We start from the raw sequence: 55580 nt of genomic DNA, 5'->3' as shown, positions 1-55580 counted from the left end.
AGGTGACGCTATTTAATTCTTACGTTGAGCGGGATGGTAAGGAACAAGCGATGAAATATTCTGCTCCACCCGGACACTCTGAACATCAGACGGGTCTTGCAATCGACGTCTCGAGTGCTTCTGTCAATTATCAACTCACACAAAGCCTTGGTGAAACGGTTGAAGGAAAATGGCTGGCAGAACATGCTCACGAGTATGGCTTTATCATTCGCTATCAAAAAGCGTTTGAGAAAGAGACCGGCTATATGTATGAACCGTGGCACTTACGTTATATCGGCACTGAACATGCGAAAGAAGTGCACGCATTGAATCAGCCGTATGACCGATATATTGAGGAATATATGAAGTAAGGGGAATTGCGATGCCATATATGACAGAAATCATCATTATCATTTTAAGTTATTTACTCGGTGCGATTCCGTTTGCGCTCATCATCGGCAAGCTCGGCTATCGAGTAGACGTTCGCGAACATGGGAGTGGTAACTTAGGTACGACGAATACGTTTCGAGTTCTCGGAAAAAAAGCGGGAATTCTTGTTTTACTTGGTGACATGGGGAAAGGACTAGTCGCTGCACTACTACCTCTATTATTCGGAAGTGAGATGAGTCTGCTTCTTGCTGGAATTCCGGCAGTCATTGGACATTCTTACCCGATTTTTGCGAAGTTTAAAGGTGGAAAATCGGTCGCGACGAGCGGCGGCGTACTTCTAGCAGCGTTTCCGTGGTTCTTCTTTGTCGTCGTCGGCACGTTTATTGTGACACTTCTCATTTCACGGATGGTATCCCTCTCCTCGATGGCTGCCGCTGCAGTAGGTCTCGTGACGGCAACGACGTACAGTGTATTGACAAAAGATTGGTTACCTCTCATTGTCATCGTTCCACTCGCCTTGTTTATCATCATTAAACATCGTACGAACTGGCAACGAATACGGGCAGGGAAAGAACCAAAAGTGCCACTTTTTCAAAACAAGAATAAATCTTAATTTCTTTCAGGTGCGTCCGGCCAAGACGCACTTTTTTGTGCATTGTTGTTGATTTACATAAAAAAGAAGCAAAATCATGTTGGATTTGCTCGTTCTTTACTTTCAATTTACGTTAAATTTACATGCGTTCGTTACACTAGAAAAGGAAAGATTTTAGTGGAGGAGGCAGGGACGTGTCTTTAATCGGTGAAGAACGTAAACAAAAAATTGTCGAGTGGATCGAACGAGAAGGTAAAGTGAAGACGAGCGAATTGATTGAACGATTGAATGTATCAGGGGAATCGATTCGACGTTATCTAGAAGAACTAGAGAAAGAACATCGGATTAAGCGTGTTTATGGGGGTGCGGTTCTTCATCAGAGCATGTCTTTTCAGCCGATTGTCATTGCCAACATGGATGGCATCCGCCGTATCGCGTATACGGCATTTCAATTGATTCCAGACGATACGTTACTCTATATCGGTCATGGGGTTGCAGCCGAACAAGTAGCATCTCGTTTACGAGGACGAAACGTGACGGTGGTCACGCCATCTTTAACGGTCGCCAAAGCCTTGTTTGAACAACGGGCGAAAGGTGTGCTCGGTGGCGAGATCCAGTTGTTAGGTGGTACAATCGATCCGAAACATCTCGTGACGACAGGCGAACAAGTTCTCGCACAACTCCAAACCTATATGTTCGACCTTGCCATCTTATCTGTTGAAGGGGTCGATTCAACCCTTGGTTTGACGTGCGATGCTTTCGGACTCGCTAGTATCACACAATCGGTGATGTCGCAAAGTCGCGAGACATTCTTATTAACCGACCATACCCAGTTGAACCAACAAAAAAGATATCGGGTGTGCGACTTTTCAAAGGTGACGGCAATCATCTCAGATTTTCCGGAACCACAAGAATTTAAAGGCGTCTTAGCCGAACATGGTGTGGACTGGAAGTTCGCACCGTAAAAGGAGCGATTGTATGAAAGTAGAAGTGATTGTCACAACGTTATCTGAAGCAATCGAGGCGGAGCAACTCGGGGCAGATCGACTCGAGCTGATTGCAGATATGGAAAATGGCGGGATTACACCAAGTTTCGGGACGATTCGGAACGTGATCGAGCACGTATCTATCCCGGTACATGTCATGATTCGACCTCATACACGTTCGTTCCATTTCAACGAAGATGATGTGGAGACGATGCTAGCAGACATTGGTCTATGTCGTGAACTCGGGGTGAATGGAATCGTCTTTGGTGCATTGACAAAAAACGGGGCAATCGATGAGCGGATTTTAGGAGAAGTCATCAAACATAAAGGTGAGATGGCACTAACGTTCCATCGTGCCTTCGACGCGTCGCGTGATGTATATGAATCGCTGGATGTCTTAAATGATTTCCCAGAAATCGATATCTTATTGACATCAGGTGGTGCGAACACTGCATTAGAAGGTATCGAAACATTGATCCGACTGAACGAGCAAGCAGAGATGACTATATTGCCTGGAGCCGGCATCACGACAGAAACTTTGCCATCCTTACAGGAACGACTCAACGTCGACATGGTACACGTCGGGAATGGCGTACGAACAAACGGACAGTTGGATGGGGATAAATTCAAACAACTTCGTGGATGAGTCAAAGCGGAAAACAGTCGAAAGACTGTTTTTTTGCTATAATGAAAGAAAATACAAAGTGTAGGTGAACTCATGCAATCTTCCGTTTACAAACAATATGCGCTTCGAATGCTCTCAGGAAAATGGGGCATATCATTACTCGTCGTTTTGACTGTCATGGTCATTCAGGCGATGATCACGACACGTCTAGACCTATCAACGAATGACCCTGAAGTCCTCATGACTTCTGTGGCACTTTTGTACGGAGCGACAGTCCTTCTCGCGCCAATCGAGCTCGGGAAGAATTGGGTGTTTCTTCAGGTCGCTAAAGATGAGAAGCCTAAGTTCGGCTTATTGATTGAAGCGTTCGGCTCGCTGAGAGAGTATTCACGAGCGGTGATTTATTACGCAGTGTTTTATTTAGGGCTGAACGTGTTGATGTTATTCCTAATTGTGCCTGGCGTCTGGTTTTATTTGACGTATCGCATCACACCGTTCATCATGCGGGACGAACCAGATTTATCAGCATTCCAAGCCATGCGAAAGAGTCGCCTAATGATGAAAGGGCATAAACAGACGATGTTAAAGCTATTCGCAAGTTTTATCGGATGGTACGCGCTCGTCCTTCTTACTGGGGGACTCGCTTACATCTTTGTCACGCCCTACTTACAGACGGCGATTTCAGGTCTCTATCTAGAAATGAAAGCGTCATATCTCGCAAAACAACCGGTCGGGTAATCCGACCGGTTGTTTACGTTCAATGCTGATCTGTCTTTTTCGGGTTAGGGGCGTCTTCAAAATCTTGTTTTTCTTGTTTAGACGCATCCGCATGCCACTTTTTCGCTTGTTCAGTGGCAATCGGTATCGCTTTCGTCTCAGAGTAGCCTTGTGCGAGCAATGCGTTCGCAATATCAATGGCTTTCTTTTTTACAAGTGGATCGAAGTTTTTCAGTGATTCAGGATAGTCTTTCATGTTCCATGGCACGAAAATCGCCTCCTTCACTCCTACTAATTCCACAAACGGCATGATTCAAACGTCTTGATGAAGGTAATACTCGATGATCGCTTGTGTTCCGTTCTCCCCGTAACCATTTTCTTCGAGAATCGAATAGAGTCGATGAGCGAGTTCGAGTCCAGGTAATTTCACTTGAAGTTCGTTTGCACTCTCGATGGCGAGTGTCATATCCTTAATAAAATGTTTGATGAAGAAACCTGGTGCATAATCTTCAACAATCATCCGTGGAACCAAGTTTTCAAGCGTCCAGCTACCGGCTGCACCTCCACGAATCGTGGGGATGAGCGCTTCCGGGTCAAGTCCTGCTCGTTTACTAAACGCGAACATCTCCGCATTCCCCATCATCGTTCCGGCAATGGCTATCTGGTTGGCGAGTTTCGCATATTGTCCGCTCCCGGCATATCCCATCCGCTCAATGGACTGTCCCATTGCTTCGAATAAAGGTTTTGCCTTATTGAAAGCAAACTCTCCGCCTCCGACCAAAATGGATAGTGTCCCATTTTTTGCACCAATATCTCCACCAGTGACCGGTGCATCGAGCGGAAGAAGACTCCGTTCAATGGCCGTTTCGGCGATTCGTTCGGCAAGTTTTGGTGAGGAGGTTGTCATATCGATCAAGAGCGTACCTGGTTCTGCTGAATCAAGGATATTTCCTTCCCCGAAATAAATCGACTCGACATCTGATGGATAACCGACGATGGTGATGACGGCATCAGCATCTAGACATACCTCTCGAATCGTTTCGCACCATACTACACCTTCCTCTAATAGCGAGGCAGCCTTCTCTTTCGTTCTCGTATAAGCTTTTACGTCAAAACCATGCTTCATCAAATTTCGTACCATAGATTGGCCCATGACCCCGAGACCGATAAACCCGATTGTTTTCATGTAGATTGTCCCCCTAGTAATTGTTGTGAGACGAGACGCTGATAAAGTGCGTTCTCGTTTAAAAGTTGCTCGTGTTTCCCAACCCCGCTGATGCGTCCATCTTCTAACACAACGATTTGGTTGGCATGTCTGACGGTCGATAAGCGATGGGCGATCACGAGTGTGGTTCTCCCGACCATCAGACGATCGAGCGCTTCCTGGACGACGCGTTCTGATTCTGAATCCAGACTCGACGTTGCTTCGTCGAGCAGTAAAATTTGCGGATTACGTAACAATGCCCTGGCAATCGCAAGACGCTGTCGTTGTCCACCTGACAAGCGAATACCACGTTCTCCAATCTCCGTCTCGAGCTGATTCGGCATCAATTCGATAAATGACCATGCGTTTGCCATTTCACACGCCTCTTTGATTTCCACATCACTCACTTCACGTTGAAGACCATAGACGATGTTTGTCCGAACAGAACCCGACAAGACGGGAGAGTCTTGAGCGACATAACCAACGACTTGACGCCATGTATCCCGGCCATATGTTTGAATGTCGCGATTGCCGTACCGAATTGATCCCTGCGTTGGTGTGTAAAATTGTTCGACGAGCGAAAAAAGTGTCGTTTTGCCGGCGCCGCTTCGACCGACGATGGCGGTCGTTGCGCCCGGTGAAACGTGAAGAGAGAGTCCTTGGAGAACGGGCTCCGTCCCATAATGAAAGGTCACATCCTCGAAAGAGAGGTCAGCCTGCTCGATGGATTCTTGATATGTGCTGTACGGTTCAGGACGGACATCTAATAATTCAGCGATTCGTTCAGTTGCGCCACGTGCTTTTTGTAGTCTCGTCAAAAATTCACTCATGGTGATCAGTGGAGTGATGATTTGGAATACATAGAGCATGAATGCGAGCAGTTCACCCGTCGATAAGGCCCCTGTCGAGACACGATACGCTCCAAATCCGAGTATGGCAATCAACATCCCTGTCAACGTCACGTTGAGGAGAGGGATGAGAATGGCTTGAATCCGTCCTTCTTTCACACCATAATCAAACAACGTTTCGATTTTCACTTTCCCGGTCCGCACTTCCATTTGTTCTGTCGCCTGCGACTTGACGAGACGGATTTCACCGAGCAGTTCCGCAAAGAATCCGGACAGGTTACCGAGCTCCTGTTGCGTTTCTTTTGCAATGACTCGAAGCTTTCGGCCGAGTGGAATGACGATGACAAGCGTCGTCGGCACTGAAAACAAGATGACGAGTGTCATTTGCCAATCGAGCGTGAACAAGATGGCGACGGCACCGATGACCGAAACGAAAGAGGTCAACAAGCGGACACTTTGCTCGGACAACAGCTGTTGTAGTGTAGTCGTGTCATTGTTCAAGCGGGAGACGAGTTCTCCCGATTTGATCCCATCATAAAAAGGGATGGGCAGTTTGATGAGGTGGTCCCACAATGTCGTCCGAAGATTGGCGACGACACGTTGACCGACAATATGTAGCCAGTAAATCGATAACGCGCTCGTAATGACCTGGACGAGAAAGGCAATGATAAAGTATGCAATCCATTCAGGCGTCAACAGGTCACTACTCCAACGGTCAACGACGCGTTGAAGAATGAGTGGAATCGCTAGCGATGCAACGGCTTGAAGGAGCGAAATCAGAATAGCTCCAACAAACAATCCTTTAGGAGGGTTCGCGATTTTAAAAAGTTGGAAAAACGTTTTCCATGTCGATGAATTCATTTTGAACAAACCTCCTCTCTCTTTACTTTCGCTGTTTCAAAATCGGGTGTCAAGACGTCGAATCGAACGATTGAGTCATGCTAGAATAAGAAAGAGAGGTGATACATGATGAAATGGATTCACACGGCCGATTGGCATCTAGGTAAGATTGTCCATGGTCGTCATATGACAGAAGATCAGCGGAATATTTTATTCCATTCGTTTTTACAAATCGTTGATGAGGAAAAACCAGATGCGGTCATCATCGCTGGGGATTTGTATGACCGGGCCGTCCCACCCGTCGAGGCTGTCGATTTGCTCGATGAGATGTGGCGAGAGTTGGTGTTGAAGCGAGAAATCCCGGTCGTCGCTATCGCGGGAAATCATGACTCAGCGGAGCGTCTCGACTATAGTTCAAAATTGTTGAAACAAGTAGGATTACATATCGTTGGTAAATTAAACACAGAAGCTGGTCCGCTTGAAGTGGCCGGGATTCCGTTTTACCCAATCCCGTTTCTTGAGCCGGCACGTGTTCGGCACATACTAGGAAACGAAACGATTCGCACGCACCATGACGCGTTGGAGGCCGTCATCGAAGCATACGGAACCATTGAGAAGAATGCGGTCTCAGTGGGCCATAGTTTTGTCGCAGGAGGACTTGAGACCGATTCGGAGCGCCAGTTATCGGTCGGTACCGCCGGACAGGTCGCGAAAGGGCTATATGACCCGTTCTCATATACGGCTCTTGGACATCTACATAATCGTGATGCGATTCGTTCAGAACGGATTGCATACAGTGGTTCTCTCATAAAATACTCTTTCTCTGAGGTCAATCATGAGAAATCGGTAGATATTTTGGAGTGGGACGGACACTGGAAACGTAGACGTCGAACGTTGACGCCAGAACGGGACATGAGACAGATCACAGGAACGTTGGATGAGTTACTCGCACCTTCGTTTTATCAACAACAACAAACCGATGATTATTTGAAAATCGTGTTGACCGATGACAAAGCACTTTTTGATCCGATGGCAAAGCTTCGGACCGTTTATCCGAATATTCTTCATCTTGAACTGGAACTGTTACGACGCCAAGAACAGACGTCAACATTTGAACGGGAAACGCTCGAACGACAATCTGTCGAAGAGGTATATTTACAGTTCTTTGAAGCTGTACACGACCGAACGGCCTCGGATGCCGTCAAACAAATGATTGAAGAAGGTGATGTCAGATGAGACCGGTCGAATTGAAGATTCAAGCATTCGGACCGTATGCGGAACGAGAAACGATTGACTTCACACAATTAGTTGGACGCTCAATGTTTGTTGTGAGTGGTCGGACGGGTGCAGGGAAGACAACCATCTTTGATGCGATGACGTTCGCATTATACGGACGGGCCAGCGGGACGCTTCGCAATGCCAGTGATTTCAGAAGTCAATTCGCACAACCTGAGTTGAAGACGGAGGTCGACTTTTCGTTTACGATTCGCGGTGACCACTATCGAATCGTGAGACAACCTCAACAACCTCACCCGAAAAACAAGACACCGATCCCACATGAGGCTGTTTTGTATGAATGGGAGGATGGTTGGAAGCCGATCGCGACAAAAGTGAACGAGGTTCAAGAGGAAGTCGAGTCGATTTTACAACTTTCATATGAACAATTCAGTCAAATCTTGTTACTTCCTCAAAACCAATTTAGACAATTGCTCGATTCGAACTCAAATGAGAAACAACAAATCCTGCAATCTATTTTCAAGACGGAGGCGTATCGTGCTTTCCAGGAGAAGTGGGCAGAACGTCTCAGCACATACCGGAAACAAGTCGAATGGGAGGTCGAGCGAACCCGTCTCAAGTTACTAGAGCTCGAAGATGAAGCGATCGAAGAGATTTCGACGAAATCGATTGATGTGATCCATCAGTGGCTAGACGAGCGCGAACAACGTTTGATTACAACCGTTGAGTCCGCAACAGAACAAAAACAGGGTCATTCGAAGAAGCTCGAACAGGCGCGTACCGAATTAGAACAAGCAAAAGCGCTTGTCAGTTTATTTCAAGAACAGCAAGAAACCTTGCAAGCTCTTGATTTATTTTTAAAAGGCGAGACAGAACGAATCGAACGTCACGAGTTGTTGCGACATTTAGAGGCAGCAGCGAACATTCGTCCAGTCTATGACCGATTATTAGAAATGAAGAAACATGTGCAACGACTGACGGTGGAGGAACAAGCATCTTCTAAAAAACTCGAACAATTACAACAAAAGCAATCTTCACTATCGGAGCAGCAATCTGCAATTGAAGAGAATAAACAAGTAATCTTATCCCTTCAAGAGCGACTTCGGTTAATTGATGAGATGTTACCGCGAATGAAAGAGCGGGCAGAATACGTGACATTACGTGAGCAACTGATGAAACGTGCGAATGAATTAAGCGCCTTTTCCAAAGAGGCTCGGCTCCAAGAACTTCAAGTCCACGAACAACAATTAGTGAAAACGTTATCGATTGAACCTGAAGAACGTGCAGTTGATGCGGAGCGACATGTCGACCGATTGATGTATTTGGTCAAACTTGAGACGAAGGTGAATGAGTTATCAAATCAGCTCTCCACTTGTGAGCGGTCCGGAAAAGAAGTGCAGCGACTGCATGCCATCCAGCAAGAAGTGATGGCGAAGTACAAACAACAAGAACAGATGAATGCGGCAAGACAACTGAGTGAAACTCTTGAAGAAGGTGAGCCTTGCCCTGTATGCGGCTCTCGTCACCATGATGTCCCACAGTTCGAAGACTTGCTTGAATCTATGGATGAAGAAGTGGAGGCGAAGGCACGTCTTGAGGAATTGACGACTCAATTGATTGAAGCGAGATCCGATTATCGTTCGCTCCATTCTCGGCTTGAAGAGGCTCGACGAGAATTTGATGAGGTTTCGAAAGATATTCAGGTGGATGGATTACTATCAGAAGAAGTCAAGAAATGGCAAGCGCATGTGGATCGCCTACAACGTGAAGAGCGGACGCGTCTCGAGAATGAACGAACGCTTCGCCAACTCACCGGTGAAATGCGACAACTTGAAGAAGAGCGACGTAACCAATTTGAAGAGCGTCAACGTGTCCTCACAGAACTTGAAGCGATACAACAAAAACTGAATGCGCTCGGTCAAACAGAGGAAACAACGTTAGAACAATTACAGACCGAGCGGACAGACCGACAAGATCGTCTCACCATACTTACGAAAAAAATTGAAGCGTTCGACCATGACTTTGAAATCGTCAAAAAGGAAACGTGGAAAGAAGAAGAGCGGCTCACTTTAATGCGGCAACAGCTTTCTGATGCGATGGAGCAATACGATTCACAAAAGACGACTTGGAATAAGCAATTAGAAGTCGCTCAGTTGAACCAGGGGCGGTACGAACAATTAGCTGATCGAATCGATCAGCGAACGAATATCCGTGAGAACTTACAACGTGAAGAAGAGGAAGGTGTCCGGTTACGACACCGCATCCAGATGATTGAGGGGAAATTAGGAAATGTAGCACAACCAGACCTTCAGTCGATTGAAACGAAGGTGAACGAAGCCAAGGATTTATACGAGCGAGCATCAGAACATCTCATCACCTCACAAGAAGCCTTGTCTAGACACCGTCAAATCATCTCCGAGTGGAATACGCTTCGTAAGGACACAGCACGTGAAGAACAGAAGTTAGAAACCATCAAGTTGATTGCAGAAACCGGAAAAGGCATCAATCCGCAAAAAATGACGTTTGAAACATATGTACAAACGGCGTTCTTCGACCAGATTTTACATGCGGCGAACATTCATTTGGACCAGATGACAAGCGGTCAGTTTCGACTAGAGCGAAAAGTGGAGACGGCAAAAGGGAATGCCAAGTCCGGACTTGAACTTCTCGTATTCGATGCGTACACCGGTCAATCACGCCGTGTACAAAACCTTTCCGGAGGGGAAGGTTTTAAAGCGTCTCTCTCACTCGCGCTTGGTCTAGCAGAAGTGGTGCAACAGTTGAGCGGTGGTGTGAGTCTTGAAACGATGCTCATCGATGAAGGATTCGGGACGCTTGATGCCGAATCTTTAGACCAGGCAATCGAATTATTGATGTCGCTTCAGGCAACAGGTCGACTTGTCGGGGTCATCAGTCATGTCCAAGAATTGAAAGATCGCGTCGATGCCCGAATCGAAGTGAAAAAATCTAGAAGCGGGTCAACGATCCAGCTGATTGTGGAGTGATCGAAATGAAACAGATGGTGACGAAGTCAAGTCTCATCAATCATTTGAAAGAAGCAGGAATTCAACGAGGAGAGTCTTTATTTGTTCATACCTCGCTTTCAAAACTCGGATGGGTATGTGGTGGTGCGCAGACTGTAATCGAGGCATTGCAAGAAGTGGTGGGGCCATCAGGACTTCTCATGATGGCGACCCAAACCGGAGACAATTCAGATCCGGCTGAATGGGAAGCACCGCCTGTTCCGGTTGAGTGGTGGCAGACGATTCGTGCCGAAATGCCACCTTATGAAAAAGAAAAGACATCAACCCGTGGGATGGGGCGTGTCCCCGAACTGTTCCGGAACTATCCGAACGTTTATCGAAGCGAACATCCGATGTGGTCTGTCGCCGCATGGGGTGAAGAAGCACAAACAATTGTGTCTGGTCACTCGATTGACGTCGGCTTCGGTCCAGGTTCACCAATCGAACGAATGATTGAACGAAATGCACGTGTTCTTCATCTCGGGTCGCCACTTGATGCGACGACACTTTGGCACTATGCGGAGTATGGGATTGATGGTCCGACAAAAATGTTCGGTTGTGCTTTGATCGAACAAGGCGAACGCGTGTGGCGAACGTTTGAACACACAGATGTGAATAGTGATCCATTTGGTGCAATCGGCGAAAATATCGTCAAACAGAGAGATGTCCATATGTTTACCGTCAATGATGCGACATGCTATTTGATTCCAGCTAATACGTGGGAGCCAGTGCAACATGCGCTCATCGCGCTTCGAAGCTGGTTAAGATAATGAATGTAGAATCGAGGGGAAGAAATAGATGAATCGTTGGATGAAACTATTGAGTATTGCGGTTCTAGTCATCTTACTGGTGGCCGGATTGGCTATCGGTGGAATCTCGGCACATATTGGTGACCAATTAACATCACCTGAGCGAGAGACGTTGACCTACACACCGAAGTCACTTGGATTGAAATATGAGAACGTGACCATTCAATCAAAAGAAGGGCATGACTTGTATGGGTGGTGGATTCCCCATCCTACGCCACGTGCGACAATTGTATTTGCTCATGGGTATGGAAAGAACCGAGAACAGGAGGATCTCCCTTTAAAAGAGTTGATGCCCGAGTTTCATGAGCAAGGATATCAATTTTTAACGTTCGATTTTCGCGGATCTGGGATTTCAGAAGGAGACCGGGTAACGGTCGGCGCGAAAGAACAATCGGACTTACAAGCTGCCATCCAATACGCAAAAGGTCGATCAGAGGGCCCAATCGTACTTTACGGAATCTCCATGGGAGCGGCGACGGCCCTCTCTACGGCAGATGATGTGGAAGTAGCCGCAGTCATCGCAGACAGTCCGTTCAGTGATTTACGGAACTACCTTGAGACAAATCTCCCCGTATGGAGTGATCTCCCGAACGTTCCATTCACACCCGTCATCATGACAGTGACCCCTTGGTTCACTGGACTGGATGCGGAGGTTGTTTCACCGATTCAAGATATCAAATCAATCGAAGCACCGATTTTATTGATTCATAGTAAAGGTGACGATGCGATTCCTGTCTCAGAAAGTGAAAAGCTTGCAAGCGCGCAGGATGGTGTCGAACTATGGGTGACGGAAAACGATGGTCATGTCGGATCGTATCAATCATTCCAGACTGAATACCGTCAAAAGATTTTCGATTTTCTAGAACGATCATTGTGAGCAAAGGGGCGCAATTGGCGCCCCTTTTTGATATGATTGCAAACGAGAACAATGAAAGAAGGGTGCAAAATGGACTTATTACAACTATTACAGTTTCTCTTGCTCGGTACATTGATCGGGATATTGAGCGGCTTCTTCGGAATCGGTGGTGGCATCTTGCTCACGCCACTCCTCCTTGTTTTCGGTTATGAAGCAAGTGCGGCAATCGCACTTAGTCTCATGTTGACGCTCGGTTCGACGACGGCAGGGACAATCTCGCACATTCGTTTACGAAACGTGAACGTGTCACACGCGTTATGGATTGGTGTGTTCGGGATTGTCGGGACTTGGATTGCCACTCCGCTCGTCTTTTTCTTAGAAGGGGTGGACGGCGCGACACTGATCATCTCACTCGTCTACATTGCGTTACTTACGTACTTTGCGATTTCATTCTTCCGGTCGAAACAGCATGTCGAAGGGAGTGTCGGGACAGCTTCTGTACCACGACTTGGGATCATCGGTGTCTTTGCAGGATTTATCTCTTCTTTGATGGGGGTAAGTGGTGGCTTTGTATTGACGCCGCTTCAAGTCAAGCTACTGAACACTGAAATGAAGCGTGCAGTCGGAACGAGTATTTCAGCAGCTCTCCTCATCGTAATTTCAGGCGTAATCAGCTATGCCGTGGCAGGTGCTGAAACGAATTACTGGCATGGACTCGCATTAATCGCAGGTGCGATGATTGGATCTCCGTTCGGAGCCAAACAGTTACAGCGTTTCAGTTCACAACATGTCAAAAAAGCATTAGGTGGCTTCTATGTCACGGTCGCATTTAGTGTGGCGCTCAATTTAGTCGGATGGAATACAGCTTCACTTATACTTCTCGTCACACTAGCACTTCTCTTTATCATCACGCTCATCATTCGACCACGCAAAAAATGAACCCCGTCTTTGGACGGGGTTTTAACGTCTGGCGATATGGTCAATGTTTTCTTGAATCTCTCCAACTTTCGCTTTTGCTTCGCGGAGTCTGCGCTCAAATGCTTCTGTGTCACGTTTCTCATGAGACGACTTGTCAACTCCTTGACGTTGCCCTTTGTCAGAGCGTTGATAAAAGTGGGTCGCTTTTTGTAAGCGTTTTTTAAACGTCGAGTCGCTCATAGGGACACCCCCTTCCATACTTCATTTATTCCACATATGGAAACGGGCGAAACGTTCGAACGTTTAAGAAGCGAGGGAACGACGAATTTGAACGTTCTGAGAAATTTTCACAGCTAAGATCGCAGCAAGTACGGCTTTGAGTGAATCTCCAAGAATAAACGGGATATTCACCTTGAGCGCATCAATGAACGACATACCGAGAACGATCTCGAGCCCGATGCTTCCAAGTAGGTATACAAGCCCCAAACCGAATAACAAGTTGTAGCCAATCAATGCTGGGATGGAGCGATGCCGCTCGCTGAACCAGCCAATGAAGAAAGCGGCGATTGGAAATCCAATTAAATATCCGACGGTTGGTCCAACGAAGGGAGCAAGACCTCCTTGACCACTCAGTACGGGAAGTCCGATTAAGCCGAGTAGGAGGTAGACGATGACTGCCAAAAATCCTTTTCGTGCACCGAATACGCCGGCGATTGTCATGATAGCCAGTGTTTGAAGAGTGATCGGAACGGGTCCGATCGGTATTTCGATGAAACCGACACTTGCGATAAGTGCTGCCCCGAAGGCAATTTGAGTCATATCTTGAATCTTCATATGTAAACCCCTTTTCAGTTAACGTTAACAATATAAAAGTTAACATGAGATTAAAGAGTTGGCAAGTCATTTCTTAAGTCTAGGTCAACAAGAAAAAACCTCGTCTCAGCAATCATACTGAGACAAGGGTCATTAAGAAGGTATGACATTCATACATTCCGAAGCTTCTTTCAACTGTTCGCGAACAGCATCAAAGCCTGTACCGCCATAACTATTGCGACGCGCGACCGCTTGTTCAGGGGTCAAAGCGTGATACACGTCCTCTTCAATCAAGTCAGAATGTGTTTGGAACACAGACAATGGAAGCTCACGTAAATATAAGCGTTCATCGACGCAATATTTGACGAGTTTCCCAGTTACTTCATGCGCTTCACGGAACGGCATGCCTTTAGCTGTCAAATAATCAGCAAGTTCAGTGGCGTTTGAAAAATCGTGCTCTGTTGCTTGCTTCATCGTGTCCGGATGGAACGTCAATTCGTTCATCATCCCGGCCATGATGCTGAGTGAGCCTTGAACAGTCTTAACCGTGTCAAACATGCCTTCTTTATCTTCTTGCAAATCTTTATTATACGCGAGCGGAAGTCCTTTCATGAGCGTCAATAATCCCATCAAGTTTCCGATGACGCGTCCCGATTTTCCACGTACGAGTTCAGCCATGTCTGGGTTTTTCTTCTGTGGCATCATACTCGATCCGGTAGAGAATGTATCGGACACAGTAATGAAGCGGTATTCTTCACTAGCCCAAAGAATTAACTCCTCACAAAAGCGTGAGAGGTGCATCATAAGCATCGATGCGTTCGACAAGAATTCGAGAATAAAATCACGATCGCTCACTGCGTCTAAGCTGTTCGGATAGACTCGATCAAAGCCGAGAAGTTCAGCCGAACGAGCTCGGTCAATCGGGAACGTCGTCCCAGCGAGAGCTCCGGCTCCTAGAGGAGACCAGTTAATTCGCTTCAAACTGTCTGTGAAGCGTTCTTTGTCACGTTCGAGCATCCAAAAATAGGCGAGTAAGTGATGTGCCAAAGAGATTGGCTGTGCACGTTGGAGGTGCGTATAGCCAGGCATGATCGTCTCTACGTTTTCTGAAGCGTGTGCATGCAATTCAACTTGAAGTGACTCAATCAATTGAATCACTTCTTTCACACGTTCTTTCAAGTAAAGATGCATGTCTGTAGCAACTTGATCGTTACGACTACGTGCCGTATGCATTTTTCCGGCAACCGGTCCAATTTCTTCATGAAGCAATGCCTCTAAATTCATATGGATGTCTTCATGATACACTTCGAACGCCAACTCGCCAGCGATAGCCTTCTGCTTAAGTTTTTGTAATCCCTCAAGAATTTGAGTGACTTCCTCTTTTGAGAGGATATTTCGGTCTCCGAGCATCGTCACATGTGCCATGCTACCTTCTAAATCTTCAAGGACGATTTGAGCGTCGAATTCAATCGAGGCGCCGAACGCATCGACCCAATCACTGGCCGTCTTTTCAAAACGTCCTCCCCATAATTTACTCATGAATGAACGCTCCTTTTTCCATCAATACCTCTGACTGAACTTTTGTCGGCAAGCCCCAAAGCTTGATAAATCCGACAGCGGCTTGTTGATCAAACGTGTCCGCCGAAGTATATGTCGCAAGCTCCTCATCATATAGTGAAATCGGTGACTTACGACCGTCTACGATTGCTTGGCCTTTGAAGAGTTTCATCCGAACGGTACCTGTGACAGTCTGTTGTGTCTCATCGATGAATGCGAGTAGTGCCTTTGTGAGAGGTGAATACCACAATCCGTTATAAATCGTCTCAGTCAATTTTTGCTCGACGATTGGTTTGAAGTGAGCTACTTCACGTACAAGTGTTAATGCCTCAAGGGCTTTATGGGCCGTGATCAGTGTCATCGCACCAGGAGCTTCATATACTTCACGTGATTTGATACCGACGACACGGTTCTCAATGTGGTCGATTTTACCAACTCCATGCGCCCCGGCGACGATATTTAACTCTTTTAAGATATCTGTGAACGATTGGTTCTTCCCATTGATGGCTACCGGTACCCCATTCTTAAATTCGATTTCAAGGTATGTCGGTTCATGAGGTGTATCTTCAAGCGCTGCTGTTAACTCATAAGCACTTTCCGGCGGTGCCGCCCAAGGGTCTTCTAAGATGCCACATTCGATCGCCCGCCCCCAGATGTTTTGATCAATAGAGAAAGGTTCTTCTTGAACGATTGAAATTGGGATATTGTGTTTTGCCGCGTATGCAATCTCCTCTTCACGAGACCATTTCCATTCCCGTACCGGTGCAACAATTTCAAGTGATGGATCAAGTGCATGGATGGACACTTCGAAACGGACTTGGTCGTTTCCTTTTCCTGTACAGCCGTGGGCCACAGCGACTGCACCTTCTGCTTGTGCCACTTCGACCAACTTTTTCGAGATGAGTGGGCGTGATAGAGCAGATACGAGTGGATATACACCTTCATACAGCGTATGCGCCTGCATCGAGTAGCGTGCGAAGTCGGTCACGAATTCATCGACCGCGTCGATAACGAGTGATTTTTTTGCCCCGACTTTCATTGCTTTTTGTTGAATTTTTTCTAAGTCCTTTCCTTCCCCGACGTTTAAACATACCGCGATGACATCATATCCTTGTTCATCCAACCATTTAATTGCAACCGAAGTATCAAGTCCGCCTGAGTAAGCCAATACGAGTTTCTGTTTCAAAATGTAAGCACCCCTTATGAATAATTATTAATCTATGTTTATAAATATACGAATTAGTGTAAGGGATAATACCCGATGTGGCAACCTTTTTTTGAAAATAAAAATGACCACGAAAGATATTCGTGGTCATCATTGTTCGATTGTAAGCTCTGGTAACCATTGCGACATATGTTCGCTGACAGGAGAGAAGAGCTCGGGTTTTGCTGATTGTAACGGGACGATTTCATAATGTCCTTCTGATGATTTCTGTGTAAATGTTGGATAAAACATCGGATTTTTCAATTCGAACGTTGAAACATCGTCTTCGGTCGTTTTGACAACGTCAATTCCGATGATCCCACCCGTATTCCGATCATCGCCTTGTTGTCCAGATAGGAAGTTACCGAGTGAATACACGACGAATGTTTGATTGCCATCAGCTCCCTCAAGCATCTTCGGTGGTTGTAGGACGTGTGGGTGGTGACCGATGATGATATCGACACCGAGGTCTGAAAGAGTTTGAGCAAGCTCAGTCTGACTTTCGTTCGGTAACGTTTCGTATTCTGTTCCAAAATGTAAGGATACGACGGTCAAATCGGTAGTTTGTTCTGCTTTCTCGATTTCAGGGCGCATTTGCTCGAGGTCGATATAGTTGACGTGGTATGGCTGTTTTGGAATTACGCCGTTCGTTCCGTACGTATAGGCTAAAAAGGAAAAGGAAATCTCGTTCGCGGTCAATGTACGGATGTTTGCCTTATCTTCAGCAGATAAGAAGGAACCGGTGTAAGGCATTCCGATTTCATTCCAGTGACCAATCGAATTCTCAATCGCACGAACCCCGCGATCTAGCGTATGATTGTTCGCCGTCGTGACTAAATCAATCCCGGCACGTTGCAAAGCATCGCCAATCTCAAATGGGCTGTTAAAAGCCGGATAGCTCGACAACCCAATTTCGCTCCCGCCAATCATACTCTCTTGGTTAGCGATTGCGATATCCGCTCGTTCTAAAATCGGCGCGACTTGTTCAAAAGAAGTGTCAAAATCATATCCGTCATTGACACGGGCTGCGCTGTATACCGAATCGTGTAGCAATACATCACCAATAGCATAGATGGATGCCGTCGTGACGGTTGGCTCAGGTTCGGAAGGGGGCTCTTCTACAGGTGTCTCGACGATTGGCTCTTCGGTTTCAACTAGAGGTTCTTGATTTGTCGATGAAGATTGACCACAACCGAATAATAGAATCAGGCTTGAAGCGAATGTGAGATGAGAGATGGTTTTAAAGGGTTTCATCAAAAATCTCCTTTTCAAAATGGAATTAATCTTAATATATATATAGTATTCGTTAAAAATCTATAAAACTCCTTGTACATAAAAATGGCAGGTCAAGAAAGACCTGCCGAGAAGATTATTTAATATGTTCTTTCACCATGTCACGCATTTGGTCGAATTCACGTTGAATGACCTCACTTGGTGGAGGCGTCATTAAACTAACGACATAAATGGCGAGTGCCGACAGGAAGAATGCTGGAATCATCTCATAGAGCGTTCCGAACGTTCCAAACAATGAAGCAGCATAGTTCTTCCAAAGGATGACGACAAATGCACCAGTCAACATCCCGGCAAGGGCGCCTTGACGAGTTGTCCGTTTCCAGAAGAGACTAAACAGGATGAGCGGTCCGAACGATGAACCGAATCCTGCCCAAGCATAACCGACAAGGTTCAAGATTGTGTCATCTGCATCGAGCGCAAGGACAATTGATACGACCGATACGAGAATAACAGTGATTCGACCGACCATGACGAGCTCACGGTCTCCTGCGTCCTTACGGAAGAATTTTTGATAGAAGTCCGTCGTTGCTGCACTAGAAGAGACGAGCAATTGTGATGAAATCGTCGACATGATGGCAGCGAGTAAAGCCGCCAATAATACACCTGTGACTAAATCAGGGAACAATAGATCCGATAAGTTAATAAAAATATTTTCAGGATTATCTATTGTCAGTCCTTGTTGCGTGTAATAAGCAAGTCCAAACAATCCGGTCGCCATCGCCCCGACGACGGTGAAAACCATCCATGAAATTCCGATACGACGTGCCGTTTTTATGTCTTCTAATTTCCCGATTGCCATAAAACGAACAATGATATGGGGTTGGCCAAAATAGCCGAGTCCCCATGCAAATAAAGAAATGATTCCAATGAGCGATTGACCCGTCCATGGGTCGAGTAACGCTTCATCGATATCCCGAACCGTGTCTAATGCGTTCGACACACCATCTGTCGCCATGATGGCGATTGCCGGTACAAAAATGAGTGCGAAAAGCATGATGAGTCCTTGAACAAAATCTGTCCAGCTAACGGCTAGAAATCCACCGATGAACGTATACAAAATGATGATTGAGGCGAGAATAATGACTCCCGTTACGAATTCGATGTCGAAGACGGCATTGAATAGTCGACCACCTGCAACGAACCCGCTCGTCGCATACAAAGTGAAAAAGATGAGGGTGACGGCAGCAGAAAAGGAACGTAATAATCCTTTTGAGTCTTTGAACCGCTTCTCAAAAAAGTCTGGAATCGTGATCGCATCATCCGATATGTAAGAATAAATGCGTAATCTTGGAGCGACCAACAACCAGTTTAAATAGGCGCCAATTGTCAACCCGATGACAATCCAACCGCTTGAGATTCCCGTTGCATACATCGCGCCAGGTAAGCCCATCAAGAGCCATCCACTCATGTCAGACGCGCCGGCCGATAAGGCTGCTACGCCGGGACCAAGTGCTCGTCCACCTAACATATAATCACCAATACTACTTGTTCTGCGATACGCGATGATCCCAAGTAAGACCAGCAGTGCCATGTATACGACAATGGACACTAAAATTCCGTTCATCAACATCCCCCCGAAAGATAAAAAATATGAAAACGCTTTCAGTGATAGAGTATCACTTTGTCAAAATATTGTCACAACAATAGGGGAGATGTAAAGATTTTTTTGATAGCTGGTCTTAACTTATCGAAATGCACAAGAGGTAAGATGGTCATTGACGAGACCGGTTGCTTGTAAGTGGGCATATACCGTGGTCGGACCTAAAAATTTGAATCCACGTCGTTTCAGGTCTTTACTCAATCGCTCAGACAGTTCTGTCGAAGCGGGGACTTCTTCAAGCCGTTCCCATGCATTGATGATGGTTTCGTTGTCTACAAATGACCAGATATATGAATCGAATGAACCAAACTCTTCTTGTATCTTCATGAACTGTTTCGCATTATTGATGGAGGCTTCGATTTTTCGGCGGTTCCGGACGATGCCGCTGTCTGTCATCAATCTTTCGATATATTCTTCAGAAAAACGAGCTACTTCGTTTACATCGAAATTCGCATACGCGGAGCGGTAGTTTTCACGCTTTCTTAAAATCGTGATCCAGCTGAGTCCAGCCTGTGCACTCTCAAGCGTCAGGCACTCAAAATGTTTTTGGTCATCATGGACAGGTTTGCCCCATTCCTCGTCGTGATAGTGGACGTAGAGCGGGTCAGACCCGCACCACGGACAACGAAATAATTCTTCCAACTCAATCAACTCCTCTTTTTTCATAAGTGTAGCATGTCTCAACGGTTATCGATTAGAAAGGATGGGTATAATGTGTGGGAATGGAGGCATCAATAATGAGTGATTGGATGATTTCGATTATTGAACAGTACGGATACATAGGAATTGCGTTCATGATTTTCATTGAGAACGTTTTTCCGCCAATCCCTTCTGAAGTCGTATTACTCTTTGGAGGTTTTTTTGCCGTAAAGACGAACTTGTCCATCACGCTCGTCATCGTGGCATCGACAGTTGGAGCCATATTAGGAGCAGTCTTATTATACGGACTAGGTCTGTTATTTGATGTTGAGCAAATTGAGAAGTGGACGAAGAAATACGGGAAGTGGATACGTCTTGATATTCAAGACGTCAAAAAAGCAGATGCCTGGTTCGATCGATACGGAGGGTGGATGGTCTTCTTTGGTCGATTGATGCCGGTCGTTCGAAGCCTCATCTCAATTCCAGCAGGTATGTCGAATATGCCATTCTTAAAATTTTTGCTTTTCAGCACTGCTGGAACAGCGATTTGGAACACAATCTTGGTCTTGGTCGGAATGAAAGTCGGTGAGAACTGGCAAGATATACTCGCCTATCTAGATGCCTATTCTTATACGATTTACGGTCTGTTGCTCGTTGGGTTGATCGGATACCTCATCTGGCGAAAAAAGCGACATGCTAAAAAAGCAGTAAAAGAATGAATGAATAGATGAGACGATAAAACAGGCGGACCGAAAATTCGGTTCGCCTGTTCACTCTTCATTTTTCTTTTCTGGTAATACTTTTGTAAGCGTCTTTTCCGTCTTTTCGGCCAAGTATTCCGAGAATCGAAATAAAATGATTCCCACAATAGCTGACACGAAAATATAAAGACCGACAAACAAGTTGATGGCCCCGTTTGAAAGGGCGGTAAACAAGATGGAGAACTCGCCACGCGGAGCGAGAGAAAACCCCGCCTCATTCGCCTGGACACGAGATAACCCATAAATCCTTCCTCCGACGCGACCGACAATCCACTTCGACAAGACGCCCCAAACAATCAAGACAAAGAATAAGGTGTTAACGATGACACCTTTCTCCAAGTTGATTGAAATTCCGAATGAAATAAAAAAGATTGGGAGGAACAAGTCACGAACGGGAACCGTCAAACGTTTGAGCGGACGAACGTCATGGATATCCGCAAGCATGATTCCGGCAATGAATGCTCCTAAAATCTCAGATAGACCAAATACCATACCGATTCCGGCGAAGAAGAGAATGAGTCCGATAAGCCCGATACTCGCATCATCCTGACGTAAAAGGTGTTTCGAGAACTTCTGTTGTTTCGACACAAAGCTCGATCCGATAAATAATAATACCCCGAAAATCAGAAATCCTGCGAATACTTTCCCGATATCTGTCATGGCGACCGGTTCCTCTTGAATGATGAATGGCGCAATCGTCAATAAAAGTGGTGCGAATATATCTTCAAAAATAAGTAGAGCTAGGACGAATTCTTTAATATTTTCATGTTTTTCGGAGTGGCGCTCAAGTAGTTTCGCTGAGATCGAAGAGCTCGTCGCGTATAGAACGGCACCAATTAAGAAGGCGCGCGGAAAGTCCAATCCAAACAACAAGGCGATTCCGAATGAGACGCCGAACGATAGGACGATGTCTAATACGCCTGCTTTCCAAACTTTTCGCATTCGCTTCCACAATTCGCGTAACGGAAACTTTAACCCGAGAAGGAAAAATAAAAGGATGATTCCGATTTCACCGGCAATTTTGAATACTTCGTTTCCGTCCCAGAAAAAACCGACCCCAACACCGATGGCGATAAACGCTAAAATGCTTGGAAAGTATAGACGTTCAATCAGGAGGCTGAAGACGGAGATAAGCGTGAGCGCCAGTCCGAGCAACACGATGATGTTCAATCCATCCATAAGTCATCTCCTTTACCTAGAAGTGTTACCTTTCCATTTGATTCCACTGATATTCCATACCGACTGATTCTGGACGTGAATAATCAAAGCCGAACTGACGATACAAGCCATCCGCAGGAATATCGGCAATTAGACTGACAATGGCCGTCTCATCTGCCTCTTTTAGAATCCACTCCATTAAATTCTCCATGATTAATTTACCAAGACCCAGTCCTTGGCATTCTGGATCGACGACGATGTCGACTAGATGAAAGACCATTCCGCCGTCCCCAACGACACGCCCCATCCCGACAATCTCATCATCTAAATATAAACAGACGCCAAATAGCGTGTTCTTGAGTCCTTTGACCGTACTTTCATCTGAGCGTCGAGGCATCCCCGCCTTCACACGCAACGACTGATGTTGCTCCGGTGTCGGTGTCTCAACTTTTACAGTGACTTCATTGACCATACTAAAATCCCCCTCTACACAAGTTAACATTACTTTCCCGCTATATTGAATGAGTAAACCTTGATTTATGAAAATAGCTGTCGGCATAATGGGAAGAAGACAGGAGGAATATCGGATGATACAAGGTCAATCAATCTTGCCGGCGATACGTGATATGCGCGATTTAGAACGATTTTTATCGAGTGAACTTGAAATAGGAGTTTTACTTGAAATTCATATGAGTCGATTAGAACCTATTTTTAAATTATTAGAAAAGCATCAGAAAAAAGTCTTTATTCATATGGATTTAATCCAAGGAATGAAAGCGGATGAATTTGCGACTGAGTATGTCTGTCAAACGTATCGACCGTTTGGAATCATATCGACAAAAGGGAACGTGATTGTACGGGCAAAACAAAATCATGTGTTGACGGTACAACGGTTGTTTTTAATTGACTCGACATCATTGGATAAGAGCATCCGACATATTGAACGGTCAAAACCAGACTACATCGAGGTCCTTCCAGGAATTGTTCCGAAGTATATCCGCCGAGTACAGGAAATGACCGGTATACCTGTTTTTGCAGGAGGGTTGATTGAGACGATGGAAGAAGTGAATGCAGCCCTTGCCGCTGGGGCAAGTGTGATCACGACCTCAAATCGTAAACTGTGGACTGAGTAACCCACATTCGGGTATACACTCTTCTAGGAGGGATGAACAGATGAAAGACATTATGATTATTACAGGTGTCACGCAAGGGATTGGGTGTGCGCTCGCTAATGCGTTCGCAAATCAATATGAAGTTGTGGGATTGGACATTGGTGAAGACCCGAATATAAAAGGGGTGTCCTTTTATCAAGTTGATCTTGGGGAAACCGAAGCGCTAAAGCGGGTATTCGAAGACGTAAAGTCACGTTTTGGACATGCTCATGTGTTGATTAACAACGGGGGGATCGCCTCACTCGTCAAACCGATTGACGAACTTGAAATCGATACGTTCAAACGAGTCATCGACGTTAATTTAGTAGGAACGTTTACTTGTGCAAAATACTTTTTGGAATTAAACAAAGATGAGTCATATGGTCGCATTGTCAATATGGCCTCAACACGTGCTTTGCAAAATGAACCACACTGGGATGCGTATGGGGCCTCTAAAGGCGGGATTGTCGGTTTGACCCATTCGCTTGCCATCTCATTGAGTGATCGACCAGTAACCGTGAATGCGATTAGCCCGGGTTGGATTCATACATCAGACGAAGCGTTACGAGAAGTCGACCATCGTCAGCATCCGTCTGGCCGTGTCGGCGAACCGGATGACATCGTCCGAGCGGTACGATATCTGATTGACCGGAACAACGACTTTGTCAACGGTCACAACCTTGTCGTCGATGGTGGGATGACGAAGAAAATGATTTACGAAGAGTGATATGACTATATACCTATATTTTGAGAATAATTAGGTTATTTGTGCCTAATTCCGGGTATGGAATAAAAGAGTTTTCATCCGGGAGAAGGAGGAAGGTACCATGAATCCGCTCGTAGAAGAAGCACTTCGGTTTTCATCAATTCGTCACGGAGGACAATCCCGTAAAGGTTCATCGATTCCGTTTTTGTCACACCCTTTTTCTGTCGCGTTGTTGCTCGAAAAGGATCACCAACCCCCGTCGGTCGTCGCCGCAGGTCTTCTGCACGATTTAATTGAAGACACTGAAACGGAACCAGAAGAAATATTAGCAAGGTTTGGTCCTGATGTGTTACGTCTTGTACTTGCTGTCTCTGAGAAGAACCGTGGTCAGACGTGGGAACAACGAAAACAGATGACTCTTGAACACATCTCTTCACTTCAATTTGATGAAGTCGCACTCCTCGTGGCGGATAAGCTACATAATCTTCGTTCCATCCGTTATGACTTAGAGATGGAAGGGATGATGGTGTGGCAACGTTTCAAACGACCGATGCGAGACCAGTCATGGTACTATCATGAATTGTTACGTGCTTTCGAACCGTTTCGTAGTTCGACGGATTTAATCGGGTTGTATGAACAGGAACTTTATTCCTTGTTTTATGGTGAAAAAAATGTAAAAGATCAGAAAGTAGTGAGACTCTTTGAGTCCATCCTAACCCGTTTCACAGAAGATGAATGGGTTCAAGAAGCGGCACCGCTCTGTCAGACCGCATATGAACTAAAGGAAATTGTTGTTCGTACATCAGTAGATGAAGAAGAAGTCGAGGTGTTTCGTCGACAACTGGATTTAGCGGGCTGGAATTACCCTATGCCTGCGCCTGTTCTAGCTGCGTTGCAAGAACTCGGATATCGAACCGCCATGAATGCATCGGATTTCGTTGCCCTCATACATCGCTCAATTGTCAATTAAGGTGGTTCATGCTATAGTCAAATGGAAGATGAAAAGGGGAGTAGCGACCACAATCGTGGTCGATGGGTCGTCATTACAGTGCGCATGCACTCGGTCCATCGAGCTTTTACAAGTCCGCAAGACCTTTTTATGGGCGTTTTTGTCGTCCATAAAAAGGTCTTTTTTGTTTACCCAAGGAGGAGAAAAAATGGTATTTGTTTATTTCTTATTAGCTGCGGCCATCACAGTCTATGCCGCAATCAAGTTGTCCACATACGCCGATGTCATGACGGAAAAGTCAAAAATGGGCGGGATGCTCGTCGGTACCGTTTTGTTGGCGGGAGCGACGTCATTACCTGAAGTGACGACGAGTATATCGGCGGTCATGATTGACAATCCAGACATCGCCATCGGAAACATGCTCGGGTCTAACTTGTTCAATATCTTTATTTTAGCGATGTTCGACCTGTATTTCCGTCAAAAGCAACTCTTTAACTATACAAGCCGTGATCATCTATATACAGCAGGACTTGGTCTTTTGCTGACCGTGACGACATTGGTCGCCTTAATTGTCCGTGTCGATATGACATTTATCGGAATCGGTGTCGACGCACTTTTAATTGCCCTTCTTTACGGGATCGGGATTTACTATATCGGGAAGCAACCGAAAGAGCCGGTCGCTGAGCATGAAGTGGAAGAAGAGGTCGTTGTCAGCAAGTATGAAGATATCACATTGAAACGAGCTGTATTCGGTTTTTTAATTGCCGCTGTCGTCATCATGGCAGCCGGGACGGCACTCTCCATCACAGGAGATCAAATCGCCGTCGTTACAGGACTCGGTTCAAGTTTCGTCGGGAGCTTCTTGATTGCCGCATCAACTTCATTACCTGAAGCGGTCGCCGTGTTTATGGCGCTCAAGCTTCGAAACGTCAACTTGGCGTTCGGTTCGATTCTCGGAAGTAACATCTTTAACATGCTCATTATCGCCATGTCGGACGTCTTCTATCGGAATGGATCGATTCTCGCAGACGTATCGACTTCACACCTTGTGTCGGCGGTCGGGATTACGATTCTATCGATTCTCGTCATGTATAGCGTTCTCCGACAAAATGTCACGTCGAAGGTACGTTACGTCATTCCTTCGCTGCTCGTCGTTGTCGTGTACTTTGTTTCGTCATACTTGATCTTTATCGGGTGAGTTCATGCATCAGTCTCAGGACTGGTGCATTTTTTAATTGAGAATGCGAATCCGTTGCTTCGGGTATAAGGGAATTGAAGGAGGGGTGGCGATGCAAGTGCAAGAAGTAGAAACACGCCAAGCGTATACAATTTTGATTCCGGCCTACAACCCTGACGATGCACTCGTCACACTCGTGGAAAGGCTGAGTGCGAGCGGGTTTTCGACCATCGTTGTGGTCAATGACGGTAGTGATGAGTCGACGGTAGGCATATTTGAAAAGGTGGCATCATTTGTTGACCAAGTGCTAACGCACGAACAGAATCAAGGAAAAGGGGCAGCTCTGAAGACTGGACTGCAGCATATTGCAGAGACCTATCCCGACAAGTTAGGTGTCATCACGGTTGACGCCGATGGACAACATTTACCTGAGGACGTCGTCAATGTGTATGAGGAGGGAGTGAGTAAGCCGCATCATCTGATCATGGGATGCCGTGACTTCAGTGGGGACAAGATTCCGCTCCGAAGTCGATTCGGCAATCAGGCGACACGACTCGTCATGTTGATCGGGAGTGGATTGAAGTTAAAAGATACTCAGACAGGACTTCGTGCCATCCCGATGCGATACGCACGACAACTGATTGACATTCCGGGGAATCGATATGAGTTCGAGATGAATATGCTGACGTTCACAAAGCGGTTACAGGTTCCGATTCAACAGACGACCATCCAGACGGTATATGAAAACGAAAACGTTTCATCCCATTTTAGACCGATTTTAGATTCGATTTTAATCTATCGTATGTTTTTGATGTATTCGGCATCGTCCGTCGCTTCATTTCTTGTCGACGTTGGGATGTATGCAGTCTTTATCTTTTTATTATCACCGTACTTCGATACGGCTCATGTCGTCATCGCGACGGTCATCGCTCGAATTATCTCCTCTCTATTCAATTATTTCGTCAATCGGAAAGTCGTCTTTCATTCAAAAGCGCGACGATCACTTTCCAAATATTTTTCGCTCGTCGTTCTCCAGATGGCAACCTCGGCATTGTTGGTCTATCTTCTTTTTCTTCTATTTAGGCAAGGAGAAGTCATCCTAAAAATTATCGTCGACAGCTTTCTCTTTTTTGTCAGTTACTATGTCCAAAAACGATGGATTTTCAAAAAATAACCGGTCATGGGCTCATGACCGGTTTAATATGCGAGTGTTCCTGTTTTGACGGACGTATAGCGATGTAGCTCTCTCGGGCTTGTAATGCCGGTTTTCTGCATCATATCACGCATGAGTAGAGCGCATACGCGAGCGTCTTCTGCTGCATCATGATGAATAAAAGGCACGTTCAGGTATTCTGCCATCGTGTTCAACTTGTGGTTCGGGAGTCCTGGATACAGTTTACGTGACAATTTGACAGTGCATCCGTACTCAATTGTAGGGAAATCGAATAGCTCATATTTCACAATTGCCTTTCTTAAGGCACCCATATCAAATGATGCGTTATGTGCGATGACGAGGTCGACTTCTCGTAAAATCGGGTAAAGAGAGGCAAGTACTTCCGGTAACGCAGGGGCATCCCATACGTCACTCGGACGAATGCCATGAACCCGTATGTTCCCCATATCAAAGTCTTCCTCTGGATTGACGAGTCGTTGATCAGTTTCAATCACTTCTCCATTTTGCAGGATGCTCCACCCGACTGAGCAGATGCTACGGCTATCTCGATTAGCGGTCTCCACATCGAGAGCGAGGATGGTATGTTGCATGGTTCACCTTCTTTCTTCACAATAAAAAAAGTCTAACAGAAAGTTAGACGAATGTCGTGCTTAAGCGGCGACGAGGGTACGGCAAGCTTCGGCACAGCGCTCGCACGCTTTTGCACAAGCCTGACAGTGGTCATGCAAGTGACGGCCACATTCGACGGCACATGTATCACATACTTGAGCACACAAGGCGACAATTGGTTTAGAGAAGGCCGAATCTGTTTCTAAGGCATTTAAAGCCAACGTACAAATGTCTGAGCATTCTCGTGTCAGTCGAATGCATTCGGTAAACATGTGTAAATCCTCTTCTTGTAAACTTTTTGAGAAGCAATGGTTGCATGTGCGCATACATTCAATCACGCTCGCCAATGTTTCTTCTACAGATGTGCGTTCCATCAATATTCCCCCTTGTATGAAAAAGTCTATCTTTCATTACCCGTTCATATAAAGGTTGAATCGCACCATACCAATAAAAAAGTCACATCTCTTAAGAGATGTGACAGATTAATGGAGCATAGGGGGCTCGAACCCCTGACCTCTACGCTGCCAGCGTAGCGCTCTCCCAGCTGAGCTAATGCCCCGTTCGAAATCATTATATCATCGTAGTATTCGACATGGCAATTCCCTTTTGCAATTTAGGTTTATAAAATTGAAGACGTGGGAATTTCATGTTAGACGTTATATTAAGAAAGCAGGTGTGCTTCATGGAAATGATTCTTTTGGCACTCTTACCGGCACTCATGTGGGGAAGTATTCCACTCATCGTGTCGAAAGTGGGAGGAAAACCGATTCAGCAGTTAATCGGCACGACCATTGGAGCGATGATCATGGCGGTCGTGATTGTCCTCGTATTCCGACCGGAGTTCACGACACTCGCCATCGTGACCGGATTTATCTCAGGGGCGTTCTGGGCGCTCGGTCAATATTTGCAGTTCCAATCGTTCCAAATCCTAAGCGTCTCCAAAGCGATGCCAATTAGTACGGGAATGCAGCTCGTCGGGACGTCTCTCTTTGGGGTCATCGTTCTCGGGGACTGGCAGACGACAACAGAGCTATGGTTAGGGTTCTCAGCGCTCGTCTTGATTATCATCGGGGCGACCATGACTTCGTATCAACAGAAAAAAGACAAAGATAGCGCCGGTGCGTTGAAAAAGGGGTTACTCGTCTTATTCGTTTCAAGTATCGGTTACGTCACGTATGCGGTCTTGACGAACTACTTTGAAGTAGAAGGCATCACCGCGATTCTTCCACAATCGGTCGGAATGTTCATCGCAGCACTTCTCTTCAGTATCCGTGAGAAGGACGTGAAGAAAATCGATCCACGTACGTTCAAGAATATTTTAGCCGGGATTGCCTGGGGAATCGGGAACTTCGGTCTCTTCGTCTCGAGCGGAGAAGTCGGGATTGCGACTTCATTCGCTTTATCTCAATTGAACGTCGTCGTGGCGACACTCGGTGGGATCTATCTCTTAAAAGAGGAGAAGACGACAAAGGAACGCGTCTATGTCTTTATGGGGATTGGCTTGATTGTCGTTGCCGGATTTATGCTTGGGATTGCCAAGAGCTAAATTTCGATTATGAAATGATAAGAACCTTGAATGCGCACTCGTGCTAGCGTGCCATTCAGGTTTTTTTTGATTACCGATATTAAGGGAGAGCAGGAGATGATGTGACCGATAGGGAAGTAATCTCATGTTGCGTTCGTCATATAGGAGGGGCAGCGCATTCGTGATTGATTAGAAAAATGTAGAATAAAGGGGAAACGAATCATGGAATCAAATGTAGTGACGATATCAGCGCTCGTCGATGCACTAATCGACACAGTCTGGAAACTGTGGACAGACCCTGACCATATCAAACAATGGAATCATGCGTCTGACGATTGGCATACGACCGAAGCGGAAAACGACTTACGGATTGGCGGCAAATTTCGAAGTCGGATGGAAGCAAAAGATCAAAGCATGGGCTTTGATTTTGAAGGAGTGTATGAAGAAGTTAAAGTAAATGAGCTCATTCAGTATCGTCTTGACGATGAACGGAGAGTTAGAATTTCATTTGCTTCAGAAGGTGATCAGACAAAGATCGTCGAGGTGTTTGATGCAGAATCGATGAATTCGGTTGAAATGCAACGACAGGGATGGCAGGCCATTCTAGACAATTTTACTCGATATGCGAATGGGAACAGTGTATAAAAGATAAACGTAGGCTTTGAACAGCAGGTTCCTTTTCCATTAAAAAGGATGAAAAACGTACGTTTTTTCTTTTGAAGGACTGTTGCTTCTCGTTGCTTAAGCCTAGGTCTTAAGTAAATGGTTAAATAACTACGAAAGGACAACAGGATGTTGGGTTTTTGCGGGACGAAAACTTTTTGTCAGGATAGGTGTTGAACGCCTCTCTTTATTTTGGTAAAAGGTCCTAGTTTCATGTTTTTTCTCAATTTTGGCACAGTCATGCGTGGAGAGTTGGTACTTTGGATTAAAATAGATATCCTACGTGAGAGATATCTCATTAGTGACTTGATGTTCGTATGTAACTAAGGACACGTCGCCCTTCCACCGACTAAGGTTTTCGAAAAAACATCAAGAAGGTACTGTGGCTGGACAATTATATCGATCCTCGAGTTGCTTCTCTCTTATAGAAAGCGGGAAGCATAAAGATAGCATCAAGAAGAAAGAACATGGTTTGCAACATGAAATAAAAATAGAGAAAAATTATTCGTTTCGAGACAGCGTTCCAACACTCAAAATACTTGGTTTTATATAAAGTTCCCAAAATGAAGAGATCTTTTTAATTATAGAGGATGTCTTTTATACAATTATCATTGTTTTAATTTTCATGTATAAATCATTCCTCAACCCGTCTTTCAATACCATTGTCACGCATATTGGAATTAAGCTAGTGGTATTGGAAAACTGGTACTTTTCGCTTCTTGTATTGATACTTGATTGATGCCAATGATACCTATTCTCAAAATTCTGCTTACTGTCCAGGTTGACGCTGCAACCTCTGCTTTTACCTAATGAGAGGCTGAAATCTTTATTTTACTCATTCAGGTCCATTTTCACTATAATTGATATCACTGATGATATTTGTTTCCCGTTATCCGGACAAACTTCCAATATTGCCTTCAATCAATTTACGGCCGGAGAATAGATATGCTATTCGATTAAATTACATTTCCTTTCCTTCAGCTTTTACAGGCTTGTCGAAGTTCCCTCACTGTTCTATTCGTAGTTTCGATTTTATGAGTATAAAGTCGAAATCGTGTATCATATATTAATTTTTTTAGTGACCTTCTTTAATGATTTTGTTTAAGAATTGTTCGAAGCTCTTCCATCGTATAAGGTGGTGATTTTCGATGGAGCATCGCATGGCAGTTAGGACAGACCTGTGTCAAGTCGTGAATCGGATCGACTACATACTCTTCTTTGATGGTATGTATTTCTTTTAGGTGATGTACATGAATGAACCTATCACCAAGCTCTCCATATACATCGGCAAAATTAAAGCCACAAACTGAACAATCATACCCGTGTTTAGCTAGACATGCTTGTCGAGCTTTACTGTTTCACTCATATGCATTAACGATCACTTGTTTTGCGCTTCCTTCGACGTAAACCGTCTCTGAGTTTAGTTCTTCTGTGATTTTAATGTCCGGCCATTCTAAAGAATTAAGCTCATCTCCTATATTCCACTTCTCACAAATCACTCGAAAAGTCGCAGAATTTAAGGGCATCGATGAGGCTTGGAATCCATTCATCAAATACGTATCCTCTTTGCAAGGTTCAAGTTCCCAATCATCCAACCGAATCGGATTTTCATAATTCGAGTAAACATAACGAATTGGAACATGATATCGCTTCTTATCTTCCTCTTCATAGTAATAGGGATCATGTGCGTTTCTATATTCGGGTAATCCTGTCACTTGTACGATTGCATATATACCTCGTGACATTCGTTCAAGTCCATTCAACTGTTCTCTTGAACGGGTATCATTCCCAACCCGAATGACACCGAACTGTCCAATTTCGAACCAGTCCTTTTGCCAGGCCGTAATAGAGAAACTGTCATTAGTCTTACCTGAGAGTAGAAACTGATCCATCGCCCATTTATTCGGATTACAAAAAAACGTCCAACATCCTGTCGGTAAGACCTTCTCTTGTTTGATTCGACCTTCTTCTTTCCATACTCGTAGTTTTTCGAGTCGGACCGATTCGTCGGTCGTGAAATTATAGCGATCTCCATTCCATGTCCAGGTCTCTCCGAGATACATTCCGTTCTCAATAATGGTATACGGTCTAGATTTCAATTCTGCATAGTCTTTCAACCAAAGCGCCGCTGCCTGTAAATGTGGAAGTTCTTTCAATTCTTGATAGTTTTAAAAAATTACAACCGGCTTATCACGACGATTTGTTGCAATGGGACGTCTCAACATAAATACGTTCCTCCTAAAAAAATTTGAATAATCTGATACAAAAAAGTGTAAACCTGAAAAAAATAAGGTTTCATTACATTTAAAGGATTAAAATAAGTTATAAACTGGATAATTTTACAACATAATATGACTGGAGAGATATATGTTGATCAAAAAGAAAATGATGAAAATGGGGCTAGTAACTCTATTTATCGGGGCATTTTTAGTTATGCCACATAGTGAAGTATCTGCAGCTTCGAGTATCAAAGTTCATTACATCGACATCGGTCAGGGAGACGCCATCTACATCAAGATGCCGAACGGTGAGGACATCATCATCGACGGAGGAAACAAAGGAAAGAGCGATGCCCTCGTCGCGTATCTAAAAATAATTAAATGATATCGAGGTACTGATTTCGACACTGTGAACGCTAAAATAAAATTGACAGTTTTTGCTCGATACGATTTTACACTATTGCCGAAAAATCAGAACAGAACTCCGATAGAGTAGTTGAGGCTATTTTATCTGGAGGGAATGGATTTGGAGGAAAAGTTAGTGCTACACATCAAGATTCATCAAATGTATCAGCAAAACATGAAAGTGGCTCAAATCGCCACAGCACTGAAGGTATCGAGACCGACGGTATATAAGTACCTGAAGATGACATATGAAGATGCCCTACATGAATTTGACGAGAAAGCCTGCTCACGAAAGAAGAAGCTCGATGCCTACCAAGACTGGATCATTGCATGGTTGGAAGAGTATCCGCATTTGAGTAGCGCACAAGTACATGACTGGTTACTTGAAAGATATCCCGACCTGTCGGGTCGGATCGAGCACGGTCAGGACATACGTGAAGGAAATACGAGAAATCTATCAGATTGAAAAGAAAAGGATTGTCCGCCATTACGAGGCCATCCCAGAACAACCAATGGGCAAGCAAATACAGGTGGACTGGGGTGAGACCATACAACGGACTAAAGATGGAAAAATGATAAAGCTTTATTTCATTGCGTTCGTACTTGCGCACTCTCGGATGAAGTATGTCGAATGGAGAGAACGCCCGTTCACCACCAAGGACACTATTCACTGCCACGAAAATGCATTCCAATTCTATGGTGGGCGTCCTTCTGAAATCGTCTATGACCAGGATCACCTCATCGCAGTCAATGAGAACGCAGGTGACGTCCTATTGACCAATGAGTTTCAAGCCTACGTGAACGAACGAAAGTTTAGAATCCACTTATGTCGTCGGGCCGACCCGGAGTCAAAGGGTATGATCGAGAACGTCGTGAAGTACATCAAACGGAACTTCGCGGACAGCCGAGTGTACCGGCATATCGAGGATTGGAACGACCGTTCCACGAGATGGTTGGAGAGGACAGGAAATCATAACGTCCATCAGACAACGAAAAAAAGACCAGCTGAAGTGTTCTCCGTCGAAAAACAACACTTACAACCGGTCTTATCGCTACTCTCTTTCGAAAGTATCCATACCGAAAGTATAGCAAGGAACGTCAGCAAGGACAACACAATCCGTTATCGCTCAAATCGTTACACCGTCCCAATCGAGACCTATTCATCGGTCAAGAAGAAGGTGGTGTTCCTCGAAGTGACCGAACAGGAACGGTTATTGATTCGCGAATCTCCCGAGGGAGAAGTGATCGCAGACCACCGGGTCAGCAAAGAGAGCGGAAAACTGATTCAAAGCCGTGACCACCTTCGGGATCGTTCCAAAGGAATCGAAGAACTGAAGCAACAGGTCCTCACCTATTTCGAGGACAGAGAGGCGGCGTCCGATTATCTGGGTGAGCTCTCAAAGCGCTACCCGAGATACCGACGTGACCAGTTCAACATCATCAGGGACGTCGCGACCATGTATCCCAATCACTTAACGACCGCACTGGAAAAGTGTTCGCAAGAGAGTCTGTTCAGCGCCAACGATTTCCGAGACGTGGTCCACTATCTTGCGATTCTCTCGGACGATGGGTGTGATCTAAAACCCGATACCGAACGTCCGAAGAAATCCGGGATACAGGTCGCAACGAGGTCACTCCAAGCCTACACCGACATCCTGAAAGGGGTGGCGACAAAATGAGTCAAAGCGTTTCCGAGTTACAATTGGATTTTCGGCAGCTTCGTCTCGCCGAGACGGCTGACGCCCTCCCACAGATTTTGAGAGAGGCCGAAATGGCCTCCTGGACGTATATCGAATTTCTAAGTGCCATCACGAACCATGAACGCGCCAAACGAGACGCTAAAAGTTTAGAGAGACGAATGAAGTGGGCCCGATTCCCGTTCATCAAATCCCTCTCGGAGTTCAATTTAGAGGAACAGACCGCACTAACCGCCCGACAGCTGAAGCAGTTGAAACAACTCAACTGGCTTGAACAACAGTACAACCTGATTCTCTTAGGTCCTCCGGGCGTCGGAAAGACGTTTTTGGCTGTGGGGCTGGGAATCGAGGCGGTCAACCACGGGTTCAAGGTATACTTTGTCACGATGGGTGAACTCGTCCAACTATTAAAAAGTGAAGAGTTTTCAAGCAAGTCGAAGATCCAGTTAAAAAGGTTGCGAGATTCGGACCTGGTCATCATCGATGACCTGATGTATATGGCGATGGACCAACGAGAAGCCAATCTCTTCTTCCATCTCGTCAACCACCTTTATGAGCGCAGCTCGATCATCCTGACCTCGAATAAAAGCCCCGATCAATGGGGCGAATTGATCGGGGACCAAGGCATCACGACTGCGATACTGGATCGCTTACTCCATCGCGTCGAAATCATACATAGTGATGACGACAGTCATCGGATGAGGAACCGGAAATCATTGTTTTCGGCAGAAGTGTAAAAGGCAAACGAGCAAAAAGTGTCAAAATCAACTTGACGTCTACATATATCTATATGGGACATGGGTGGTGGGGAATGGAGACGTCAGTTTTGTGGTCTCAGAGCTCTCCAAGGGTGTATTCGAATATGAAGTGATGCATGTCCATTGGCTCATCAAGTATCGGTTCGAGGATTGGGGCGTGTCTGAAGACGGGGCATGGGAGAAGGAATGGTGATCCGGGCTCATGCGTGAGCGTCTAACGCCTCGTGGCGAAGTCGCTCATCGCACCGCTGCCTCCCCGACGGCCCGATAACAAGAGCTGCTGGCTCACAAGCCGCATCTCTATGTTCCTGGGCCTTTCTGACGGGAGGCAAGGAGCGTAAGGGCCATGTCACAATCAAGAACATTAGCGTGGGTGATTCGCAATGAATGTTTTTTTATACTAAGCGTCGATGATAGTATACGCCCCATAAAATTAAATTTATGGGGCGTACTTTTATATATTCTATACTTGATTAAATGGATACGATTTCTTCACTTGTCGCTTTGTCAATCAGTATTTTAGTGAGCATCTCCCAAGCCGCATTACGTCGTCTAGTCAACCGATCTTGTTCGCCGTAGAGCATCTCGACAAAAAGACCATCCAGAAGCGTCAAGAACCCTAGTGAAGCTGAAGGTGGTGTAATTCCCGGTTTTAAATCTTTTTGGAACTTTTCAAAGATTTGTGTAAACAGATATTCCTGATTTGAGACATATTCGTTTGTTCCGACTTTTATGAGACTTTCAAGCTCTAGCGGTGGAAAGAATGATGTTCTCATGAAAAAACTCGCATTGTCATTCTCATAATATCTTTTTAGATAGTCGTCTATGAATGTCTCGAGGATTGTTGATAGTGTATCGAACTCCTTCTGTTGAATGAACTCCGTCATATATTCCACTTCTCGATCAACCGCAACGCGAAATGTTTGGAGGAATAAATCTTCCTTACTCTTAAAATGAGCATAAATCGATTGCTTTTTAATCCCTACCTCTTCCGCGATCATTGCCAATGATGCACCCTCGTAACCATACAGAGCAAATTGTTTGAGGGCAACTTCTTTTAATCTCTCGGCTCCCATCATACCTCTCCTTTTCTTAAATGGTATACGTGAAGTAATTGAATTGCCACCTCACTGAATATTTATAGTCTATCATTGTGCATCAATCTGTCATTAAACATTCTGTTCGCTCACCGAAAAATCGCTTCAATAGTGGTGGGGTAACGATTGTCGAAACAATGATGACCAGAACAATCGCAGTGAAATACTCAATAGGAATCAACCGAGTCTCTAGTCCGATTGAGACCAAGATGAGTGCGACTTCACCACGTGAAACCATCCCGGCACCTATCCCCATTGCCGATTGTCGATTAAAACCAGTCAAGCGTGCCCCAATCCCAGCTCCCAAAAATTTAGATGCGACGGCAAGGAGTGAAAACAGGACAACGAATCCAATTTGTTCGTTAATACCGTTGAAAGTGACACTGAGCCCAATACTCACAAAGAAGAATGGGACAAAGATGCCGTTCGCGATTGCTTCCACTTTATGTTCGATATCCTGCTTATAGGCTGTACGAGAAATCGTAACCCCGGCAAAGAAAGAACCGATGATTCCTGCCACACCTAAATACTCAGCGATATATGCGAATGAAAAACAAACGATTAATGCACTGCTCAGCACTGCTTCAGTGACTCTGAATTTAGAGAAAATCTTCATAAACGGAGAAACCAGTCTCTTTGACATAAGTGCAATGATGACGAAGAACATAATCTTCTTCATGAACAACATCGACAAACTAGTCTCGGATGAACTTGTGAATATGCTGACAGCAATCGCAATCAGTATGACGACTACAACGTCATCGATGATTGCCGCTCCCATCAGTGTAGATCCTTCTCGACTTTTTAGCCAGCCAATTTCTCTGAGTGTTTGAACAGAAATGCTGACCGACGTAGCAGAGAGCAACAACCCTAAAAAAACTGTTTCTTCAAAAGTGAAGTCAAAAAACGAGGCACCTATATATGTGAATAGAATAGGGAACACAATTCCGCCGATTGCTACAAAAGTGGCGGATACTTTATTCTCATTCAACACCTTCATGTTCATCTCGAGCCCTGCTAGGAACATCAAGAGTAAAACCCCTATCTCACTAAATGCCTTCAATGCCTCCCCATCTTGAACCCATCCTAATAGTGCTGGTCCTAAAAGAATTCCAACTAAAATTTTACCGAGAACTGATGGTTGACCAAATCGTACGCTAAGCTGCCCTGCGATTTTAATTGATAGAATCACTAGAACCAATTGTAACAAGAACATGATATTTCTCCCTTTACATACGTCATTCAATGATATTTTCATATGCGTGCATATTATTATGAACGATAGAAGATGATAGTATTTTTGTTAGCTAATAAGTTTGAGTCCGATTGCCGCGGTTAACACCATGCTCATAAATACGAGCCGCTTCCAGTTGTTTGATTCCCCGAAGAAAAGTATTCCGACAACCCCTGATCCAACTGTCCCAATCCCTGTCCAAATCGCATAGGCTGTACCCATCGGTAGATCCTGCATGGCCATGCTCAACAATGCGAAACTCCCACCAAGACCTAGGATGAGGACGAGAAAAGACTTTGCTGATTTTTTCTTTAATATCATGTTGATACCTGTGACACCTACCACTTCAAACAATCCTGAGAATAACAGAAAAATCCATGCCATTAGTTTCGCGCCCCTTCTTTAGATGAAGTACCAGTTACGAGTTTCAATCCGATTACCCCAGACAGCAAGACAAGAATTAATAGTATCTTTGTCATTTGAATCGGATATCCGAATACCAACATTTCCATCAATACAGTTCCAGTGGTTCCTAAGCCAACGAAAACAGCATAGGCTGTTCCGACGGGGATTTTCGACGTTGAGATGATTAAGAACGAAAAAGATAGGACAATCGCGATGGCTGTGAGCCCCCACGTCGTCATACTATCTGCATGTTTTAGTCCAATAACCCAACCTACTTCTAAAATTGCACCTACAATTACTAATATCCAGCCTTTATTCATTTCGAATCCTACTCCTTTTTATACAAATACGAGCATTGTAACTAACAACTACAGAAAATGAGACGAACAAACTAAAGCTTACGAACGTTCGTAAGTTCATTGAACCTCATTTTTTTAATTTGGTCAAGTGATAATTGTCTTTAATCCATTAAAATTTTTCGCGCTCTATTTATTTCACCTTATGAACGGTAACTTTTTATATTATATATATTTCATTTACTGTGTTTATTCTCACTTTTAATCCGGGAAATAAAAATGTAATAAGTATGTTTATGAGATGATGCGCGAATTGGAGAAATGAACGGAGGACAAACATGGATACAATGAGAACCAATACATCTGGTCTGATTATTGGGTCACTGTTATTGCTCATAGGGTTTCTTTTAGTCAATTTTTTTGACGCGGCATGGTCTGCACTTTTCATTGGAGGGGCTTTTGCTTGGATCATAGTATTTAGACAAGATTATAAACGAGTGTTTTCTTTTCCGAAAAAGATTTGGCTAATTCTTTTAGGAGTAATTATTTACTTTGTATATAGTATCATCGTTTCATTTTCTGTAACTTTATTAGGATTTGATTGGGCTGCAAATCCGGCAGTAGGCCAATTAAATCAAATCATTTGGATTTTACCTTTTATGTTATTCGGAGAGGAGTTCTTAGGGATTGGTATTTTAGAAGGTGCGAGAAGTAAAGGAGTTTCTACTTTAATGAGTTCACTCTTGAGTGCTGTTATATTCGCACTGTTACATGTGTTTGCCTATTGGGATGGCTCCCTGTTTTCTACACTATTACACGTGTTGCTTTTACAAGGGTTTGCGAGACTTCTTCTCAACTATGTATATTTAAAGACAGGAAGAAGCATTTGGGGATCATGGATTACACACTTGATAATTGACCTCATAGCTCTATCTGCAGTTGTGTAATAATTAGACACATTTATAGATTTATTAAAGCTTTAGTGATGAACCACTAAAGCTTTTAATAAATCGCCTTATTTCCCGTGTGTTGATCTATGAGCGTCTAATCAAGAGCGTATATCTAATGGCACATGGGTGGTGGCGGATAGAGACGTCAGTTTCGTCGTTTCAGAGCTATCGAAGGCTGTATTCGAGTATGAGGTGATGCATGTCCATTGGCTCATCAAGTATCGGTTCGAGGATTGGGAAGTCTCTGAGGACGGGGCCTGGGAGAAGGAATGGTGATCCGGGCTCATGCGTGAGCGTCTAACGCCTCGTGGCGAAGTCGCTCATCGCACCGCTGCCTCCCTGACGACCCGATAACAAGAGCTGCTGGCTCACAAGCCGCATCTCTATGTTCGTTGACCTTTCTGACGGGAGGCACGGGGTGTAAGAGAAAAGTCAAAAATAAGGATGTGGGCCGTCTGCTTACGTCCTTATTGAAATTAAGAGCGAAAAGTGTAAATTGAACATAGTGAGTTACACTAAATATAGTCAACGTATGATCCAGTATCAACATATCCATAAACTCGAATAACATCCTCAAAAACCTTTTCAGGAACATGAATTTTTTGAAGGATATCTAAAAGGTTCTTTCGGAGTTCCTCGGTATCTGCCTTGATTTCTAACCATTCAATGTATTTGTAGTCCCCAAGTCTGAAATGATAATACCACTCAGCATCCCACATTGTAATATAGCCGGTTTCAATATCTTTTGTCCGCCATTGGAAGTGATTAGGAGTATTGCATATTGCTTCTCTAATTTCTTCCCACTTTGTATTATTCATCACTGGATGGGAGTAATAAGAGTTCATTTTAATCATTCTCCTCTTTTTTCAACTTGCGTTGTCTAATACGCCACATAATCGACGTTATAAACGCCGCCCATCCACCGAGTACAAGGATATAAATTGCCAAGAAAAACACAAATTCTCCATAGTCTTCGAGCTTTTCAAATGGATTTTGAATGATTGTCGGTTCGGATAGTATGCCCACCATCATCAATGGAATGAAGAAAAGAAAGAAACGTTTCCAAAAGTAGTGTTTGTATGGTTGTGAGAATGACTGCTCCATAATCGTACCTCCTCAATTGAATTACACTTATTTACATATATGATAGCATGTTCTCATTTGAGGTTGGATGAAGAATCATTGTTTTTTTCAGCTGATTTCAAATAAAAAGAGGGTGGCCGATTCATTCAGCCACCCTTCAGTCTGTTTATTCACTTGATTCAGTCAATTCACCCGTCCCGAACGTCGCACTAAAAGCACGGCACCAGATCACTACGGTGCTATATTCTGACAGATCGACATCTGCCGGAACTAAATAGTTTTGGTTTCCTGTATTCCCTTTAAGTGCTCCAAGTCGAATCCCTTCGGACGTCTCTTGTCCTGGCTTCGTCAAATAGACAAATAAATCAGGTCCGTTCGTCGTTTCAAACTCTTCAAATCGGAGATACGTCCCGTCTTCTGCCTCGACGGAGCGAATCGTGCCCGTCGTTTCATAATTTTTCTCCCCGTCCATGAACACACCCGCTACTTCGGTTTGACTCGGTTGTGCTTCCGGTGTCTCGGTTGTCTCTTCCTCTGTCTCTTCTTCTGAAGCAGGCGTCTCAACTGCTGTCGGTGGTAATCCTTCATCGACTGTCTCTGTCAAGAAAAGCGGTGAGATGAGCCACCAGGCAACGGCGATTACGGCTACGCCGATCACACCGATGATGAGTTTCGTACTAGTTTTCATGTATGAGTCCTCCTTTTCGGATGTATGAACCATTAATAGCCTTTTCCCGATTATTGGGCTTATAAAAAGACGCAAATGCTAAAATTCGCGTCTAATGACCGTTATACGGTTTCGGTCCAGTTCTCTTCGATGAACGTGTCCCGTCCTGAGATGGCCCGGTCTTCTTTATAGTGTTTCGGGTTCTTTTTATGGTAATCCTGGTGATACTCTTCCGCTTCGAAGAATGTCGTCGCCGGAGTGATTTTTGTGACAATCGGTGCCGTGAAGCGACCACTTGCCGCCAATACGTCTCGACTCGCTTCAGCCCCGATTCGTTGTTCCTCCGTGTGATAAAAGATGGCTGGGGCATACTGAGGCCCGCGGTCTTGGAATTGACCACCGTCGTCGGTCGGGTCGGTTTGAATCCAATATAGTTCGAGGAGACGCTCATATGAGAACAAAGATGGATCATATGTGATCTGAACGACTTCTAAATGACCAGTCGTTCCCGTTTTGACTTCTTCATACGTAGGATTGTCGATATGTCCGCCCATATAGCCAGATACGATTCCTTCAATCCCTGGTAATTCTTCAAATGGTGTCACCATGCACCAAAAACAGCCACCTGCGAATGTTGCTTTTTCCATACTGTCGTTCCCTCCAAATCGTATTTCAACAAAAAAACGCTCACGTCGGATGACATGAGCGCTCTCGTCATATCGTCCAAGGTTTCCCTTGCTGGTCGTAGCACCTTGCCTGTGGCAGGTTGCTGTGAAGTCATGGAGCCAGATCTCTCGTTCACTCTTGATATCGATATGTAGTTGGTGAGAGCATCATACCACCCTCAAAATAATTTCGTCAATGATTCGGTTTTCGCTTTAACTGAAAAATCGTCAAGACGATGATGAATCCGATCAACCCGATCGAAATGAACGGACCATACGGCACATTTTCTCCGTATAACTGCAAGAAAAATAGACCGAACACAGCGAGTAGCACGAATATGTAGGAGCGTGTCATAGGAACCTCCTGTTTTTTCTTAAGTGTAACAAGAACACATCGACTTGGCGATACGAAAAGGAAATCAGGCATAGAGCACGAATAAAGTGGGAGAGATAAAGGAGGAATGTAGGATGGAAGAAATCCAATTACATGAACTGACGATTGAACGTGCACATCGTGGGTATAAAGAAGGACAATTCACGGCACGAGACATAACTGCGTATTATCTTAGAAGGATTGCTGCATATAATGAGCGACTTCATGCCGTCATCCAGGTAAATCCGGACGCCCTGTTCGAGGCAGAGGCGGCAGACCGGGCCTATAAAAAAGGAGTACGCAAACCGCTCCTCGGCATCCCCGTCTTAATTAAGGACAATATCGAGACAGCCGGTCTGATGCGTACGACAGCAGGTGCCGCCGCCATGCGACATCATTTTGCAGGTCGAGATGCCGAGCTCGTGAAACGATTACGGGATGACGGGGCCATCATTCTTGGAAAAGCGAACCTGTCCGAGTGGGCGAACTTTTTAACGGAAGATATGCCGAACGGTTGGAGTGCTGTTGGCGGACAAACGAAGAACCCTTATGGCGACCAATTAGATGTCGGGGGATCGAGTTCTGGATCGGCTTCGGCGGTTGCGGCGAACTTGACACTACTTGCCGTTGGATCTGAGACGAGCGGCTCGATTGTACACCCGAGTGTGCATAATAGTATCGTCGGAATCAAGCCGACCGTCGGCTTGATCAGTCGTTCAGGAATCATTCCGATCTCACGTTCTCAGGATACGGCTGGACCGATGGCGCGTACCCTTCGTGATGCGGTCGTTGCGTTACAGACAATGTGTGGTGAAGATTCGGCTGATCCTGCGACATGGGAAACTCCAGTCGGACCGCCTTATGTGACATGTCTCGATGTCCGTCAAGCGGTCGGGATGCGTGTCGGATTTATCAAGCCAAATATTTCAGACGAAGAGGTCGGTTTGTATGAACAGGCACTTCGATTGCTGCGTCAAGCCGAGGTTGAACTCGTCGAGATCACGTTACCAAAGCATACAGCATTAGAACAGGCAGATATTTTGTTTGATGAATTCAAGCTTGGGATTGAGGCGTATCTTGCGAACACAACTGTTCCATTTAAGACGCTTTCAGACTTAATTGAATGGAACGCGGACCACCCCGAATCGATTCCGCACGGGCAGACCATCTTTGAACAGTCAGATGCACGTTCAGGGCGTCTTGTCGAAGCTAGTTATCTCGACCGTCGGATTGATGATGTTCATCTCGCAAAAGTGGACGGAATGGATGAGCTATTAAAAGGGCAAAAACTGGACGCAATCGTCCTGCCACATGACATGAACTATGACATGGCTGCGAAAGCAGGACACCCGACAATCACGGTCCCTTATAAACGAAAAGAGAGCGGGGCCCCGTTCGGTCTATCGTTCACGGGAACGAGCTTTGCGGAAAGAGATTTGATTCGTGTCGCTTATGCGTTCGAACAGTTCATCACACGACCGACGCCTCCAGATTATTCGTAAGTTGCACCCGTCTCTGACGTCCGCTACAATGGTACGTATGCGGATTAGAGAAAGGACAGGTTAGAATGAAATCATCTATATACGGGTTGACGTTCGATCAGCTCACAAACGAGTGCACGGAAGCAGGATACGGTGCCTTCCACGCACGTCAAGTCTGGGACTCGCTCTACATCGATCGAGTCAAATCGATGGACGCGCTGAACGTCCGTGACGAAGTACGCGATTACTTAACTGAGAAATACGTCATCTCGACACAAGAACTGTTCGTCAAACAAGAAGCGGGCGATGGGACGGTCAAATTTTTACTTAAATTGCATGATGGTCACTATATCGAGACGGTGCTCATGCGTCATAAATATGGTCGCTCGGTCTGTGTGACGACACAGGTCGGTTGTAACATCGGCTGCAGCTTCTGTGCGAGCGGCTTGTTGAAAAAGACACGTGATTTGACGGCTGGTGAGGTCGTCGAGCAAATCATGACTGTCCAACATTTCCTCGATGGAGAAGGAGAAGGGGACCGCGTCAGTCATATCGTCGTTATGGGAATCGGTGAACCGTTCGATAACTTCGATAACTTGGTCGACTTCTTGCGCGTCGTCAAAGATGAGCGTGGTCTTGCAATCGCTCCACGTAAAATCAACGTGTCGACGAGTGGTCTTGCGGACAAGATTTATAAGTTTGCTGACCTCGATTTACGCATCAACTTGGCGCTCTCTCTGCATGCGCCAAACGATGAATTACGCACACGTATCATGAAAATCAACCGGGCGTTCCCGCTTGATAAACTCATGCCGTCGATTCGCTATTACGTCGAGAAGACGAATAAGCGGATCACATTCGAGTATATCTTGCTCTCGAAAGTGAACGATTTACCGGAACATGCGGAAGAACTCGCGGACTTGATTGAAGACATCAAGGACAAGTCTTACATCAACTTGATTCCATATAATCCTGTCAACGAGCATATCCAATATGAGCGAAGCACACCGGAAGATATCATGGCGTTTTATGATATCTTGAAAAAGCGTGGTGTCAACACAGGTGTCCGTCTCGAACATGGGACAGATATCGATGCAGCTTGCGGTCAGCTCCGCAGTAAGCATATGAACGTCGAAGGCGCGAAGTAATCAAATGGCCTCTCCGAATTTTCGGGGAGGCCATTCGCTTATCGTTTTTGTCCGACATATTGAATCACAGCTGATTCGCCGTGATGCAGTGTTCCTTCTTCTCGCCAAACGACCATCTCGTGCAAAAGAATAGGTATGAAATCGTCCTCTAGTTGGTGGAACATCTCTTCGGTGTACAGAAGTGAGACGTCTTTTGGTCCGCCTGTCCCGTAAGCGAGTTGATTTGTAGAGTACACTTCAGTCAGAAATACGCCACCAGGTCGTAGTGTTTTTTGAATACCGGCGAGCACCTTTTCTCTGACTTGTGGTGGAAAGTGGCCGAAGATACAGATGACTAGGTCATACGTATCTTGCGACCAGACCGCTTCATTCAAGTCAATCTGTTTCGTCTGAAGGGAGACGTTTCGTGAAGTCGCCAAGCGCTTCGCTTTTTCGAGTCCCACTTTCGAAGTGTCCCACATCTCGACGTCGAAGCCGAGCGTGGCGAGCCAGACTGCGTTTCGACCTTCCCCCTCAGCGATGGCCAATACACGTTTTCCTTCGATCTGATGAGAGGTGATCCATTCTTGTAAAAACTCGTTCGGCTCTGTCCCATACACATAATCCTCCGAGCTAAATCGTTCATCCCATTTAGACAAGACATTCACTTCCTCTCTACTTTTCTTTCACTATAGCAAATCGAACCAGTGACGGTGAAAATCCATCACGATTTTCCGAATTCATGCATAGTCCAGATGGGAGAAGGGAATAGATTTCTGAACTAATGGATAGAGTGGAGGCTAAGTAATGGAGAGAGTAGATGCGTCGTTATGGATTCGGGTACGAAATACGCTTGGTGAAGGTCCTTGTTGGGATGCTGAGTTAAAGCGTTTTTATTGGGTAGATATCGAGGGTCATACGTTATGGTGGTATGACGAGCGAGAAGACGAGATTTCTTCATTCGAGGTCGGAAAACAGGTCGGTTTTGTCATACCAAAAGTTACGGACGGTGTCGTCCTTGGATTGAAAGATGGAATCTATGAATGGGATGAAATTAATCGAGATCTAAATAAGATTGTCGAGCTGGATGACCCTGATGGTCGATTACGTTTCAACGACGGGAAAGCCGATCCATATGGTCGTATTTTCGCAGGTACGCTCCATCTTGAGGATGAAGAAAACCAAGCGACATTGTATCGAGTCGATCGAGATGGAACGACGACATCACTCATGGATGAATTGACACTTTCGAACGGGTTGACATGGTCTCCTGACCATTCCGTTTTTTACCATATCGATACACCGACTGAAAAAATTCGGAAATATGATTTTGATTTGAAGTCAGGAACGCTCTCGAACGGAGAGGTCGTAATTGATTTTTCAGAGGAAGAGGGCTTTCCTGACGGGATGACGTCCGACTCTGAAGGCTGTCTATGGGTTGCACATTATGCTGGTGGAAGAGTGTCACGTTGGGACCCGTCGACAGGTAAAAAATTATTGGAAGTGCATGTTCCTGCACCGAATGTCACCTCATGCGCCTTTATCGGGGATGGGCTTAATCGATTAGCCATCACGACGGCTCGCGAAGGAATGGATGAGGAGGCGCTTTCCGAATATCCGGATGCGGGATCAGTATTTATCGTCGACACAGAAGTGAAAGGGATGCCATTGTATCGTTTCGGTCGCTGAGGAGGAAATACGATGGTGAAACGACTGTTGGTTCGAGCAGGTATTGGGTTGGCAGTTGCAGCAGCAGTTAAGATGGGGATTCAAAAGTTACAAGAAAACCGAGCGCGTGAAGAAGACCATTCTTACCTCGACCCGAAGTGGGATGAGGTGCCGAGCGTCGATTCAGACAAAGATGAGGACGAGGTCGGATTGACTCAACTCGACTCGATTTATCGGGCTGAATGGCAGGCGAACGCTTATCCGCGCTCGGAAGCCGAAAGAAGGGCACTTGAAGAATAAATACCCACACGTTCAAAAACACGTCGATGGACGTGTTTTTTTGTTGACAAAAAGATGTTACCATTTCATTATATAAAAAGTAATCATTACGATTTAAATGGAGGATATATTATGAAACGTATTCCAATTACAGTACTCTCGGGGTATCTTGGTAGCGGCAAGACGACGCTGCTTAACCACATCTTACATAACCGAGATCATAAGAAATATGCGGTCATCGTGAACGACATGAGTGAACTGAATATCGATGAAAAGTTGATCGAGCAGGGAGGATTCTCCCGGACCGATGAAAAGCTAGTCGAGCTCTCGAACGGATGCATCTGTTGCACGCTCCGAGAAGATTTGTTGACAGCCGTCTATGAATTAACGAAAGATCGCGAGCTCGATGGCATCATCATCGAGTCTTCTGGGGTTTCAGAGCCGATTCCCGTTGCGCAGACATTCACGTATGCCGACGACGCGCTCGGGATCGATTTGACGAGCCGTGTCTATATCGATGCGATGGTCACTGTCGTCGATGCGTACCGCTTCTTCAAAGATTTCAATTCCGGTGAATCGCTTATGGAACGCCAACAAGCCGTCGATACAGGTGACGTACGTGAAGTCGTCGACCTTCTCGTCGACCAAGTCGAGTTTGCGGACATCATCGTATTGAACAAGGCGGACAGGGTATCTGAAGAAGAACTGCAGGAGATGAAGGGCTTACTGAAAACGCTCAATCCGAGCGCAAGGTTGTTGACCTCGACCTACTCGAATGTGGTGTTAGACGACCTACTAGACGTCCAGTTGTTCGATTTTGACCAAGCGATGCGCGCTGCAGGTTGGATTCAAGAACTCGAGTCGGAAGAACATACGCCGGAAACGGAAGAGTATGGCATCAGTTCGTTCGTTTACCGTCGGCGTCGACCATTCCATCCTGAGCGTTTGATGAATTGGATGGAACATTACCCTGAAGAAATCGTTCGTGCCAAAGGTTTCTTATGGATTGCGACACGAAACGACCTCGCTTGTCTGTTTTCACAGGCTGGGTATGCATCAACGCTCGAACATGCGGGTCGTTGGTTAGCGACACTTCCGGATAGTGAACGAGAGGCTATGTTTGCAACAGAACCTGAACTGCGTGAAGACTACATCGAGCCGTACGGAGACCGACAGAACGAATTGGTCCTCATCGGTCAACGAATGGACCGGGAGACTGTCGAGCGGTCACTTGACGCTTGCTTGTTGACGGATGAGGAGATGGAAACATCGTGGGATACGCTCCATGATCCGCTCCCGGGCACAGGTCAATTCGTCACATATTCAGATTGACCGTTTACAAAAGATTAAAACATCGCTATACTGTGACTGCATAAGTAACCGCATATTAATGACTGCACTAGGGGTGCTTCGGCTGAGATGAGAGCATGGCTCCGATCCCTTATAACTCGATCCAGATAATACTGGCGTGAGGAAGTGCGGCACTTTCTCTATGCAAGTTTGTATAGATTTTGTTGCTGCATTCTCATGAATGCGGCTTTTTTTATGCAAACACATTTAGAGGGGGAAATAGAATGAATGAATCATGTGGTACGAGTCCGATTGTCGGGTTTCGATTCACACTAAGCCCGATGACAGACGATTTTGTCGGGACAATCAAAGGTGCACTAAAACGAACGGATCTGTCAGGTGTGTGGAGACATACGGATGACGTGTCGACGGTCATCCGTGGACAAGTCGAGCATGTGTTTGACGTCGCTCGAACGGTCTTGAGTCTTGCTTCGGAAGAAGGGAAGCATGTCTCAATGAGCGGAACGTTCTCTGTCGGTTGTCCAGGGGATTCGGCGGGAGATGAGGTACTCAAGGCTCCGAGCGAACCATTAAACGGTGCATCAAGAGACCAGTACGTGTCATCGCAGTTCGCACTCTATCCGATGGGTGCTGACGATTACATGGAGCTTATCTATGAGGAAATCGAACAAGCAAAACAGGCTGGTGTCTATAACGAGTCGATGCATTATGCATCAGGCATCCATGGGAACTTAGATGACGTGTTCTCATACTACGAGGCGGCCTTTAAGCGGACGCGCGAAAAGAACCGACACGTTGTCATGACGGTGACGTTCAGCGTAAATAGTCCGTCACATGGAGGGCGACATGCTTAAATCGTGGAAATTGAAAGAAGTCGTCCTTGTCTCCGTACTATCTGTTGTCTTCGCGGTCGTCTATTTATTGTTCGTTCATATCGGTAACTTGTGGGCAGGGTTGATCGGTCCCATCGCCTACGAGTGGATCTTTGGCATCTGGTTTATCGTATCGATTATCTCCGCATACATCATTCGTAAACCGGGGGCGGCATTCATCTCAGAAGTGATGGCCGCAACGATTGAGATGTTGATTGGCAATGCCATTGGGCCACGCATCATCTTGGTCGGCATCGTTCAAGGTTTAGGGGCAGAAGCCGTCTTTGCGATGACGGGCTATAGACGTTATGAGCTATGGGTACTCATGCTTGCCGGATTTGGGTCGGCTGTCACGAGTTTCGTCTATACATATTTCATGAGTGGGTTCGCGATGTTAGAGCCAGGCTATGTGGCGACGATGTTCGGGCTGAGAGCCGTCAGTGGGATGGTCATCGCTGGAATCGGTGGGAAGTTGCTCAGTGACCTATTGCTGAAGACAGGATCACTTCGCGGTTATGCGATTTCACGAAGTGGGAACGTCCATGGTTGAGACAGAGTCACTTCATTTTCGATTCCCAGAGAGTTCTGAGGCGATTCTTGAAGACGTGACCGTTTCAATCCGTCAAGGTCGTACGATTCTTAGTGGGGCGAGCGGAAGCGGGAAATCGACGCTTCTCGCGCTATTCAACCGTCTCTATCCGGAGAATTGTGACGGAATCCTTGATGGTAGACTCGAACTACTTGGACGATCATACGACGACTATGCACCTGGCGAGATCAATCAGCAGGTCGCAACGGTGTTTCAAGACCCGGATACGCAATTTGTCATGGAGCGGGTGGAAGAAGAACTGATCTTCACACTTGAGAACTTGTCGACACCTGTCTCAGACATCGAACAACGCGTGACGGAAATCCTCGAATCGTTACAGTTGAGTGATTATCGAAACCGCAAAATTGATTCGTTGTCAGGCGGACAGAAACAGCGGATTGCTGTTGCTTGCGCTTTAGTCGGAAGGCCTCAGTGGCTACTGCTCGATGAACCGTTGACGCATCTAGACCCAGTGACCGCGCAAGAATTTGTAAAATGGCTCGACAAAATGAAAGACCTGAATGTCATTGTCGTCGAGCATCGTCCTCATCTATGGGGAGATTACTTTGACTGGCATATTGAGTTAGAGCGAGGGTGTATCGTTAGGCATGAATCATTCCGTCCGGTCGAGGATTTTGCATTCGTGAAGTCGAACGCGTCACTCTCAGCTATTCAACGCTACAAGGTTAAAGAGGTCAGACGTGATTCGTTTCAGCTTAAGGAAACGTTACTTCATGTCCGGTCAGGAGAAGTGATTGCCGTTCTCGGTCCGAATGGGAGCGGGAAGTCGACATTTTTGAGAAGCTTAACAGAACACGATCATCGGGTCGGGCTCGTGCCACAATCACCAGAACATCTATTTTTTATGAACTCCGTTGAGCAAGAGTTGCAGTTTGGTCACGAAACATCAATTGAGACCGTGATATCTGACATGGAGCTTCATAATCAGAGATTCCTCCATCCGTTATCCCTTAGCCATGGTCAAAAACGGAGGCTCGCAGTTGGAATCCAGTCGCTATCGAATAAGCAATTGCTTGCATTCGATGAACCGACTGCAGGTCAGGACGAAGCGTCACTCCATGCACTCGAGGCGCTGATGAAGCGGCATGCGGAACAAGGGCAGACCATCCTGTTCGTAACCCATGACCTATCGTTCGCCAATATCGCCAATACGTTCTATTTGATGAAGGATGGGGAACTTTCGGGACCGTTCGGGGATGAACTATGGCAGAACACAGAGATGCTCCTTGATTATCGATTGCAAGGGAGGGGAGAACGATGTCACTCCATGACATGAATCCGACGGTGAAGTTTGTGACATTGACGTTCATCATGTTCGGTCTGGCACTGTTTTACAATCCTTGGACACCGCTCGTCATCATTGTCGGTACGCTACTGATTCAGCTGGTGGCAACAGACGTATCGTGGAAGAGATGGGGAATGTTCTTAATTCCATTTCTCATCACGGCGATCGGTACGTTTTGGACGACGCTCGTGTTTGGGAAAAATCTTGAGGGAGAGTCGTGGATGACCATACTCGGTCAGGACATCACAATCGAAGAGAGACGTGTCGCCGTTGCCCTCAGTCTTCGCGTTTTGGCGTTCACGGTCCTCTCCCTTCTTTTCATATTTACAACGGATTCAAAGCGATTCGTCATGAGTTTGATGCAACAGGCGAAGTTATCGCCGACAATCGCCTATAGTGCCCTGGTCGGGTTCCGTTTCATCCCTTTGTTGCAGCGTGAGCTGCAGCAACTCCAATATGCACATCAGTTGCGAGGAATTTCGCTCAACACGAAATGGGAACGCCTTCGGCACGTTCCAAAATTACTGTTGCCACTCCTTGCAGGTTCAATCCGTCGAGCCGAACGCATCGCCTTTTCGATGGAAGCAAGAGGGTTCACGAGTGGAAAACGAACGATTTATGACAAGGTTGAGGTCAAATCAAGTGATTTTGTTTGGTCAGGTGTATTACTCACGTTATTTGGAATCGCCATCTGGGCGGGCATATAAAAAAGGAAGGTGACTCACATGGAGTCATCTTCCTTTTTCGTTTCCTTCACAATCCGAAACTTTGGTTTTACCGATTCATTGTTGAACGCCTCGAGTACCGTGTTCTCGTTGGCCATACGAATCTGTTGCGGTTCGCCTTTAGCAGTCGTACCGATACAGTACATATTCGACTCGTAATCGGCAAAGAGCGATTTATAGGATGTCGCATGGTGCATCAATCGACCAGGCGAACCCCAACCGACGATGATCATCCCGCCGCTCGCCTCCACCTCTTGTAACGTCTCTTCGACATAGTGATAATTCGTCTCGTCGAGCTGCGATTCCACATATGGAAGATTATCATTGATGGCAAGTGTTGGCACGAGGCTGATGACACGCATCTCCCGAATCGGTTGCGACAAATGATTTTGCATCAACATATAAGCACGTTGCGTTGTCGTACCTGATAAAAAGGCATCGCTCATACGCGGTGAATAGATGATGACGGCACAAATCACTCCATCCTCGACATCCGTGAACTCATACGTTCGCATATAACGTTTCGTTTTGTCTTCGTTGAAAATCGATTTTACGCGGATGGTTACTTCTTCTATATGCGTATTCATTTCCATTCCTCACTTTTTCATGTAAACATCAGCCGAGTGTCTTAAACCACTCGACGTATCGAATCGTATAATAGGCGACATGTTGACTAAACGTGTCCCGCTCATCCGGGATGACCGTCACACTTGATTCATAATTCTCATAGTATGTCATGACATCAGTGACATACTGCTCACTTCGATTGTACTCGAAGATGGCGTTCCGTATCGATGTGACTGAATCCGTCTTTTTCCCGCCGTGTTCACTTAAATAATACGCCGCCGTATGGGCAGAATCAACAAGACTATGCGGGTCTGCCTTGCCATCGCCATTTCCGTCACGCCCGAGACCTCCGTATTGATCGATTAAAGCCAGATCTGTCAGATCGACTTCGTCTTCTGGAACATCGCCTTTTTGATCATCCGTATCATATTCCCAACCTAGCCAAGTGCGAGGCATAAATTGAAATGGTCCGATTGCGCCAACAGAGGAGCGCATCGAAGAACTGTGTGAGAAGATCGTCTCGACGCGATGTACAGCAGCAAGCAGACGCCAATCCACGTCATATGCCTCCGCGGCGTCCTGATACACAGCGAGATTAGCGTTTGGTACACCGTGCTCGCCATAATAGGTTCGATACAATCCATTGTTTACTTTATCATGTTGACCGAACCAGCCAATTGCCCCGAGCAAAAGCACGAGTACAATGATGAAACCGGTCAGTCGCAGCATCATACGTTTCAAGATACCGCCTCCTAGCTTTTAGACAATACCCGAATAGTGTAGCATATAGCTAAGAGGAAGGACAGGAGTGGATATGGATGCTCGAACGATTGATTTTCACGGCAATTATTGGATACATGTTGATTGTCCAAATCTTTAACGCAAAACTGATTCGTCCATTGATTGAGACGAAAGGACGGACGTGGGTATACGACCAAACCGTTAAATCAGCATGGGGACTGACCTTGTTGATTGTAGCTCTCATTTTCTTATTTCAAGTACCGCCATCTGAAGTAGGTTTGACATTTTCGCCAGAACCAGGCAACGAACAAGCGTGGCAAGTCTTTTTCCTATCATGTATTCTCGTCACAGTGACACTCGTTTTTTACTTGTTAGTCAAGACCTCATCCCGACTACGACGTGTCCTACGCCCGTACTATGAGCTTGATTTAGAAAAGCTTCTCCTGCCTAGAACGAAGAAAGAGGAACAGGAATGGAGTGCCGTCTCGGTCACAGCAGGTGTGACCGAAGAGTTCATCTTTAGAGGCGTTCTACTTTATACGATCACACTATATATCGATGGGTCGAACGTCACTTTTGCACTAATTGGCGGAGCTCTCTTTGGCATCGCGCATGCCTATCAAGGCGTCAAAGGAATCTTGACGACGGGCATTGTCGGTTTCGGTCTTGGTCTACTATATTTAGGTATGGGTGTCTTATGGCCGGTCATGGTCTTGCATGTACTGCTTGACTTGATTGCTGGACCAATCCATGTCGGTGCAAAAAGCGATTGACTGCGTCTTCATATGCAGGGGCGTCCTTGATCATACAATCTGTATGTTCTGCTCCGTCAATCAAGAGCAAATCGTTTAGGCGGTTCAACGCGTTCATCTCGACTGACATCCACGTCGGGACAAAATCATCTTTTGAGCCGTGTACGAATAAGATTGGGGTCGTCGTTTCAGTGACGGCCTTTTTTGGTTGTACTTGCTTCATGGTGAACCCGGCACGAGACCATAAGAAATAATTGATTCCGGGAAGGAAGAACTCTGCAGGTATCCGATGCAATTCTTTCAATTGGTATCGCATCAATTGCCCCATATCGTCAAACGGACATTCTGCGATGACAAAATCGACGTCTGTGAGCGGAGTCGTTTGAAGGACCGTCGCTGCACCCATCGAGACTCCGTGAAGACCGATTTGTTCGACTGTTTCATTCGTTTTCAACCATTCGACCCAATCGATCATATCGATTTTTTCATGATATCCGTAAGAAGCATAAACGCCTTCGGATTCCCCGTGTGACCTTAAGTCGACAGCAAGCAAGTTATATCCGAGACGATGGAACATGGCGAGATGAGGCGCCATGAAGCTATGTGAAGCGGTATAACCATGTACAAAAACAATCCATTTCGTCGAGGCGTCATTCCGATAAATTCGACCATAGAGTCGATAATCGTCCCTCGACTGTATGGAGACATGTTCAAATGGGACATCATGATAGAAGGCACGGTCCTCTTCCGTGTATGGAGCAAGTAACATCTCCGGTGTTTTCCGTTTCCCTCGAGTCATCCGTTTGAAAGCATAGTAGCTGATTGCGTAATAACCAGTGAAAAGTGAAGCTAATCCGATTTGCCATTTTCGTTGCATATGATCGACTCCTTTCAACGTAATTGTACCCGAAACGAAGAGAAATCGTGCTATTTTCTGTCGTAAGTTGGGCTCTTACGTGCCATAACCTCAAAGTTTATATGACGATACTCTTCTCGCATCACATAAGGATATACGCTATGATCGCTAAACAATCTATAAAGGGGATCGGAACAGTGATGGAACGAGTGGATAGCTATCGAATGATTCAATGTGTGTTGAGTAATCCAAATGGAACACTCGAAAGCGGTGTGACCTTTAAATGGACATGTGACGGCGACGAACGAATCGTCGGTCTCGTGTTCGATTTGTTGCTCGATCGTTATTTTCTACATAACAAATCGAGCCTACACACCGAGGTTCAGGAAATCGCAATGTCGACGGGATGCCGACCAGAAGAGGTCGTCCGTGCATTTGCTTGTCTCTCGGGTATACGACTCGAATCAAATCATATTGCGGAGCGGTTCATGGTCATTGAAGGTGCCAACATCTCGCAACAGGGAGAGATCGGGGTCACCGTACGTTTCGGTGGCTGGCTCACGCATCAGCTTCAACAAATCTGTCAACGTGAACCGATGTTTAGCTATTGACCTCAGTCAATGTGCCATCGATGACACGCAGTACACGATCACATACATCGAGCATACGTTCATCGTGCGTGATGACGACGACGCTACGTCCTTCACGATGTGCTTGTTGTGACAGCAACTCCATCACACGCCGTCCGTTCTCGTAATCCAGACTCGCCGTCGGTTCATCTGCCAAAATGAGTTGTGGTGAATTAATCAAGGCTCTAGCGACGGCGACGCGTTGTTTTTCTCCTCCAGAGAGTGTCGTCGGGAGATGATGTAATCGATGTTCTAATCCAAGCTTCACTAGTAACTGTTTTGCGTCGCTATCTTTGTTTTCTTGAATGAGCTCGAGCTGTTCGAGTACTGTCAGATAAGGGATCAGATGTGCTTGCTGAAATACGAACCCGACTTCATGTAGTCGGAGAAGCCGTCGCTGTTCTTCGTCTAAATCAAACACATCTTGTTCATTCATGGAGAATGTTCCTTGATCTGGTTTTCGGAGCAGACCGAGAATATATAATAACGTACTCTTTCCACTCCCACTTGGACCGACGATGGCGATACATTCTCCAGGTGACACGTGTAAATGAATATCATTTAGAACGAGCTGGCCATCGAATTGATGAGATATATGCTCTAGTCTCATGATGCTTTCCCTCCTATAATTTCAATCGCGTCGATTTGGCGAATCTTCCAGAGCGGAAGGAATGCACCAAGGATCGATAAGATGATGAACATGGAACCAAATAGAGAAACGTGACCGATGTCGACGATAAACGGCATCGACGATGGAATCACGGCATCAGCGATATACATAATCGCGATGGACGCCGTGACAGCGGATGATACGATGACGATTACT

General features: G+C 45.6%; 63 protein-coding genes, 1 tRNA gene, 2 pseudogenes and 2 riboswitches (2 of these 68 cut by a window edge). Of the genes and pseudogenes, 34 read left to right on the top strand and 32 right to left on the bottom strand.

Going from position 1 to position 55580, the window contains the following annotated elements; genetic code table 11:
- From KNO86_RS02680 to KNO86_RS02660, 5 genes are all read left to right on the top strand, one after another.
- A protein-coding gene (locus tag KNO86_RS02680) for a M15 family metallopeptidase (RefSeq protein ID WP_214692674.1) crosses the window boundary here: on the top strand, positions 1 to 350 show its final stretch. Its footprint begins 526 nt before the window's first position; only the last 350 of its 876 coding nucleotides appear in the window; the start codon falls outside the window, past its left edge; the stop codon is at positions 348 to 350.
- Positions 351 to 361: 11 nt separating this feature from the next.
- Complete coding sequence (gene plsY / locus KNO86_RS02675) at positions 362 to 982, top strand: glycerol-3-phosphate 1-O-acyltransferase PlsY (protein WP_483297451.1); 621 nt, start codon at positions 362 to 364, stop codon at positions 980 to 982.
- 173 nt (positions 983 to 1155) lie between these two features.
- Positions 1156 to 1926, top strand: a complete 771-nt coding sequence (locus tag KNO86_RS02670; RefSeq protein WP_214692672.1) for a DeoR/GlpR family DNA-binding transcription regulator — start codon at positions 1156 to 1158, stop codon at positions 1924 to 1926.
- Positions 1927 to 1939: 13 nt separating this feature from the next.
- The gene (locus KNO86_RS02665; RefSeq protein ID WP_214692670.1) at positions 1940 to 2593 is read left to right on the top strand and encodes a copper homeostasis protein CutC; all 654 of its coding nucleotides are present in this window, start codon (positions 1940 to 1942) and stop codon (positions 2591 to 2593) included.
- Positions 2594 to 2665: 72 nt separating this feature from the next.
- Positions 2666 to 3310 (top strand): DUF975 family protein, encoded by a 645-nt coding sequence (locus KNO86_RS02660; RefSeq protein ID WP_214692668.1) that lies wholly within the window; start codon positions 2666 to 2668, stop codon positions 3308 to 3310.
- 19 nt (positions 3311 to 3329) lie between these two features.
- Here KNO86_RS02660 and KNO86_RS02655 read toward each other — a convergent pair whose 3' ends face one another.
- The 3 genes from KNO86_RS02655 to KNO86_RS02645 are packed head-to-tail and all read right to left on the bottom strand — an operon-like array spanning position 3330 to position 6202.
- Positions 3330 to 3557, bottom strand: a complete 228-nt coding sequence (locus KNO86_RS02655) for a DUF2188 domain-containing protein (RefSeq protein ID WP_214692661.1) — start codon at positions 3555 to 3557, stop codon at positions 3330 to 3332.
- Between the two features lie 45 nt (positions 3558 to 3602).
- A complete protein-coding gene (locus tag KNO86_RS02650) occupies positions 3603 to 4475 on the bottom strand; it encodes an NAD(P)-dependent oxidoreductase (RefSeq protein WP_214692659.1) in 873 nt (290 codons plus the stop codon).
- On the bottom strand, positions 4472 to 6202 hold the full coding sequence (locus tag KNO86_RS02645; RefSeq protein WP_214692657.1) for an ABC transporter ATP-binding protein: 1731 nt from the start codon (positions 6200 to 6202) through the stop codon (positions 4472 to 4474). The genes KNO86_RS02650 and KNO86_RS02645 overlap by 4 nt, the downstream gene beginning before the upstream one ends.
- A gap of 108 nt (positions 6203 to 6310) precedes the next feature.
- Between KNO86_RS02645 and KNO86_RS02640 the strand changes: the two genes are divergently transcribed.
- From KNO86_RS02640 to KNO86_RS02620, 5 genes are all read left to right on the top strand, one after another.
- On the top strand, positions 6311 to 7417 hold the full coding sequence (locus KNO86_RS02640) for an exonuclease SbcCD subunit D (RefSeq protein WP_214692655.1): 1107 nt from the start codon (positions 6311 to 6313) through the stop codon (positions 7415 to 7417).
- Positions 7414 to 10422 carry an AAA family ATPase gene (locus KNO86_RS02635; protein ID WP_214692653.1) on the top strand — a complete coding sequence of 1003 codons (3009 nt, stop codon included), beginning with the start codon at positions 7414 to 7416 and terminating at the stop codon, positions 10420 to 10422. The genes KNO86_RS02640 and KNO86_RS02635 overlap by 4 nt, the downstream gene beginning before the upstream one ends.
- 5 nt (positions 10423 to 10427) lie before the next feature.
- Positions 10428 to 11210, top strand: a complete 783-nt coding sequence (locus KNO86_RS02630) for an AAC(3) family N-acetyltransferase (RefSeq protein ID WP_214692651.1) — start codon at positions 10428 to 10430, stop codon at positions 11208 to 11210.
- 28 nt (positions 11211 to 11238) lie between these two features.
- On the top strand, positions 11239 to 12126 hold the full coding sequence (locus KNO86_RS02625) for an alpha/beta hydrolase (RefSeq protein ID WP_214692649.1): 888 nt from the start codon (positions 11239 to 11241) through the stop codon (positions 12124 to 12126).
- A gap of 69 nt (positions 12127 to 12195) precedes the next feature.
- Positions 12196 to 13044: a sulfite exporter TauE/SafE family protein gene (locus KNO86_RS02620; protein ID WP_214692647.1), complete on the top strand. Its 849-nt coding sequence runs from the start codon at positions 12196 to 12198 to the stop codon at positions 13042 to 13044.
- A gap of 21 nt (positions 13045 to 13065) precedes the next feature.
- On the opposite strand, the gene KNO86_RS02615 is transcribed toward KNO86_RS02620, so the two are convergent.
- From KNO86_RS02615 to KNO86_RS02585, 7 genes are all read right to left on the bottom strand, one after another.
- Positions 13066 to 13263 (bottom strand): hypothetical protein, encoded by a 198-nt coding sequence (locus KNO86_RS02615; RefSeq protein ID WP_214692645.1) that lies wholly within the window; start codon positions 13261 to 13263, stop codon positions 13066 to 13068.
- 63 nt (positions 13264 to 13326) lie between these two features.
- Positions 13327 to 13857: a biotin transporter BioY gene (locus tag KNO86_RS02610; protein WP_214692643.1), complete on the bottom strand. Its 531-nt coding sequence runs from the start codon at positions 13855 to 13857 to the stop codon at positions 13327 to 13329.
- A 132-nt stretch (positions 13858 to 13989) separates the two neighbouring features.
- Positions 13990 to 15375 carry an argininosuccinate lyase gene (gene argH / locus KNO86_RS02605; RefSeq protein WP_214692641.1) on the bottom strand — a complete coding sequence of 462 codons (1386 nt, stop codon included), beginning with the start codon at positions 15373 to 15375 and terminating at the stop codon, positions 13990 to 13992.
- Complete coding sequence (locus tag KNO86_RS02600; RefSeq protein WP_214693976.1) at positions 15368 to 16582, bottom strand: argininosuccinate synthase; 1215 nt, start codon at positions 16580 to 16582, stop codon at positions 15368 to 15370. The genes argH and KNO86_RS02600 overlap by 8 nt, the downstream gene beginning before the upstream one ends.
- A 126-nt stretch (positions 16583 to 16708) precedes the next feature.
- Positions 16709 to 17851, bottom strand: a complete 1143-nt coding sequence (locus KNO86_RS02595; RefSeq protein ID WP_214692639.1) for a CapA family protein — start codon at positions 17849 to 17851, stop codon at positions 16709 to 16711.
- Positions 17852 to 17966: 115 nt separating this feature from the next.
- Complete coding sequence (gene putP / locus KNO86_RS02590; RefSeq protein WP_285800656.1) at positions 17967 to 19454, bottom strand: sodium/proline symporter PutP; 1488 nt, start codon at positions 19452 to 19454, stop codon at positions 17967 to 17969.
- A gap of 120 nt (positions 19455 to 19574) precedes the next feature.
- Positions 19575 to 20132, bottom strand: a complete 558-nt coding sequence (locus KNO86_RS02585) for a DNA-3-methyladenine glycosylase I (protein WP_251126870.1) — start codon at positions 20130 to 20132, stop codon at positions 19575 to 19577.
- 95 nt (positions 20133 to 20227) lie between these two features.
- On the opposite strand from KNO86_RS02585, the gene KNO86_RS02580 reads away from it, so the two are divergent.
- Entirely contained in the window at positions 20228 to 20848 is a 621-nt protein-coding gene (locus tag KNO86_RS02580; RefSeq protein ID WP_214692635.1) for a DedA family protein, read from the top strand.
- A gap of 51 nt (positions 20849 to 20899) precedes the next feature.
- Here KNO86_RS02580 and KNO86_RS02575 read toward each other — a convergent pair whose 3' ends face one another.
- The gene (locus KNO86_RS02575; RefSeq protein WP_214692633.1) at positions 20900 to 22069 is read right to left on the bottom strand and encodes a cation:proton antiporter; all 1170 of its coding nucleotides are present in this window, start codon (positions 22067 to 22069) and stop codon (positions 20900 to 20902) included.
- A 25-nt stretch (positions 22070 to 22094) separates the two neighbouring features.
- On the bottom strand, positions 22095 to 22520 hold the full coding sequence (locus KNO86_RS02570) for a GNAT family N-acetyltransferase (protein ID WP_214692631.1): 426 nt from the start codon (positions 22518 to 22520) through the stop codon (positions 22095 to 22097).
- Between the two features lie 115 nt (positions 22521 to 22635).
- Here KNO86_RS02570 and KNO86_RS02565 point away from each other — a divergent pair, with 115 nt between their 5' ends.
- The 5 genes from KNO86_RS02565 to KNO86_RS02545 all read left to right on the top strand — a co-directional run bounded on the left by KNO86_RS02565 (position 22636) and on the right by KNO86_RS02545 (position 27205).
- Entirely contained in the window at positions 22636 to 23181 is a 546-nt protein-coding gene (locus KNO86_RS02565; RefSeq protein ID WP_214692629.1) for a glycerol-3-phosphate responsive antiterminator, read from the top strand.
- A gap of 40 nt (positions 23182 to 23221) precedes the next feature.
- Positions 23222 to 23926 carry an SDR family NAD(P)-dependent oxidoreductase gene (locus KNO86_RS02560; RefSeq protein ID WP_214692627.1) on the top strand — a complete coding sequence of 235 codons (705 nt, stop codon included), beginning with the start codon at positions 23222 to 23224 and terminating at the stop codon, positions 23924 to 23926.
- Positions 23927 to 24026: 100 nt separating this feature from the next.
- Positions 24027 to 24875 (top strand): HD domain-containing protein, encoded by an 849-nt coding sequence (locus KNO86_RS02555; protein WP_214692625.1) that lies wholly within the window; start codon positions 24027 to 24029, stop codon positions 24873 to 24875.
- A 187-nt stretch (positions 24876 to 25062) separates the two neighbouring features.
- Positions 25063 to 26052 carry a sodium:calcium antiporter gene (locus KNO86_RS02550; RefSeq protein ID WP_214692623.1) on the top strand — a complete coding sequence of 330 codons (990 nt, stop codon included), beginning with the start codon at positions 25063 to 25065 and terminating at the stop codon, positions 26050 to 26052.
- A gap of 91 nt (positions 26053 to 26143) precedes the next feature.
- The gene (locus tag KNO86_RS02545) at positions 26144 to 27205 is read left to right on the top strand and encodes a bifunctional glycosyltransferase family 2/GtrA family protein (protein ID WP_214692621.1); all 1062 of its coding nucleotides are present in this window, start codon (positions 26144 to 26146) and stop codon (positions 27203 to 27205) included.
- Between the two features lie 23 nt (positions 27206 to 27228).
- On the opposite strand, the gene KNO86_RS02540 is transcribed toward KNO86_RS02545, so the two are convergent.
- The 3 genes from KNO86_RS02540 to KNO86_RS02530 form a co-directional block, all read right to left on the bottom strand.
- Positions 27229 to 27795, bottom strand: a complete 567-nt coding sequence (locus tag KNO86_RS02540) for a 3'-5' exonuclease (protein WP_214692620.1) — start codon at positions 27793 to 27795, stop codon at positions 27229 to 27231.
- Between the two features lie 60 nt (positions 27796 to 27855).
- On the bottom strand, positions 27856 to 28188 hold the full coding sequence (locus KNO86_RS02535; RefSeq protein ID WP_214692613.1) for a four-helix bundle copper-binding protein: 333 nt from the start codon (positions 28186 to 28188) through the stop codon (positions 27856 to 27858).
- A gap of 112 nt (positions 28189 to 28300) precedes the next feature.
- Positions 28301 to 28373, bottom strand: a tRNA-Ala gene (locus tag KNO86_RS02530).
- 123 nt (positions 28374 to 28496) lie between these two features.
- Between KNO86_RS02530 and KNO86_RS02525 the strand changes: the two genes are divergently transcribed.
- Both KNO86_RS02525 and KNO86_RS02520 read left to right on the top strand, forming a co-directional pair.
- Positions 28497 to 29360 (top strand): GRP family sugar transporter, encoded by an 864-nt coding sequence (locus KNO86_RS02525; RefSeq protein WP_214692611.1) that lies wholly within the window; start codon positions 28497 to 28499, stop codon positions 29358 to 29360.
- 201 nt (positions 29361 to 29561) lie between these two features.
- Complete coding sequence (locus KNO86_RS02520) at positions 29562 to 29984, top strand: SRPBCC family protein (protein WP_214692609.1); 423 nt, start codon at positions 29562 to 29564, stop codon at positions 29982 to 29984.
- A 1106-nt stretch (positions 29985 to 31090) separates the two neighbouring features.
- Here KNO86_RS02520 and KNO86_RS14680 read toward each other — a convergent pair.
- Both KNO86_RS14680 and KNO86_RS14675 read right to left on the bottom strand, forming a co-directional pair.
- Positions 31091 to 31303: pseudogene (locus tag KNO86_RS14680) on the bottom strand (HNH endonuclease); the annotation flags it as partial.
- Positions 31304 to 31360: 57 nt separating this feature from the next.
- Complete coding sequence (locus KNO86_RS14675) at positions 31361 to 32158, bottom strand: hypothetical protein (RefSeq protein WP_251126869.1); 798 nt, start codon at positions 32156 to 32158, stop codon at positions 31361 to 31363.
- 238 nt (positions 32159 to 32396) lie between these two features.
- On the opposite strand from KNO86_RS14675, the gene KNO86_RS02510 reads away from it, so the two are divergent.
- The 4 genes and pseudogenes from KNO86_RS02510 (at position 32397) to KNO86_RS02495 (ending at position 35274) form a co-directional block, all read left to right on the top strand.
- Positions 32397 to 32606, top strand: coding sequence for a hypothetical protein (locus tag KNO86_RS02510; protein ID WP_483298396.1), 210 nt, complete (start codon positions 32397 to 32399; stop codon positions 32604 to 32606).
- A 156-nt stretch (positions 32607 to 32762) separates the two neighbouring features.
- A pseudogene (gene istA / locus KNO86_RS02505) lies at positions 32763 to 34305 on the top strand (IS21 family transposase).
- Positions 34302 to 35060, top strand: coding sequence for an IS21-like element helper ATPase IstB (gene istB, locus KNO86_RS02500; RefSeq protein ID WP_214692598.1), 759 nt, complete (start codon positions 34302 to 34304; stop codon positions 35058 to 35060). The pseudogene istA and the gene istB overlap by 4 nt, the downstream one beginning before the upstream one ends.
- Positions 35061 to 35127: 67 nt before the next feature.
- The gene (locus KNO86_RS02495) at positions 35128 to 35274 is read left to right on the top strand and encodes a hypothetical protein (RefSeq protein WP_214692596.1); all 147 of its coding nucleotides are present in this window, start codon (positions 35128 to 35130) and stop codon (positions 35272 to 35274) included.
- Between the two features lie 280 nt (positions 35275 to 35554).
- On the opposite strand, the gene KNO86_RS02490 is transcribed toward KNO86_RS02495, so the two are convergent.
- The 4 genes from KNO86_RS02490 to KNO86_RS02475 all read right to left on the bottom strand — a co-directional run bounded on the left by KNO86_RS02490 (position 35555) and on the right by KNO86_RS02475 (position 38137).
- Positions 35555 to 36157 (bottom strand): TetR/AcrR family transcriptional regulator, encoded by a 603-nt coding sequence (locus KNO86_RS02490; RefSeq protein WP_214692594.1) that lies wholly within the window; start codon positions 36155 to 36157, stop codon positions 35555 to 35557.
- Between the two features lie 82 nt (positions 36158 to 36239).
- Positions 36240 to 37394, bottom strand: coding sequence for a cation:proton antiporter (locus KNO86_RS02485; RefSeq protein WP_214692592.1), 1155 nt, complete (start codon positions 37392 to 37394; stop codon positions 36240 to 36242).
- Positions 37395 to 37481: 87 nt separating this feature from the next.
- Positions 37482 to 37796, bottom strand: a complete 315-nt coding sequence (locus KNO86_RS02480; protein ID WP_214692590.1) for a DMT family transporter — start codon at positions 37794 to 37796, stop codon at positions 37482 to 37484.
- Positions 37796 to 38137 (bottom strand): DMT family transporter, encoded by a 342-nt coding sequence (locus KNO86_RS02475; protein ID WP_214692587.1) that lies wholly within the window; start codon positions 38135 to 38137, stop codon positions 37796 to 37798. The genes KNO86_RS02480 and KNO86_RS02475 overlap by 1 nt, the downstream gene beginning before the upstream one ends.
- A gap of 314 nt (positions 38138 to 38451) precedes the next feature.
- On the opposite strand from KNO86_RS02475, the gene KNO86_RS02470 reads away from it, so the two are divergent.
- Positions 38452 to 39060 carry a CPBP family glutamic-type intramembrane protease gene (locus KNO86_RS02470; protein WP_214692585.1) on the top strand — a complete coding sequence of 203 codons (609 nt, stop codon included), beginning with the start codon at positions 38452 to 38454 and terminating at the stop codon, positions 39058 to 39060.
- 518 nt (positions 39061 to 39578) lie between these two features.
- Here KNO86_RS02470 and KNO86_RS02465 read toward each other — a convergent pair.
- The 5 genes from KNO86_RS02465 to KNO86_RS02445 all read right to left on the bottom strand — a co-directional run bounded on the left by KNO86_RS02465 (position 39579) and on the right by KNO86_RS02445 (position 41833).
- Complete coding sequence (locus tag KNO86_RS02465) at positions 39579 to 39908, bottom strand: DUF6678 family protein (RefSeq protein WP_214692583.1); 330 nt, start codon at positions 39906 to 39908, stop codon at positions 39579 to 39581.
- A 1-nt stretch (position 39909) separates the two neighbouring features.
- Positions 39910 to 40167 carry a hypothetical protein gene (locus KNO86_RS02460; protein ID WP_214692582.1) on the bottom strand — a complete coding sequence of 86 codons (258 nt, stop codon included), beginning with the start codon at positions 40165 to 40167 and terminating at the stop codon, positions 39910 to 39912.
- A 145-nt stretch (positions 40168 to 40312) separates the two neighbouring features.
- A complete protein-coding gene (locus KNO86_RS02455; protein ID WP_214692580.1) occupies positions 40313 to 40834 on the bottom strand; it encodes a DM13 domain-containing protein in 522 nt (173 codons plus the stop codon).
- Positions 40835 to 40935: 101 nt separating this feature from the next.
- Positions 40936 to 41460, bottom strand: coding sequence for a peptide-methionine (S)-S-oxide reductase MsrA (gene msrA, locus KNO86_RS02450; protein ID WP_214692578.1), 525 nt, complete (start codon positions 41458 to 41460; stop codon positions 40936 to 40938).
- 67 nt (positions 41461 to 41527) lie between these two features.
- A riboswitch (SAM riboswitch) is annotated at positions 41528 to 41627 on the bottom strand.
- 44 nt (positions 41628 to 41671) lie between these two features.
- Positions 41672 to 41833 (bottom strand): hypothetical protein, encoded by a 162-nt coding sequence (locus tag KNO86_RS02445; protein ID WP_214692576.1) that lies wholly within the window; start codon positions 41831 to 41833, stop codon positions 41672 to 41674.
- A gap of 113 nt (positions 41834 to 41946) precedes the next feature.
- On the opposite strand from KNO86_RS02445, the gene KNO86_RS02440 reads away from it, so the two are divergent.
- Both KNO86_RS02440 and rlmN read left to right on the top strand, forming a co-directional pair.
- A complete protein-coding gene (locus KNO86_RS02440) occupies positions 41947 to 43353 on the top strand; it encodes an amidase family protein (RefSeq protein ID WP_214692574.1) in 1407 nt (468 codons plus the stop codon).
- A 65-nt stretch (positions 43354 to 43418) separates the two neighbouring features.
- Positions 43419 to 44480 carry a dual-specificity RNA methyltransferase RlmN gene (gene rlmN / locus KNO86_RS02435; protein WP_214692573.1) on the top strand — a complete coding sequence of 354 codons (1062 nt, stop codon included), beginning with the start codon at positions 43419 to 43421 and terminating at the stop codon, positions 44478 to 44480.
- Positions 44481 to 44518: 38 nt separating this feature from the next.
- Here rlmN and KNO86_RS02430 read toward each other — a convergent pair whose 3' ends face one another.
- Entirely contained in the window at positions 44519 to 45127 is a 609-nt protein-coding gene (locus KNO86_RS02430; RefSeq protein ID WP_353047397.1) for a class I SAM-dependent methyltransferase, read from the bottom strand.
- Between the two features lie 139 nt (positions 45128 to 45266).
- Here KNO86_RS02430 and KNO86_RS02425 point away from each other — a divergent pair, with 139 nt between their 5' ends.
- The 7 genes from KNO86_RS02425 (at position 45267) to KNO86_RS02395 (ending at position 51191) form a co-directional block, all read left to right on the top strand.
- On the top strand, positions 45267 to 46148 hold the full coding sequence (locus tag KNO86_RS02425) for an SMP-30/gluconolactonase/LRE family protein (RefSeq protein ID WP_214692570.1): 882 nt from the start codon (positions 45267 to 45269) through the stop codon (positions 46146 to 46148).
- A 12-nt stretch (positions 46149 to 46160) separates the two neighbouring features.
- A complete protein-coding gene (locus KNO86_RS02420; protein ID WP_214692568.1) occupies positions 46161 to 46427 on the top strand; it encodes a hypothetical protein in 267 nt (88 codons plus the stop codon).
- A 111-nt stretch (positions 46428 to 46538) separates the two neighbouring features.
- Positions 46539 to 47738: a GTP-binding protein gene (locus KNO86_RS02415; RefSeq protein WP_214692566.1), complete on the top strand. Its 1200-nt coding sequence runs from the start codon at positions 46539 to 46541 to the stop codon at positions 47736 to 47738.
- Between the two features lie 59 nt (positions 47739 to 47797).
- Positions 47798 to 47898, top strand: a riboswitch (TPP riboswitch).
- 82 nt (positions 47899 to 47980) lie between these two features.
- Positions 47981 to 48571, top strand: a complete 591-nt coding sequence (locus KNO86_RS02410; RefSeq protein ID WP_214692564.1) for a Ykof family thiamine-binding protein — start codon at positions 47981 to 47983, stop codon at positions 48569 to 48571.
- The gene (locus KNO86_RS02405; protein ID WP_074034359.1) at positions 48564 to 49139 is read left to right on the top strand and encodes an ECF transporter S component; all 576 of its coding nucleotides are present in this window, start codon (positions 48564 to 48566) and stop codon (positions 49137 to 49139) included. The genes KNO86_RS02410 and KNO86_RS02405 overlap by 8 nt, the downstream gene beginning before the upstream one ends.
- On the top strand, positions 49132 to 50475 hold the full coding sequence (locus tag KNO86_RS02400; protein ID WP_214692562.1) for an ABC transporter ATP-binding protein: 1344 nt from the start codon (positions 49132 to 49134) through the stop codon (positions 50473 to 50475). Before KNO86_RS02405 ends, KNO86_RS02400 begins: the two co-directional genes overlap by 8 nt.
- Complete coding sequence (locus KNO86_RS02395; RefSeq protein WP_214692560.1) at positions 50457 to 51191, top strand: energy-coupling factor transporter transmembrane component T family protein; 735 nt, start codon at positions 50457 to 50459, stop codon at positions 51189 to 51191. The genes KNO86_RS02400 and KNO86_RS02395 overlap by 19 nt, the downstream gene beginning before the upstream one ends.
- A gap of 14 nt (positions 51192 to 51205) precedes the next feature.
- On the opposite strand, the gene KNO86_RS02390 is transcribed toward KNO86_RS02395, so the two are convergent.
- Both KNO86_RS02390 and KNO86_RS02385 read right to left on the bottom strand, forming a co-directional pair.
- Positions 51206 to 51796: a DUF1643 domain-containing protein gene (locus tag KNO86_RS02390; protein ID WP_214692558.1), complete on the bottom strand. Its 591-nt coding sequence runs from the start codon at positions 51794 to 51796 to the stop codon at positions 51206 to 51208.
- Positions 51797 to 51824: 28 nt separating this feature from the next.
- Positions 51825 to 52508, bottom strand: coding sequence for a lytic transglycosylase domain-containing protein (locus KNO86_RS02385; RefSeq protein WP_251126916.1), 684 nt, complete (start codon positions 52506 to 52508; stop codon positions 51825 to 51827).
- An 86-nt stretch (positions 52509 to 52594) separates the two neighbouring features.
- On the opposite strand from KNO86_RS02385, the gene KNO86_RS02380 reads away from it, so the two are divergent.
- Positions 52595 to 53290, top strand: a complete 696-nt coding sequence (locus KNO86_RS02380) for a CPBP family intramembrane glutamic endopeptidase (protein WP_214692554.1) — start codon at positions 52595 to 52597, stop codon at positions 53288 to 53290.
- Here KNO86_RS02380 and KNO86_RS02375 read toward each other — a convergent pair.
- On the bottom strand, positions 53223 to 54146 hold the full coding sequence (locus KNO86_RS02375; RefSeq protein WP_214692552.1) for an alpha/beta hydrolase: 924 nt from the start codon (positions 54144 to 54146) through the stop codon (positions 53223 to 53225). The genes KNO86_RS02380 and KNO86_RS02375 overlap by 68 nt on opposite strands.
- 179 nt (positions 54147 to 54325) lie before the next feature.
- Between KNO86_RS02375 and KNO86_RS02370 the strand changes: the two genes are divergently transcribed.
- The gene (locus tag KNO86_RS02370) at positions 54326 to 54736 is read left to right on the top strand and encodes a hypothetical protein (RefSeq protein WP_214692550.1); all 411 of its coding nucleotides are present in this window, start codon (positions 54326 to 54328) and stop codon (positions 54734 to 54736) included.
- On the opposite strand, the gene KNO86_RS02365 is transcribed toward KNO86_RS02370, so the two are convergent.
- A complete protein-coding gene (locus tag KNO86_RS02365) occupies positions 54726 to 55364 on the bottom strand; it encodes an ABC transporter ATP-binding protein (RefSeq protein ID WP_214692548.1) in 639 nt (212 codons plus the stop codon). The genes KNO86_RS02370 and KNO86_RS02365 overlap by 11 nt on opposite strands.
- Positions 55361 to 55580: the end of an ABC transporter permease gene (locus KNO86_RS02360; RefSeq protein ID WP_214692546.1), read on the bottom strand. Its footprint extends 794 nt past the window's final position; the window shows 220 of its 1014 coding nt (coding positions 795-1014); its start codon lies beyond the right edge, outside the window; the stop codon is at positions 55361 to 55363. The genes KNO86_RS02365 and KNO86_RS02360 overlap by 4 nt, the downstream gene beginning before the upstream one ends.

It is taken from the genome of Exiguobacterium sp. s160, assembly GCF_018617575.1.
Taxonomy (GTDB): Bacteria; Bacillota; Bacilli; order Exiguobacteriales; family Exiguobacteriaceae; genus Exiguobacterium; species Exiguobacterium aestuarii_A.
Note: the sequence above shows the minus strand (reverse complement) of the source record. Positions and strands in the feature narration are given on the sequence as shown.

Bases quoted from the DNA above. Each gene is read 5' to 3' on its own strand.
- plsY (WP_483297451.1), top strand. From the start codon at position 362: ATGCCATATATGACAGAAATCATCATTATCATTTTAAGTTATTTACTC.
- KNO86_RS02665 (WP_214692670.1), top strand. From the start codon at position 1,940: ATGAAAGTAGAAGTGATTGTCACAACGTTATCTGAAGCAATCGAGGCG.
- KNO86_RS02660 (WP_214692668.1), top strand. From the start codon at position 2,666: ATGCAATCTTCCGTTTACAAACAATATGCGCTTCGAATGCTCTCAGGA.
- KNO86_RS02650 (WP_214692659.1), bottom strand. From the start codon at position 4,475: ATGAAAACAATCGGGTTTATCGGTCTCGGGGTCATGGGCCAATCTATG.
- KNO86_RS02645 (WP_214692657.1), bottom strand. From the start codon at position 6,202: ATGAATTCATCGACATGGAAAACGTTTTTCCAACTTTTTAAAATCGCG.
- KNO86_RS02640 (WP_214692655.1), top strand. From the start codon at position 6,311: ATGAAATGGATTCACACGGCCGATTGGCATCTAGGTAAGATTGTCCAT.
- KNO86_RS02635 (WP_214692653.1), top strand. From the start codon at position 7,414: ATGAGACCGGTCGAATTGAAGATTCAAGCATTCGGACCGTATGCGGAA.
- KNO86_RS02630 (WP_214692651.1), top strand. From the start codon at position 10,428: ATGAAACAGATGGTGACGAAGTCAAGTCTCATCAATCATTTGAAAGAA.
- KNO86_RS02625 (WP_214692649.1), top strand. From the start codon at position 11,239: ATGAATCGTTGGATGAAACTATTGAGTATTGCGGTTCTAGTCATCTTA.
- KNO86_RS02620 (WP_214692647.1), top strand. From the start codon at position 12,196: ATGGACTTATTACAACTATTACAGTTTCTCTTGCTCGGTACATTGATC.
- KNO86_RS02615 (WP_214692645.1), bottom strand. From the start codon at position 13,263: ATGAGCGACTCGACGTTTAAAAAACGCTTACAAAAAGCGACCCACTTT.
- KNO86_RS02610 (WP_214692643.1), bottom strand. From the start codon at position 13,857: ATGAAGATTCAAGATATGACTCAAATTGCCTTCGGGGCAGCACTTATC.
- argH (WP_214692641.1), bottom strand. From the start codon at position 15,375: ATGAGTAAATTATGGGGAGGACGTTTTGAAAAGACGGCCAGTGATTGG.
- KNO86_RS02595 (WP_214692639.1), bottom strand. From the start codon at position 17,851: ATGAAACCCTTTAAAACCATCTCTCATCTCACATTCGCTTCAAGCCTG.
- putP (WP_285800656.1), bottom strand. From the start codon at position 19,454: ATGAACGGAATTTTAGTGTCCATTGTCGTATACATGGCACTGCTGGTC.
- KNO86_RS02580 (WP_214692635.1), top strand. From the start codon at position 20,228: ATGAGTGATTGGATGATTTCGATTATTGAACAGTACGGATACATAGGA.
- KNO86_RS02575 (WP_214692633.1), bottom strand. From the start codon at position 22,069: ATGGATGGATTGAACATCATCGTGTTGCTCGGACTGGCGCTCACGCTT.
- KNO86_RS02570 (WP_214692631.1), bottom strand. From the start codon at position 22,520: ATGGTCAATGAAGTCACTGTAAAAGTTGAGACACCGACACCGGAGCAA.
- KNO86_RS02565 (WP_214692629.1), top strand. From the start codon at position 22,636: ATGATACAAGGTCAATCAATCTTGCCGGCGATACGTGATATGCGCGAT.
- KNO86_RS02560 (WP_214692627.1), top strand. From the start codon at position 23,222: ATGAAAGACATTATGATTATTACAGGTGTCACGCAAGGGATTGGGTGT.
- KNO86_RS02555 (WP_214692625.1), top strand. From the start codon at position 24,027: ATGAATCCGCTCGTAGAAGAAGCACTTCGGTTTTCATCAATTCGTCAC.
- KNO86_RS02550 (WP_214692623.1), top strand. From the start codon at position 25,063: ATGGTATTTGTTTATTTCTTATTAGCTGCGGCCATCACAGTCTATGCC.
- KNO86_RS02545 (WP_214692621.1), top strand. From the start codon at position 26,144: ATGCAAGTGCAAGAAGTAGAAACACGCCAAGCGTATACAATTTTGATT.
- KNO86_RS02540 (WP_214692620.1), bottom strand. From the start codon at position 27,795: ATGCAACATACCATCCTCGCTCTCGATGTGGAGACCGCTAATCGAGAT.
- KNO86_RS02535 (WP_214692613.1), bottom strand. From the start codon at position 28,188: ATGGAACGCACATCTGTAGAAGAAACATTGGCGAGCGTGATTGAATGT.
- KNO86_RS02525 (WP_214692611.1), top strand. From the start codon at position 28,497: ATGGAAATGATTCTTTTGGCACTCTTACCGGCACTCATGTGGGGAAGT.
- KNO86_RS02520 (WP_214692609.1), top strand. From the start codon at position 29,562: ATGGAATCAAATGTAGTGACGATATCAGCGCTCGTCGATGCACTAATC.
- KNO86_RS02510 (WP_483298396.1), top strand. From the start codon at position 32,397: ATGGGGCTAGTAACTCTATTTATCGGGGCATTTTTAGTTATGCCACAT.
- istB (WP_214692598.1), top strand. From the start codon at position 34,302: ATGAGTCAAAGCGTTTCCGAGTTACAATTGGATTTTCGGCAGCTTCGT.
- KNO86_RS02490 (WP_214692594.1), bottom strand. From the start codon at position 36,157: ATGGGAGCCGAGAGATTAAAAGAAGTTGCCCTCAAACAATTTGCTCTG.
- KNO86_RS02485 (WP_214692592.1), bottom strand. From the start codon at position 37,394: ATGTTCTTGTTACAATTGGTTCTAGTGATTCTATCAATTAAAATCGCA.
- KNO86_RS02480 (WP_214692590.1), bottom strand. From the start codon at position 37,796: ATGGCATGGATTTTTCTGTTATTCTCAGGATTGTTTGAAGTGGTAGGT.
- KNO86_RS02475 (WP_214692587.1), bottom strand. From the start codon at position 38,137: ATGAATAAAGGCTGGATATTAGTAATTGTAGGTGCAATTTTAGAAGTA.
- KNO86_RS02470 (WP_214692585.1), top strand. From the start codon at position 38,452: ATGGATACAATGAGAACCAATACATCTGGTCTGATTATTGGGTCACTG.
- KNO86_RS02465 (WP_214692583.1), bottom strand. From the start codon at position 39,908: ATGAACTCTTATTACTCCCATCCAGTGATGAATAATACAAAGTGGGAA.
- KNO86_RS02460 (WP_214692582.1), bottom strand. From the start codon at position 40,167: ATGGAGCAGTCATTCTCACAACCATACAAACACTACTTTTGGAAACGT.
- KNO86_RS02455 (WP_214692580.1), bottom strand. From the start codon at position 40,834: ATGAAAACTAGTACGAAACTCATCATCGGTGTGATCGGCGTAGCCGTA.
- msrA (WP_214692578.1), bottom strand. From the start codon at position 41,460: ATGGAAAAAGCAACATTCGCAGGTGGCTGTTTTTGGTGCATGGTGACA.
- KNO86_RS02445 (WP_214692576.1), bottom strand. From the start codon at position 41,833: ATGACACGCTCCTACATATTCGTGCTACTCGCTGTGTTCGGTCTATTT.
- KNO86_RS02440 (WP_214692574.1), top strand. From the start codon at position 41,947: ATGGAAGAAATCCAATTACATGAACTGACGATTGAACGTGCACATCGT.
- rlmN (WP_214692573.1), top strand. From the start codon at position 43,419: ATGAAATCATCTATATACGGGTTGACGTTCGATCAGCTCACAAACGAG.
- KNO86_RS02425 (WP_214692570.1), top strand. From the start codon at position 45,267: ATGGAGAGAGTAGATGCGTCGTTATGGATTCGGGTACGAAATACGCTT.
- KNO86_RS02420 (WP_214692568.1), top strand. From the start codon at position 46,161: ATGGTGAAACGACTGTTGGTTCGAGCAGGTATTGGGTTGGCAGTTGCA.
- KNO86_RS02415 (WP_214692566.1), top strand. From the start codon at position 46,539: ATGAAACGTATTCCAATTACAGTACTCTCGGGGTATCTTGGTAGCGGC.
- KNO86_RS02410 (WP_214692564.1), top strand. From the start codon at position 47,981: ATGAATGAATCATGTGGTACGAGTCCGATTGTCGGGTTTCGATTCACA.
- KNO86_RS02405 (WP_074034359.1), top strand. From the start codon at position 48,564: ATGCTTAAATCGTGGAAATTGAAAGAAGTCGTCCTTGTCTCCGTACTA.
- KNO86_RS02400 (WP_214692562.1), top strand. From the start codon at position 49,132: ATGGTTGAGACAGAGTCACTTCATTTTCGATTCCCAGAGAGTTCTGAG.
- KNO86_RS02395 (WP_214692560.1), top strand. From the start codon at position 50,457: ATGTCACTCCATGACATGAATCCGACGGTGAAGTTTGTGACATTGACG.
- KNO86_RS02390 (WP_214692558.1), bottom strand. From the start codon at position 51,796: ATGAATACGCATATAGAAGAAGTAACCATCCGCGTAAAATCGATTTTC.
- KNO86_RS02385 (WP_251126916.1), bottom strand. From the start codon at position 52,508: ATGATGCTGCGACTGACCGGTTTCATCATTGTACTCGTGCTTTTGCTC.
- KNO86_RS02380 (WP_214692554.1), top strand. From the start codon at position 52,595: ATGCTCGAACGATTGATTTTCACGGCAATTATTGGATACATGTTGATT.
- KNO86_RS02375 (WP_214692552.1), bottom strand. From the start codon at position 54,146: ATGCAACGAAAATGGCAAATCGGATTAGCTTCACTTTTCACTGGTTAT.
- KNO86_RS02370 (WP_214692550.1), top strand. From the start codon at position 54,326: ATGGAACGAGTGGATAGCTATCGAATGATTCAATGTGTGTTGAGTAAT.
- KNO86_RS02365 (WP_214692548.1), bottom strand. From the start codon at position 55,364: ATGAGACTAGAGCATATATCTCATCAATTCGATGGCCAGCTCGTTCTA.